Origin of the sequence: Priestia sp. YIM B13551 (assembly GCF_042787905.1) — a bacterium.
GTDB lineage: Bacteria > Bacillota > Bacilli > Bacillales > Bacillaceae_H > Priestia.
Genome location: NZ_JBHZOX010000015.1, coordinates 1 through 51,106, shown reverse-complemented (window position 1 = coordinate 51,106; position 51,106 = coordinate 1). Strand labels below are relative to the sequence as shown.

Genomic DNA, 51,106 nt, shown 5'->3' with positions numbered 1-51,106 from the left:
AAAAATAAAAATTAACGTTGACGTTTGTCGCTTTGTTCAGTTTTCAAAGTTCAACCGCCGCTCTTAAGCGACTTTATTATCTTATCAAGCTATCAACGTAATGTCAACAACTTTTTAAAATTCTTTTTTCAGCTTCGTTGTTACGATTATGTCTCAACGACGCTTTATAATAATATAACGCTTTGCATATAAAGTCAATATGTTTCAAGAAGAAAAATGATTTTTTTCTCTTATTTAACTTCTTCCCTTACTGAGAAGTAATTAAACGTAAATAAACTAAATTTTCTAATTTTTTATCTATACTCTATATTAAAAAAGAAGCCCTTCACAAAAAGAGCTTCTTGCTTATCTTACTGATTAAGGTAAATAACGACGTGCACCTGCATACTCTTCAATATATCCCTTCGTGTTTAAAGGAATAATCTCTACTGTCCGCTCGGAGTTCGGCGAATGAATCATCATGCCATCTCCCGCATACATTGCTACATGGTGGACGCTTCCTTTTCCTTGGTTATAGGCAAAGAACAATAAGTCTCCAGGTTGAAGGTTGTTCATATCTACTGGTTTCCCTGCTCGAGACTGTGGCCCTGAGTCACGTGGAATCGTAATACCATGGGATTGGTACATCGTAAACGTAAATCCAGAGCAGTCAAATCCAAAACCGCTCATGCCAGCCCATAAATATGGAAGATTTAAAAATGCCTTTCCACTTTCAACAAGCTCCGTGCCAGTTGGTACAGGAATATCTTTTTGAGACGCGTAGATTTTTCCTGCTTTTGTAGAAATCCATGCTGTCTTTCCATTTGGTTTTAATACTTTATATGCACTCTTTGATTTTGCCAAAAGAGGTAAGCGCGTATTATAGCTAACTTCAATACCTTTCTTTTTTAAAGAAGGCGAATGATATAAATAAGTAGTCGGAGCCGTCACCATTACAAAAGGCTTCTTTGCATACTGTTCGTACCTTTTGCTATAGGTTAATTGTTTGGTAGGCATCCATCCGGGATATCCTAATTCATTTCGAGAAGTAGGCTGTCCGTCTACAGCTACTTTGACCCAGTCTCCTTGTTCGTCTAAAACCGTTACTTTGTTTCCATATAACGCTTGTGTCTCAAGCATCCCATCGCTAGATAACTGCTGCTTCTGTTTCAAATTCATCGATGTGGTCCACTTTTTCATATCTACAGGATTAGTAGCTGACGGAGCGTCCACTTCACGCAAGATGTTTGGTGCTGTCCACAGAGTAGCTGCTGCGACATCTATATAAGCAGTTTCTTTTTCTTCAGAAGCATGAACAGCAGGAACTGCACTGACCCCAAATGTAGCTAAAATAACTGTTGTTGCCGTCAAAAGCCAACGTTTTATATTCATCGTCTCTCTCCTTCTACTATATTACTATCCTTTTATTTTGAGATAGGAACGGTGATTTCTCCTATTCCAGGAAGATCTGATAAGAAAACCTCTTGACCGCTGTACTTTAACACATCCAGTTCAGTTGAAAGCCAAAGAGGAGCATCTAAGTCAAAATACGTGATATTCGGATGAGCGGCTGCCAGATGAGCAGCTGCTCCCACGGAAAGTGAGGGTTCCATCATGCTTCCAATCATACATGCAACACCGTTCGCCTCAGCAATACTTGCGATTTTTCTTGCTTCATTAATTCCTCCGCACTTCATTAACTTAATATTCAAAAGATCCACGTACCGCCCGCTTACAAGCCTTAATGCATCTTTGGCAGAAAATAGACTCTCATCTGCCATAATGGGTACGTTTACTCGTTCAGTCACAAACTTTAACCCTTCCCAATCATGAGCAGGGACAGGTTGTTCTACCAATTCAATACCAAAGTTGAGAGTTTCCATTTCATTAATTAATTGCACTGCTTGTTTTGGAGTCCATCCTTGATTTGCATCCAAACGAAGTTTTACATGATCCGGAATGACAGATCGAATATGTTTAATACGTTCAAGGTCTAGCTCAGGAATTGAACCTACCTTTACTTTTAAAATGTCAAATCCGTCCGCTGCACTTTTTTGTGCGTCTTCAGCCATTTTCTCAGGTGTATCAACACTTATCGTCATACACGTAGAGATAGGCTGCTTATCGCCCAAGAAAGCATATAAAGGAATGTTGAGAAACTTTGTATAAGCATCATGCAAAGCGATATCAGCAGCCGCTTTAGCACTTGAATTGTGAATACAGCAGCTTTGAATTTTTTTTAAGAGTTTTTGAAACTGACGTATATCCTCCCCTATTAGCGCTAGTTTAATAGGTCCTTGAAGTGCAGCTTGAATGCCTTCTAAAGAATCGCCTGTAATAACATATGTTGGCGAAGCCGCTCCTTTTCCTTTTATTCCGTTTTCTAACTGAATCTCTACACTTATACTGTCTATCTCTGTTGCTGTTCGAAGCGCTGTTTTAAACGGAACGAGCAGTGGAACGGTTTGATGCTTTACAGTTATGTCTTTAATTATCATTTCAATCGCTTCCTTTCGATTCAGCACAAATATTCTTTCATACGTATTTTTGGTTTATTCTTAAATCGCCCCTAAAATTTTGGCGATCATCATACCAAAATAAGTACCTAAGAAGGAACCCATCAGAGCCATAATGACTCCTACCGGAATCAGTGCACGGTTATAAGCAGCTGCAAGCATTGGAGCAGACGCCATTCCACCAATATTAGCTAAACTTGCTACTCCGAGCGTAAATAAATCATATTTAAATAGTTTAGCTAGCAACAGCATGATCACTAAGTGCACGAACATAATGAGAAAACCAGATACTAAGTAAATAGGAGCCTGAGCTAAATTTGAAAAATCTGATTGAGAAGCAATTAACGCTACAACGATGTATAACATAACGTTTGATACATCGAGCGTACCTGGAATTTTTGCCGCTGGGGTTACAGCAAGCACTAGACCAACGACAGAAGCAATCATAATCGTCCAGCTCGTTGCATTAATAACCGCTCCCACTTCAGGCAAACGCCCTCCGATAAATGTAGAAAATGCCGAAACGAACAAACCTAGACCAAGTAAATAAAGAAGATGCTGAAACTGAGGGCCTTCTTTTTCGCTTTCAGAAGTTGCTGCGACTTCATCTATACTATTCTCAATAAAGCTGACGTCTGCTTTTGTCCATTTATTAAATTTAGATGCAAATGGTACAAGCCAAAACATAAACATAACCCATACGGCATAGTTAATCGTATCCATCATAAGAGCGTAGCCAAATATATTTTCTGGAACATCCAAAATCCCTTGGAGAGCAACCATGTTAGCTGATCCTCCGGTCCAACTTCCTGATAAAGCACCAAAAGCTTTCCACGTATCCTCTACATAGAAATTCTTAAAGATGGCATAGACGAGGATAAAACCTACCATTATGCTAAAAACCGCGACGATGAATCCTCCCAGCATTCTTGGACCAAGTTTAATTACACTTCGAACATCACACTTTAACAGCATAAGCATCAGCATGGCCGGAAGCAGTGCATTTTTAACACCCGTATACATGGCGACATTTGATTCGCTATCCCCAAATAACCCTGCCGTTTGCATAAGAGCAGCTCCTATATAAATAAGTACAATACCCGGGATAAATTTGAAAAATCGATTGGCTTTAAATCTTTTTTCAATCCCTACCATGAGCGCAGCAAAGGCAGTTAACACACTCACATACATAAATCCATCTTGAATCATTTATTCTTCCCCCTTCATCTCCACGAAAATATTTTTATACAAAACAAAATCCAGCCCAACGTTTGAAAACGTCAGGCTGGATTTCGTCTAGGTCTATGTAGACAAAGCAGCTGTTATTTGCTGATATTTTTTCTGTGCATCATGAAACGCTACCACCAGCGCTTTTTGGGAAGACCCGAAGTAGCGGCTGTTAATTTCGTCTGTAAGGGTGGGATCACTTATGTGACGTCCAATAAAAATCGATTGAACAAATCGAACGGTCAACTCAATCGTCGCTGAGCATTCCACATCAACAATTTTCCCATTTGTTTTATCAACTACCAACCCTAAAAAATACTGATTGAACTTTTTAGTAATCGGATTGCTTTGAGGAGCTTTGGCATCTCCAATAATGTAGATAGTATCTTGATCATACATGAGTTTTTATTCCTCCTAAAAGAGATAACAGACGATGCTAGGGACCGGCAAATGAACGTTTGCGGAGCTACGCAACATGTATTCGCTTTCATAAGGAACATTATAATCTATTCTCAATATATCATCTATAAAACAATTTCACAATATAAATTTTATACTATTCAGAATAGAATAAAATTTTTTACAAAAAAAGATTAAGACATAACGAACTTAATCCAACCTAAAGACGAACAAATGGGATACATGAGCTGAACCGCTTGTTACACCGCAGTTGATTTCCATGCAAGACCTCGCTTTCCGCGGGCGGCCGCTGAGCCTCCTCGTCGCTTCCGCTCCTGCGGAGTCTCACCTGTTCCGCTTTTTCCGCAGGAATTTTCGTCTTGCCCTCCAATCAACTGCTAGAAGGAACAAAACAGATGAAACTTACGTTCACCACAACAAAAAACGAACCACTAATCAAACATGTTGATCAAGGGTTCGTTTTTCACTGTGGGTCAAGTACTTTTGTCCCGGCTTCTTTCTACGTCATCCTTTGAACATTGTAGAGGAAAAACGGTTAGGGTAATCTGTCATCACTACTTTTACTGAAGCCTGCTGGAGCTTCAAAAAGTCATTCATTTCATTAATTGTATATACCCGTAAGTCTAATCCCTCTTGCTTTGCTTTTTTCCCGTATGAAGAAAGAGCAAACGACATATCACAGTGTAGGTGCGCTCCTATCGATTTTGCTTTTCCAATCGCATCTTCGCTCACCCCTTCAAATAAAAAACCTGTTGGTATATATGAATGGAGAGATCTCACTTTAGCCAAGCTATCATAGTTAAAAGATGACAAAATAACTTGATCTTCTAAATTAAACTCATCAATTAGACGAAGAACCTTTTCTTCAAGTTTTGGATAGTAAATTTGGTCATTTTTTAATTCAATATTCAGGGTCAATTTTGCCTTTTTGTCCATCATCCACTCAAACACTTCTATTAAAGCAGGAATTGATTGGTTAGAAAAACGAGAATCATACCAGCTTCCAGCATCGAATAAACGAAGCTGTTTATATGAAAACTCTTGAACATACCCCATTCCGTTCGTTGTTCTATCAATTCGCTCATCGTGAATAACTACTATTTCCCCGTCTTTTGTTAATTGTACATCCAATTCAATACCTGCAACCCGCATTTTTCTAGCTTCTTCAAATGCAATCATTGTATTTTCAGGATACCGTCCACTAAAGCCGCGATGCGCATAAAGATTAATTGAAGTGTTCATTGTCTTCCATCTCCCCTAACTAGTTATTCACTAAATAAAAAGCTCGTCCTCAAAATAACTTGAAAGACGAGCTTCGTAATCATAGGTTATTTTTGATTCCCTACTTCTAATGCTCTATTTGTTTCTTTTGCAGCTTGATCAAGTGCTTCTTTCGGCTTTACTCCCTGGTACAGGCTTTCCATTCCTGTTACTACCTTTTGACGTGATTCCGGAAATACCGAAATTAAAGCGCCTTGTGTTGCGGGAGTTGATTTAGTTTTATGCAGCTGATCAACCGTCACTTTTAGTTGAGGATATTTTTTCCATTCTTTCTTTACAATTTCTTGATCATATGCTTTAGGATTAACCGCAAAATAGCCACTTTCCACGTGCCATTTTGCCTGAACTTCTGGTGTTGCTAAATATTTCATGAAGTCCCACGCCGCTTTGGATGTTTCATCACTAATTCCTTTAGACATCCATAAAGATGCTCCCCCGATAGCTACTCCTTGGCGATCCTCTTCCTTTGGCACAGGAAGATCTGATACGCCTACTTCAAATGGAGCATTGTCTACTAATGTTTTAATACCTGCTGATGAGTCCAGGAACATTGCAATTTTTTTAGATTGAAATGCTGCGCGCATATCATCCCAGTTTTGTCCTACATTGTAGAATGTACCTTCTTTATACATATCATTGATTAAATTAAATGCGTTTTGTCCTTCTTTTCCATTAAATACTGCCTTCTCAGCATCACCTTTACGGCCGTTTTCGTGATCTACATACAAGCCGCCTTGAGAAGCAACTAGCTCTTCAAAAAACCATCCGTAATTTAGAATTGAAAAACCGTATTGCGATGTTTTATTTCCTTGTTTTTCTGTTAACTTCTTTGCAGCTGCCTTTAATTCATCATACGTTTTTGGAGGATTTTCAGGATCTAACCCTGCTTTTTTAAAAGCATCTTTATTGTAAACAAGAACAGGTGTTGAAGAGTTAAATGGCATTGAATATTGCTTTCCATCTACTTGGTAATAGCTTGAAATGTTCTTCTCCCACTGTGAAGTATCATAGTGGTCTTGATCGATAAACTTTTGAACAGGCTGAATCTTACCGCTGTCTATCATGAATTTCGTTCCTACTTCGAACGTTTGCATAATAGCGGGTGCATCCTTTGTTCCTGCTACTGTATTAAATTTTGTTTGTGCTTCCTCATACGTTCCTTGGAAAACAGGTTTTACTTCGACTTTGTCCTGAGATTTATTGTACTCATCGACAATTTTATTGAGTGATTTTTCAAGGTCACCGCTCATAGCGTGCCAAAATACGACTTCTATTTTACCTGATGCTGTTTTTTTTGTTTCTTGCGCTTCCGAAGAACCAGTTGAATTTGAGCAAGCACCTAGAATAACTAGCAAGCATGCCGTTACGATAGCCAATATCTTTTTCATCACATTCACTCTCCTATTTAATTGCACCTTGGGTTAATCCTTTTTGAAGACGTTTTTGACCTAGGAATAATAGTAATAATGTCGGTAAGATAACAACAACGACAGCGGCCATAACCACTCCCCAATCAGTTGAAATCTCTTGTGTTTGCATTTGTTTTAAACCAATCTGAACGGTACGAACATCCTCTGTATTTGTCACTAATAGTGGCCATAAATACATATTCCATGTTGTTAAAAAGCTATATACGCCAAGCGTAACTAAGCTTGTTTTAGACACAGGAAGCACCACGTTCCAAAAGAAACGGAAGCGACTGATCCCTGCGACTTGAGAAGCTTCATATAACTCATTCGGAATGGTTTTAAACTGTTGGCGCAATAAAAAGGTTCCAAATGCTAAGGCGAAAAAAGGAATTGTTAATCCTAAATAGTTATTAATCCACCCTAGCTTTTGCGCTGTTAAAAAGTTAGGAACCATCGTTGCTTCCCATGGAATCATCATCGTAGAAATAAAGAGAAAGAAAATAGCATCTCTTCCTTTAAATTTAATAAATACAAATGCAAAAGCTGCCAAACTTGAAACTAACAGCTGCCCAGCCATGACGAAGATAGATACAGCAAAACTGTTAATTAAATAATGAAGCAGCGGAACTTTTTCAAAAGCATCCCGATAATTTTCAAGTGAAAAAGATGACGGCCAAATCTTTCCTTCCAACACTTCCGCTCCACTCATAAAACTAATGGAAAAAGCGTATAGGATAGGAAACATCAATACTAAAGTAGCTGCAATGAGCAGCAAGTAAGTTGTCCATTTTCTCGTGATGCTCATTGATAATGTACCTTCCTTTCTCCAAGCTTAAATTGAAGAGCCGTAACCAGTAGAATACAGAAAAACAAGATTGTAGCTTGAGCGCTTGCAGAACCAACATTATAGTTCACAAATGCATCTTTGTAGATTGAATAAACAATGACATTCGTAGAATCTGTAGGTCCGCCTTTTGTTAAAATGTCAATTTGTCCGAACGTTTGAAACGCGTTAATAAAAGAAACGGTAATGATAAAAAACAGCGTTGGCGAAAGCATAGGAAGCGTAATTTTACGGAGCTGATACCAATAGCTAACTCCAGCAATACGCGCGTTTTCATACAGCTTTTCATCAATATTTTGCAAACCGCCAAGTAAGATTAAAAAAGTAAATCCAATGTTCATCCAAATCGTAGAGATAGACACAGCAATCAGCGCATACTTAGGATCTAATAACCACTGCACATCATGAATGCCTACAAGATTTAATACTTTATTGATAGCACCGATTGTTGGGTTATACATAAACATCCAAATTACAGAAGAAGCCGCTACGCTCATTCCCATCGTAGATGAAAACATTGTTCTGAAAAAACCAATTCCTTTTAGCTTTTCATTTGCGATTAGCGCTAGGAATAAGGCAATAATTAAACCTATAGGCACCGTGTAGAGTACAAATAAAAAAGTGGCTTTCATACTTTGTAAAAAGTTTGGATCTGTAAATAGATATGAGAAATTTTGTAATCCTACAAATTTCAAGGGATTTCCCTGTGTGTCTGTAATAAAAAGACTTAAATATAAGGTCTTAATCATTGGGTAGAAAAGAAATACACCAAATAACAATAATGATGGCAGCAAGTAAGATAATCCTACCAATAGGTTAGGCATTGACTTCTTTTCTTTTGGATTTGATGAAACAGAAACAGGCGAGTTTGCTGTTTTGGTAACAGCACTCATACAAATGCCCCCTTTACAGTTAAATCTTCCGTTGATGGTTCATAGTGCAAGCATGAACCTGTATCGTTATCAAATAAAAACAGATGTTTTGGATCGATAAAAATAGGGACGCGCTCTCCCACTTTTATATTCCATTGACCGTTCCACTTAGCCATCCACTGCTTGTCTCCCATATGAAATGTAAGCAGTGTTTCCGTGCCTAGAATTTCTACATTATCTACTTCCACAATAAAACTCGTATTATCGTTTGTCGCAAGCTGTATATGCTCAGGTCTCACTCCAACCACAACTTCTTTTTTACCGTTAAGGTTACTGTGTGGTGTACTCATAGAAATAGCTCTTCTATCTTCAAAAACTAGTAAGTTATTTTCTATAGAAACGTTTGATAAATTCATAGGGGGAGAACCTATAAAAGATGCTACAAACGTGTTCTTTGGTGCATTGTAAATATCAAGCGGACGTCCAATTTGTTGAATATTTCCTCCATTTAAAATCATCATTCGATCTGCCATCGTCATCGCCTCTGTTTGATCGTGCGTGACATAAATCATCGTAATACCTAACTTACGCTGAATCTGGCGAATTTCTGACCTCATCTTCGCGCGCAGCTTCGCATCTAAGTTTGATAACGGCTCATCCATCAAGCAAATAGGCGAATGAGTAACAATAGCACGCGCAAGCGCTACACGCTGACGCTGTCCTCCCGAAAGCTGTCTAGGCTTTCTCTTTAGATATTCACTTAAACCAAGCATCTCTGCTGCTTCCCTGCAGCGCTTTTGCTGTTCTTGCTTTGAAATCTTCTTTGTATGCAGGCCAAAAAGAATATTTTGTTCTACTGTCAAATGCGGATATAAAGCATAGTTTTGAAACACCATGGACAGATCGCGCTGACTTGGAAGCAGTTTATTTGCTTTTACATCTCCAATTAGCAGTTCTCCCTGCGTGACTTCTTCTAATCCCGCAATCATTCGCAGCATTGTACTTTTTCCACATCCTGAAGGACCTACTAATACGAAGAATTCTCCAGGTTCAATTGTGACGTTAATATCTTGAATGACATTTGTTTTTTGATCGTATGACTTTCCAATGTTAACTAGCTCTACTTTTTTCATTAAAAACGCTCCTTTCTCGCTCATTCATATTTTTTCCACAGCCATGATTTCCCTGTAGAAAATGCCGTAGCCCCAGCTTTTAAAGCAGCTTGGATATGGCTTTCATTTTGAATGAGTCCACCTGTAATAATAGGGATACTTGTTTTTTTAACGATTTTCTCTATCATCTCCGGAATTAATCCTGGCATTAGTTCTAATGCATCCGGTTTAATATCTTGAACGGTTTTTAACCCTTGTGCTACTGCGTCTGTATCCACTAAAAACAGCCGCTGAATAGCAACCAGACCCTCCTGCTTTGCGTAATTAATGAGTGAACTTTTAGTGGTTACGATACCTGTAGGCTTTACAAACTTAGCAAGAAATTTAAGCCCTTCCCGGTCATAGCTAATTCCCGGAATTTTTTCAATGTGTAAGAAAACCATTCGATTATGCTGTTTGAGTAAATCTACGTAGCGTTTAATTACACTAATGTTGCCCGTTAATAAAAAAGCGGCCTGGATCTCTGTTTCTAAAAATTGCTCTAAATTTTTCGGACTTTTAATGGATGCAATTAAACGGTCTTGCCCAAGCTGTTGTAAGAAATCGGCTTCCTTATTCAAAACGATGCATTCCTTTCATTTATAAAAAAACCACAAAAAACGCATAGGATGTTGATATAGACCTATTGTTTTTTGTGGTTTCTCAATTTCATAACCTTAGTCACTATTCACTTATCGTTCACATGTTTTATAATAATGGTTATTTATGAAGGAAATATAAAGAAGCTGTTGAGTTTTGTAAAAAAACCGTTTAGTTCCTGTAAATTGCCTAAAAATCAAAAAACCGTTGATTTCTCAACGGCTTTACAGTGCACATTCTTCAATTTCAAATCCTAAATCTTCAATTAAACCCCAGTCAGCTGTAGGTTCTTGACCTTGAGTCGTTAAATAATCACCTACAAAAATTGAGTTTGCAGCAAACAAACCAAGCGGCTGAAGTGATCTGAGGTTGACTTCTCTGCCTCCTGAAATTCGAATTTCTTTGGTTGGATTTACAAAACGCATCATCGCTAACAGCTTTAAGCATTGCATTGGCTTTAACGCCTTTTTGTCTTCTAGAGGCGTTCCTGGAACGGCAACAAGAAAGTTGCATGGAATAGAATCTGCATCTAACTTTTTAATTTGAAAAGCTAATTCAACGGCTTGTTCATTTGTCTCGCCCATTCCAAAAATCGCACCGGAACAAGGTGACAAACCTGCTTTTTTAGATGTAGTAACCGTATCAACTCGATCTTCATAGCCATGCGTAGAACAAATATTGTCATAGTTATCAGCGTGAGTATTTAAATTATGATTATAGCGATGAACACCCGCCTCGACTAGTTCGTGTGCTTGATCATCTGTTAAAAACCCTAGACAGGCACAGATTTTCAAGTCTGTCTTTTGACGGATTTCTTTTACCGCTCCCACTACGTGCGCTACTTCTTTATCAGTAGGGCGGCGGCCTGACGCCACGATACAATATGTACCTGCTTTTCTTTTTTGAGCTTCAAAAGCACCTTCTACAATTTTCTCTTTTGTTAACCACGCATACTTATCAATCGGCGCTTCTGATACAATCGACTGCGAACAATATCCACAGTCTTCTGGACATAAACCTGATTTAGTATTAATAATCATATTAAGCTTTACTTTTTTTCCATAATGATGATGACGAATTAAGTACGCGGCATTCATGACCTCTAACACTTCTTCATCCGGTACATGAAGAAGTTGAAGCGCTTCGTTATATGTAATTTCTTTCCCTTTAATAATAGACCGAGCAAGTGCTTTCCAATCTCTTAAACTTGTGGTTTCCATCGATTCCCCTCCACTTTAGTAAACTAAAAAAATATAAAGTTAACAATTATAACTAAAAGTTACCATTACTTCTCCTTTTATGTCAACACTGTATAAATAATAGTTAACTCAAAAAGCCACTTCTATGATATAGAAGTGGCTTTTTGCTTATTGCGCTTGCAGTGTGTAAATAACCGATACAAAGTCTCCAGATTTTTCATCGTATGCTTCAACACCCGAATACTCATGAGTTAGAGCAATACCTGCGTACATGAGCTCATCTCCATAAGCGGTTTGATCTGTTTCCATCACTGTATATTCATAATCAGGTTGAAGCCCTTTTAGCTCAATGCGTTCGTAAGAAGGATTTGGTCTAGCTAATACTTGATAATAACCGATGATTGCCTGTTTTTGATCGGATGAAACAACCATCCAGCTCGTCACATTTCCATCTTGTTCAAACGGACTTTTTAAACGATAGAATATGCCATTTTGAATAAGAGATCGGTGTTTTTTATAATACTGAATTTGTTGTTTTACGGTTTCTTTTTCATCTTCTGTCATCAGCGTAACATCTAACTCATAACCAAATGCGCCAAAATACGCAACGTCTCCTCTTGTTTCTAGACTTGTTACTCTGCGTACTTGATGATTTGGTACGGCTGATACGTGTGCTCCCATTGAACTGATTGGATAGGCAAAAGACGTGCCGTACTGAATTTTTAGACGTTCAATCGCATCCGTGTTATCGCTCGTCCAAGCTTGAGGAGCATAATAAAGCATTCCCGGATCAAATCTAGCGCCCCCGCTTGCACATGATTCAAATAAAATATCCGGAAACTTCCTTGTTAGTCGCTCATACAAATCATACACACCTAAAATATAGCGATGTACTACTTCAAACTGACGGTTCGCGGGCAACCCAACAGATCCAACCTCCGTTATATTTCGATTCATATCCCATTTTATATAAGAGATAGGCGCTTCACTTAAAATAGCTTCCATTCGTTCATAGATATAATTCACTACTTCTTCTCGTGAAAAATCAAGCACATATTGATTTCGTCCATGAGACTGATGACGATTTGGCACATGAATCAACCAATCTGGATGCTTTTCATACAAGTTGCTTTGCTTTGAAATCATTTCAGGTTCAAACCATAACCCAAAGTCCATACCTAAATCCGTTACTTTTTGAGCCAATGACTTCATACCGCCCGGAAGCTTATTTTCATCTACAAACCAATCTCCAAGAGAAGTTGTATCATCGTTACGTTTACCGAACCAGCCGTCATCCAATACAAAAAGTTCAACGCCTAGCTTTTGCGCTTCTTTGGCAATATGTACAATTTTCTCTTCTTTAAAATCAAAATACGTCGCTTCCCAGTTATTAATTAAAACTGGCCGCTCCAAATCCCGCCATTTTCCTCTAGCAAGACGCTTGCGATAAAGCTCGTGATACTCTTGGCTAAGGCCGTTTAGCCCGCTATTTGAATAAGCCAGTACTAGTTCTGGTGATTGAAAAGTTTGTCCACTTTCTAGTCGCCACTGAAAATCAAAAGGATGAATGCCCATCGTTATTCTTGATACATTGTAATGATCTACTTCCACTTGTCCAAGAAAGTTTCCGCTGTATACAAGACTAAAACCATACGCTTCTCCACTGTGTTCAGTTGCATCTGGGTTCTTTAAAATTAAAAATGGGTTTTGCTGACTGCTGCTTGTACCTCTCGCACTAGAAATACTTTGAATACCAGGCTGAAGCATTCGTGTTTTCACGTGTCTTTCTCGAATCCACGCACCGGAAAGCTGAACCATCTCATAATTTGATGTAGGCAAATCAATGCTGCCGCTCATGATACGCAAAATATCGACTGCTTCTTCCCCTCTATGCTCAAATCGTGCGTGACGCGTAATAATATTTCGGTCTTCGTAAACGGTATACGTTAAAATAAGTGATGCATTGAGCAATTTATCAATCAGTTCAACTTCTACACTTGTGGCTTCACTCTCTTCTTCTACATATGTAGCAGGTAAGCCGTTTAATGGCTTCTTGCCTTTGTAAATTTTATGGTTATCGTATTCAAAATTTGTGATTCGGCTTCCGTTTTGCTGAAGAAGTTGATAGGCTGGCTCTCTGAAGTCTGTTGTTCCATAAGAAGGATACTCTTGTTTGATTGTTTCAAGAGAAAATGCTAGTTCTCCTTCATATACCGAAGCGCTAGCTCCTCTTGTTTCTACACGTAAAAAATGCTGAAAAGATGAACGGTGCTTAAGCTTTTTTCCATAGTACAAGTGACCGAGCTGCCCGTTTCTCAACACTGAAAAGATATAACTTACATCGCGTCCCTGCAGGTGAAATTCCTTTGTACGTTCATTAAATAAGATTCCCACTTTATCCCTCTCCTTACCATCGAATATCTAACGAGACATTTCCTTTTTCATCTATTGCCGTTGCATGCTCAAAAGCAGATGCTAGATTAATCTCTTTTCTCTCATACCATTTCGCTAAATCTTTGAATAACTCTTCTGTTTCAACCATTCTTGTGTCTACTCGCAGTTCAGTTTCATAGCTATGAAGAGACCAAGTGCTTTCACTAAATAAAGTCATTTCTACATCTAGACACATTTCTTTCCAATTGGGGGCACACAGAATAGGATGACGTATGTCTGAACATGCAATGGTGTAGCGGTTAGAACCATTCTTATTCATAAAACAATGAACAAAAGAGGCACTCACATCGCCCTTACTAGTTTGTAAAGATTTATATAGTTGGATATCTAACAACGGAACGCTCCATTTTAATTTCATTTTTGGAAGAATTCTTTTTTTAACCGACTTGACCGTTAATTTAATAAAATAAACACCATCTTTTTTTGTTTCATCCAATACGACATGCACACCTGGTTCCTTGTTTATCTCCAAGTTTATATAGGGTGTAGCAATCACTTCCTTCATCTCCTTTACCATCATTCTTAACTTTGTATACCGACAAAAATGTAACCGCATTCAAAAATTTGTTTTCGTATTTATTACAAGTAGATCACCCTAAACGAAGCTTTTTTACTTTCTTTCATTTTATGTAAAATACTTTCTAGACTCAATGGTAAAAATCAAAGTGAAAAAAAGCATTTTTTTGCTTTATCTAGTAATCAATTAAACGCTCTTTATCTCTCAGCGCGCAATTTTCTCTTCTTTTTTAAAAAAAGATGACAAACCTAATAATATAGTATAATAATAAATAATGCAGAATGATTATACATAGAAAGGATGACAAATATGAATCATGAACCTTCTCTTCTTAAACAACTAAAATTATGGCATATCGTCGTGATAGGCTTAGGCTACATGGCACCTATGGCCGTTTTTGATACATTTGGCATTGTAACAGAATCAACAGATGGACATGTTTCAGGCGCTTATGCATTCACGTTGATTGCTATTTTATTTACAGCCATTAGTTACGGAAAAATGGTAAAAGCTTTTCCGGGAGCTGGTTCCTCTTATACATATGCACAGCAAGTACTGAATCCAAGCATTGGTTTTTTGGTAGGATGGACGGCTCTTCTTGATTATCTATTTCTGCCAATGATCAATGCACTTTTGACAAATATTTACCTAAGCTCTCTGTTTCCAGGTGTTCCAAAGGCCGTATGGATTATCAGCTTTGTTGTCATCATGACCATAATGAATATTTTTAGCGTTCATTTAACCGTTTCTTTTGGTACGCTATTAGTTGCTTTTCAAATTTTAGTCGCTATTATCTTTATTATTTTAAGTGCTACAACTCAAGGCCAAGAGCTATCATTTAAACCGTTTATAAGTGAATCGGCCTCTATATCTCTGTTATTAAACGGAGCAGCTATTTTATGCTTTTCTTTTTTAGGATTTGATGCTGTAACCACCATGGCCGAAGAAACACTTAAGCCTGAGAAAACCATTCCTAAAGGGATTCTCATTATTGCATGTACGGGAGGCGCCTTATTTATCACAGTTTCTTACTTTGCTCAGCTCCTTTTCCCTTCAGCCTCTTTGTTTCATGATTTAGAAGGTGCATCAGCGGAAATTGCTTATAAAATTGGCGGCCAGCTTTTTAAATCTATTTTTGTAGCAGCGGCCTTGACTTCAACTATTGCTTCTGGACTTGCCTCACATATGAGTGCATCAAGACTTCTCTATGCAATTGGGAAAGATGGTTATCTGCCTCGGAGAATTTTTGGCTATATTCACCCTAAAACAAAGACGCCTGTTTGGAACGTGGTGATTATTGGTGGCCTCTCCTTAATTTCACTAGGTCTGTCTCTTGAAAAAGCTACCTCTTTAATTAATTTTGGTGCTTTAATTGCGTTCAGTTCAGTGAACATAGCGGTTTTTATCCATTATTTTATTCATCAAAACAAACGATCTCTTAGTGGATATATTTCATATGTACTTATGCCTTTACTTGGCAGTTTATTTTTATTTTTTATGTGGCTTAACTTAGAAATAACATCCTTATTTATCGGTATTGTATGGAGTGTAATCGGAATTATTTATTTACTGATTGCCAGACGAAAAAATACTATTACCATTCCTACTTTTCATTTTGATTAAGGAACTAGACTTAGCACACCTCGACATATTTCCCCAGAAATAATGTCGAAAAAAAGTAATTCAGATATAAGCAAATCAATCCCATCTAAACACGAACAAAAAGGTAAACGATCTAGTATGAATCACTCGTTACACCGCTGTTGATTTCCGTGCAAGGCTTCGCTTTCCGCGGGCGGCCGTTGAGCCTCCTCGTCGCTTGCGCTCCTGCGGGGTCTCATCTGTTCCGCTTTTCCACAGGAGTCTTCGCCTTGCCCTCCAATCAACAGCTAGAAGCAACTAAACACATGAAAGCTACATTTACTATACCAATGAAAAAATCCGAACGTATTTGATTCTCAACCAAGAATCAAACTCGTTCGGATCTTTCTTCAACTAAAATACTTTTGTACCAGTCTCTTTTTATTGTTGCGATTGTGAGACTTTTTCCAAAATACGTCTTTTACGGTAAAGCATCATTCCAACTTCGCCTATATCATTAATCGCTTGTTTGTTAATATAAGCCCCGAATACCATTCCTGCTATAGGAATCATTTGAAACAGCTTTTTCCATCCCAAGTTGTCCCTGTAGGTTAGAAACACTTCTCTCCACCCTTGCAGCTGCTGCAAGCTCTGCGTTCGATTGCCGCTTGCTAATTCTTCTAAAATCGCACGCTTTCCTACAATATCAGAGGATGAAAACTGCATGCATTTGACCATGAAAATGCGTTCCTCTTGCTCAGTGGGATCGTAACCATAAGAAACAGCCACTTCTTGCAGTGTCTTAAGTGTAAGTCCCAATACAAAAGGAATATCAATCGCCAGTGTAAAAATCCCGCCTACCCCGGTTGTAGCTCCTTGCAGCTGTGCATTCTTTTTTCGGACTTCAATAAAATACTCCGCCAATCCATCCATTTCTTGCAGAGATAAATGCTGAATATCCTCTATTGAAAGCTGCTTCTTTTCTTGTAATTGAGCTGATGCTTTTTCTAGCGTGGCAGACGTATTAGCTAAATACTGGCCTCCATTATCAACATACTTAGCAATTTCATCTAATAATTTTTCTATTTTTTGATGAATGAACTTTGGCGTTACTTTATCTAAAGCTGAAAAAGGCAAGCGAGCCAGCCGCTCCCAGAAAAAAAGTCCTTTTTGGTCTTTCTCCCACTTTTCAATTTTTCGTAACTCTACTCTTAACTGCTCATGCTCTGACATATCCTCACTCTTTTCCTCGATTTATCAGCTCTGCCCTACTTGTTTATTCCGCACATATTTAATGATAAAAAACAATGCAATTAAAACAACAATTCCGATTCCAATAGGCTGCATATATTGAGACACAATCGGCCCCACCTCTTTCCACTTAGGTCCTAGCTTATATCCTAAATATACGTAAATAGCCGTTACTGGAAGCATCGCAACAAATGTATAAATAGAAAACAGCCATACATTCATTTTTGCCATCCCGCACGGAAAAGAGATAGCCGTGCGCACTCCTGGAATAAAGCGTCCAAAAAAAGCAACCCCGCTGCCGTACTTATTAAAAAAGCGATCGGCGGCGTCAATTTCTTTTTCTTTCACCAAAAAGTATTTTCCATATTTTAAAACCAGCGGTCGTCCACCGTAACGTCCCAGTGCATAAAGAGTCAACGGTCCACAAACACCGCCTACTGTACCTGCAAGGATAGCCAGATACAAGTTCATATCACCTTGATACACCCAATACCCTACTAAAGGTAAAACAAGCTCTGCCGGGACAAATTCAAACGTTAATGCTAAAATTACGCCAAAATAAGAGAGCTGTTTTAGCGCTTCAATTAAAGAAAGTAAAACCGACTCTAACAAAAATTCTCCTCCTCATGTCATTAAATCTAAGACTGCAAAACTATAATTTAGCCGATTGATAGATAAAAACCAACGCGGCATAGTTTTTTCCTTTCCCTCTTTACGTATTACGTACTACAAAAGTTTCAATAAAAAAAGCGCTAGTTTTATCCAGCGCTTTTATAGTTTAAAGTTAATTTGAATAATACCTACTTTACGAAGAGCATCGTATAAAATAACTAAAGCCGGTCCTAAAAATAATCCGACAAAGCCTAAAAGTTTAAATCCAATGTACAAACTAACTAGTGCAGCCAAAGGTGAAATACCCATATTTGTAGAAAATACTTTTGGTTCTACTACACGTCTTACTACCGTAATGACTCCAAATAGAATAAATAAGCCGATTGCTAATGAGTCATGCCCTTGCGTAAGAGCAAAAATCCCCCATGGAACGAGCACCGAGCCTGTCCCAAGGATTGGTAAGATATCGACAATTACAATTAATAAACTAAGCAGCGCGGTATACGGAACATCTAATAGCCAAAGCCCTACATAAGCCATTACAAACGTCATGACACTTAAGATAATTTGTGCCTTAATAAAACCAACCCCCGCTTGGATAAGCTGAGTGATGACAACTTGTAGCTTATATTTCGTTTCTTCTGTTAAAAATGACTTAATTTTATTTTTAATAGCAGGCAGCTCAAGGCTGATAAATACAAGCGCTACTAAATAAATAAGAAACTCTAATAGAAACCCAGGAACAGTAGCCGCAAAGCTAATGATGATTTCTACGGTACTTTTTAATAGAGAATCTAATGAATTTACGGTCTTTTCAAGCGTGCGCTCGATAGAAGAAATCACTTCTGTAGGAAGAGCGTTTGAATAGTATTTCCACTTAATAATAGTTGGATAAATCGCGGTTTCATAGATTTCTTTTACAAAGGAAGGCGCTATTTTTGAAAGAGCAACCACTTGCGTAACGATTGTCCGAACAATAAAAAATCCAATAAGTATGAGCGAAACAACATATAAAATGAAGGTCATAAGCACTGCATAGACTCTCTTCATTTTAAAAGATTGATGCAATTTTTGAACAATACCCTCAAGCGCTAATGCTGTTAATAAAGCAAACACAATCGGTAAACTGTAAGGGATTAACAAACATACGATTACTATCGAGGCGATGACCCATATTCGCTTTTTCCACATACTCTACTATCCCCCAACTAGCTAAGCTATCTCTATATTTATTGATAAAGAAAGGAACCAGTGACTGCTTTTATGTAAGAATAAAATTTGGATATATTTATACCTGATGTTACATATTATAGGGTCAATTTCCATAATAATAAAGGAATTATTATGAAAAAAGCTACTTATTCTAATTTTTTGAATAGAATAAGTAGCTTTTTAATTTATAAATTAGCCGGCTCTCATGACCTCTGTACCTTTTTTAGGGTCAAATTTGCCTTCAGATTTAGACATCACAATTGCTGCTAGTGTGTTTCCTACTAAGTTAACAACCGTACGTGCCATATCCATGATTCTGTCTACTCCAGCAATGAAGGCTAATCCTTCTGCCGGAACGCCGATTGTTCCAAGAGTAGCCAATAATACAACAAATGATGTTCCTGGCACGGCAGCCATTCCTTTAGATGTAACCATCAATACAAGAATGAGCGTCAGCTGTTGAACGATCGTTAAATCAATACCGTACACCTGCGCTAAGAATAACGCTGCAATCGCTTGATAAAGAACGGAACCATCTAGGTTAAATGTATAACCAATTGGTACAACGAACGATACGATAGCTTTTGGACAGCCCATCTTTTCAAGTTTTTCCATAATACGCGGAAGAACTGTCTCAGAACTAGATGTACTGTATGCTAACAACAGTTCATCTTTCATATAGCGGAATAAGTGGAAAATGTTAATTCCTGCCCATTTCGCGATTCCTCCTAATACAACAAGTAGGAAGAAAATTAACGCTAAGTAAACTAAGATAACAAGCTTTCCTAATGAAAGGAGTGACTCTAAGCCGAATTTTGAAACTGTTACACCAATTAAAGCAAATACACCAATTGGAGCCACTTTCATTACAAGGTTTACCACGTGAAACATTGCGTGAGAAACGCCGTCGAAGAATTGTACAACTGGCTTTCCTCTTTCCCCAATTGCCGCTACTCCAAGTGCAAATAACACTGTAAAGAAGATAATTGCTAGCATGTCTCCTTCAACAATTGACTGGAAAAAGTTTGTTGGAACAATGTGTAAGAAAGTTTCAGCCACTGACTTTCCTTCTTGCTGTTTGGATGTTTCAACGTATTGTGAAATATCACTCTTCTGTGCTGAATGAATGTCTACACCTTGCCCAGGATGAAAAATATTAGCAACCAATACACCGATTATAATTGCAAAAGTCGTAATAATTTCAAAATAGAGAATGGTTTTAACGCCGAGCTTTCCGACCTGTTTACCGCTCCCTGCTCCTGCAACTCCAACGACTAAGCTTGAGATAACAATTGGAATAACAATCATCTTAATTAATCTTAAAAATAGGTCTCCTAGCGGCTGTAGGTATGTTACTACACGCGGATCGTTAAACCAAATTACCCCTACAAGAACACCAAGGATTAAACCGGTAAAAATCTGCGTAGCCAAACCAAAACGAATTTTTTTCATAGATGTACCTCCCCAAAGATGTATGACATTTGTATATACTTTTCTGAAAAAACAAAAAAAGACTATTCTTAAGAAAGAACAGCCTTTTACTTACGCTATTTTGGGCTCTTTCTCTCAATAAAGCAAACGGGGTTAACTGTCGGATTCGGAATTGAGAGTTTCCTACCTTTTGTAAGGATTCACCCCAAGGCAGCTTTACTGCCGATAATGATTCCCCCGCTCTATACGATTAAGCTTATTATTCAGTTTTTATAAAATTAAAACGATCTATACGTTGTCATACGTTTTTTACAGTCAATAAAACTAAACAGAAGTCTTACTTTTACTTAACTTTATACTGCACAAATATTAATTTACTATTTTTCGACACGTTTTGTCAATACCCATGTTTGTAAAACGCTTTCAAAAGGCGATAATATATATTTATGCAAAAAAGCTATTGCAACATTGCAATAGCTTTTTCTTGCTCTTTGAGTCTCTATTAGAAGTTTAAGGGACTAAAGAACACGCGTGTTTATTTTATAAAAATACAAAATATAGAATAGCTGCTAAAACAATTCGATATAGTGCAAATGGTACTAATTTGATACGATTAATTAATTTCAGGAAAAAGCGAATAGATACCAGCGCAAAAATAAAGGCGCTGATAAAACCAGCAATAAAAAACGGTAGTGCATCTGATGTGAAATACTGCCAGTTTTTAACCAATGAAAGTCCACTTGCTCCTGCCATGATTGGCACTGCCATAATAAATGTAAAATCTGCGGCTGCCTTATGGCTCATTCCAAGAAGAACCCCTCCTGAAATCGTTGAGCCTGAACGAGAAAAACCTGGCCAAAGAGCAATACATTGAAACAGTCCTATACCCAGTGCTTGTCCATAAGACATTTGGTCCACCGTCTCTACACGCGGACGTTTAGGTCCAAACAAATCTGCTAGAATCATTAATACAGCTCCGACCACTAAGCCAATTAGCACCGTATTTAAAGAAAACAAATGTTCATCAATGTAATCATCAAACAAAAGTCCTAACACTCCTGCGGGTAACAGACCAACAATTACCTGCATTAAATTCAAGCGATTTGTCGGTCCAATTGGAGCAGCTGGTTTTTTTCCTAATCCTAATAAATTAATAAAACGATCTTTAAAAATAACAACTACTGCTAAGATCGACCCTAGCTGAATAACAATTTTAAATGTATTAGCTACTGGAGATGAAAATAATTCTTTTGAATTTAACCACAGGTCATCCACAATAATCATATGCCCAGTTGACGAAACAGGAGCAAACTCTGTTAAACCTTCTACAATCCCTAAAATGATTGCTACAATAATTTCCCACATAAAGCTATGTACCTTGCCTTTCTTTCAAATTAATAAGCTTATCGCTTCGTTTTACATGCTCAACTATTTTCCTATTTTGACACTTGCTTTTTTATCATAATTGTTAAAACTATGAAATACAATGTGTATTTGCAAAAAGATAAGAATCTTTAATAATTTGTAATAAAAACCTTACATGCTATAACCAAAAAACACGATATCAGCTTTTATTTATTTTAGAAATTAGTCACTATGTTCGGTATAAATTCCGGGCCCTTAGCTAAAAATGAATCATCTAGACTATTTTTCTTTGGTGTGAAAATACGACTAAATCATTATGTTTTTTCCATCCCCTTTACTGTCATCTATCATTTTAATCAACTAGTGCTTGCTTATACGACATATCCCCTAAGTAATTTGAAACTTTTTTCTCTCTTTTCTCGTATATAGTAGTATCTTTTTTAGGAGGCTTTTTACTATGAATGGAAATGTACGTACAATGAAATGGGTCACTGCTGGGTATGAAGCCTTGCTGGGAATTCCTTTAATTGGCGCGGGGATTGTTATGGGCTTTAGTTATACTCCTCTTTTTATTGGATTTATTCTTCATGCTATCACGCTCATTTTAGCTAATAGACGAGGGTTATCTGCTTATGGAAACATACTAGGGATTGTTACCTCACTGGTTGCTTGGATTCCATTTTTAGGGTTTATTATGCATATTATTACAGCTATTGTGATTGCAATCGATGCTGCTAGACAACGTTAATTGTCTAGCTTTTTTTATTTAAGGGTTGATTTTTTACCGAATGATGGTAAACTTAAGCCGTAAATTGAATAATTTGAATGTTATTTCTACTAGGGGTGTCTGATAGCTCAGACTGAGAGAAGAGTGCAATAAAACTCTTTAACCCTTTGAACCTGATTTGGGTTATACCAGCGGAGGGAAGTAGTCTTGAAAAGAATAGTATATGTTTATTCTTTTTTCGCCTATTCCATCGGGTTCTGTCTATCACAGAACCCGATTTTTTTATGGTTCGGTATAGCTACACTTTATGCGAAACCGGAGGAATATGTAATGTCAAAACAAAATGTATCAGTTTCTATGAAAAAGCCTTTTCCAAACAGTCACAAAGTATATGTCCAAGGATCCAGAGAAGACCTTAAAGTGCCTATGCGTGAAATTCATCAGTCTCCTACTACAGGATCTTTTGGTGAAGAAGAAAATAGTCCCGTACGTGTATACGACACGAGCGGTGTTTATACAGATCCCTGTTATGAAATTAATTTACAAAAAGGATTACCGGCTCTGCGCGAAAAGTGGATTGCAGAACGAAATGATGTAGAAACATATCAAGGCCGTACGGTTCAGCCACAGGATAACGGGTATTATGATGGTGATCCAAGAGATCAGTACGAGCGCTTTATCACTAATCGTTTACCGTTGCGCGCGAAAAAAAATCAAAATGTAACGCAAATGCACTATGCGAAAAAAGGAATCATCACACCCGAAATGGAATTTATCGCTATTCGTGAACAGATGGATCCTGAAGTCGTGCGTGAAGAAGTAGCAAGAGGGCGTGCCATTATCCCTAATAATATCAATCACCCTGAGAGCGAACCGATGATTATCGGCCGCAAATTCCACGTGAAAATTAATGCTAATATCGGAAATTCAGCTATTCGTTCAGCTATTGAAGATGAAGTAGAAAAAATGACATGGGCAACGCGTTGGGGAGCCGATACAATTATGGATTTATCAACAGGAAAGGATATCCACACAACGCGCGAATGGATTATCCGCAACTCGCCTGTTCCTGTAGGGACCGTTCCTATTTACCAAGCGCTTGAAAAAGTAAAAGGCGTAGCAGAAGATCTAACGTGGGAAGCATATCGCGATACATTAATTGAACAAGCAGAACAAGGTGTTGATTACTTTACTATTCACGCAGGTGTTCTTTTACGCTATATTCCTCTGACAGCCAAACGTACGACAGGTATTGTTTCACGCGGAGGATCCATCTTGGCGCAGTGGTGTTTAGCTCATCATGAAGAGAACTTTTTATATACTCGCTTTGAAGAAATCTGTGAAATCTGTAAAGCATACGATATTTCTATTTCGCTTGGCGATGGGCTACGTCCTGGTTCCATTGCAGATGCTAATGATGAGGCACAGTTCGGTGAATTAGAAACGCTTGGTGAATTAACTAAAATTGCTTGGAAACACGATGTTCAAGTTATGATTGAAGGTCCTGGACATGTTCCTATGCACCTCATCAAAGAAAACGTAGATAAACAAATGGAAATATGCCAGGAAGCTCCCTTCTATACTCTTGGACCGCTTACAACCGACATCGCTCCAGGCTATGACCATATTACATCAGGTATTGGGGCTGCAATGATTGGCTGGTTTGGGACAGCTATGCTTTGCTACGTAACGCCAAAAGAACATTTAGGACTTCCGAATAAAGAAGACGTTCGAGAAGGCGTTATCACCTATAAAATTGCTGCGCATGCCGCTGACCTAGCAAAAGGCCATCCAGGAGCACAAAAACGCGATAACGCGCTGTCTAAAGCAAGATTTGAGTTTAGATGGAATGATCAATTTAACCTGTCACTAGATCCAGAGCGCGCAAAAGAATATCACGATGAAACACTTCCCGCTGAAGGTGCTAAAACAGCCCATTTCTGTTCAATGTGTGGACCTAAATTCTGTTCGATGCGTATTTCTCAAGATATTCGTAACATGGCTCAAGAAAATGAAAAAGATGTACACGAAGTAAGAAAAGAAGGAATGAAAGAAAAAGCTAAAGAGTTTGTTAACAGTGGTTCAAATATCTATCAATAATGAAGTAGAACAGCTTAAAGAACAAATTAAGCAGCTTGAAAGAAAGTTATTATTTGTTCAGCAAAATTGTCAGCACATTATCGTTGAATCCTCACATTCTTCCGTAAGACGCTGCATTAAGTGTTTCTATCAACAACAAGCAGAGGCTGAGCCAAAAGTATTTTAGTTGAAGAAAAATCCGAACGAGTTGAATTCTTGATTAAGAATCCAGCTCGCTCGGATTTTTTCATTGGTAGGGTGAACGTAGATTTCATGCATGTAGTTATTTCTAGCGGTTGATTGGAAGGCAAGGCGAAGACTCCTGAGGGAAAAGCAGAATAAGTGAGGCCTCGCAGGAGCGTAAGCGACGAGGAGACTTCACCGCCCGCGGAAAGCGAAGTCTTGTATGGAAATCAACCGCGATGTAACAAGCTATCCATACTAGCTCCTTAATCCCATTTGTTCGTCTTTAGATTGGATTAATTTCGTTACGTCTCTCAATTTCATCTTTTTTTGAAACGTGCTTTCAGCATGTTCTTAATCCAATATAGTATTTTAATAATAACCCAGCCTATAAATGTACCTAGCGTATTCAAAAAGATATCATCAATATCAAATACTCGTTCCGTTAGCTTGTACTGTAAAATTTCAATCAGAAAACTGATTAAGAAACCTGTCGTAAACACTTGAATAAAACCGTCAAACCACTTCATAAACAAAGGGATAAACATTCCAAGCGGCGCAAACATCACGATATTCCCCAGTATATTTGTCAGAGTGAGCATTATATTCCCGCTGTCCCACATCAGACGGATCGTGCTAAATAAATCCAAGTTCATTGCTTTTCCGTAAACATGTTCGTTTTCCCGTATGAGAGTAGCATAAATGACCACTGCCGTATACGCAATAAATAGAATGAACATGACTTTTTTAACGATTGACCTGATGCTTACATTCACTTCAACATCACCTTCTTTGACTCCCAAAACCATTTATTATTATCTATATGTACCCGTCCACTGCTTTCATTCGTAGTGAATGCATTTACATGCTTTTTTATCCTATCACATCAATAAATAAATACAATTCCCTTTATACAATTTTATTAAACTTGATTCTTTATAAATAAAAATCCTCATCATTTTATTCTACTCATTTCATTAATTTCTACATCTATAAATAATAAGAAGCAGCGAGATAACACTTCGCTGCTTCTTATTTAATCTGGATAATAAGGATTCAAATGGATTAATACTTCCTGAATATTATCATGCTTTTTCATAAGTGTTGCTTTGATTTCTCGTCCCAGATCATGACCTTCCTTAATTGTTTTAAAGTGATCAATCGAAATACGTATATCAACTAATATGTAATGGCCATGCTCTCTTGCTCGAACCCGATCAATCCGCTTCACATCTTCAAATTCATAAATACTTTCTTCAAGTTCTTTCAGTAGCTCTTCGTCAATATTGCCTTCCATTAAGATTTGAAAAGACTCTCCCATCATTTGTCTGGCAATGTTAAAAATTAAATAAGCAACAAAGATACTTGCTATTTTATCTCCGTATAACAGCAGTTGAACATCCATTTTATCACCAATAATCGATAATAAAACACCAATTGCCGCTGCAATAGAAGCAACAATATCTGCTTTATGATCAAATGCAATTGCCTCAATTGCCTTACTGTGGTGCTGCTTGGCTACGTTCAAAGAATAACGGTACAACAATACCTTTGCTATGTATGAAATAACAGCAATCCACATGGCTAAAATATTTGGAGATTCAACCGGATGGAATAAACCAACGACTCCTTCAAATACCACATAAAATGATACAAGCAATAAAATAATTCCTACGATTCCTGAGACAATCACTTCTGCTTTTCCATGTCCATATGGATGGTCATCATCTGCTGGTTTATTTGCTACTCGTATAACCAACAAGACAATAATAGAGGCAAATACGTCCGCTGCAGAGTGAATACCATCAGCAAATACAGCATCACTATTTCCAATCCACCCTACTATTACTTTTCCTAGCGTAAGGGCAATATTGCTCCATACGCTAATCCATGCTACTTTTTTGGCAATGGACTCCCTTATACTGTTGTTCATTTGCACACCTCGACTTACTTCTTGAAAAATCAGCTTTTTTATCTTATCACTGCTCATTCAAGTGGGTCTAGAGCAATCTATTTTCGCTTAGCTATATATGTTTCAGTACCGCAAAATTAATGATAATCTACAACATACTCCTTATTATTTCTCCGCCAACTTCTTACGGTCTGTTGCCATTGGAGGTTCTTCCATCCAACCTTGCTCAATCATAATCCGAATTCCATCTTTTCCATACTTCCCTATACGCCCGATTAGCTGAGAAAATTCTACTGCGACATCCGAACGGAACGACATAGATAAGCCAGCGCCGCAGTTATCAATAGCAATTGTCACCGCTGTGGAAGTATGATACATCATCAGTTTATCTGAAAACGGTGAAATCGTTGAGTTGGTTACATATGCATCAAGCAGACGCGGACTTGGTAGGTCAGCTTCAGACAATAACTCAGTGAATTGCTTGATTTGCTTACTCGCAAGTTTAACTCCATCAAAAAAATAAGAGCGTAATTTTTGTGTGGTAGCTACTTGACTAAATGCCAGCATCAGCGTTTTACCTAATACATTTGTATTAACAATTTCTTGAATAGCCGTGACCTCCAAAGAAGTTAGAGGATGCATTTGAGAGAAAAATGGTGATATAAACGTTTTCTGGTCCACAAAATTCACTTTTACCGGATAAGGAATAACCGGAGGTCTCATCAGCATGCTTTTTCTTAAAATAACGTGGTTAGAATCCTCTAAAAGACTGTCGCTTTCTTTTACACATCGAGACAGGTGATCATAAATATCTTGCCTTCTCACTGCGCTTAGGGCTCTGGCATATTTCTTCATACCTCCAATTGCCATTTCATTTACATAAATAGCCATAAAAATATCATCAAATAAAGCAGGAACTCCTTTGTTCACATCTTGTTCTCCAAAACCTACTGGTATTGGAATTTTTTCCAAACTGAATAATTCCGTCAATTCGTCTACATGAGTTTTTGAAATCTGATGGGCTTTTTTTAAGAGCTCCTTAATCTCGGCATCTTTTACAACAGTTAGAAAATACCCAAGAACACATACATACAGCGTATCACCTAAATATTGCGCCCATAAGTAACCTAACTCAGCTGCGTTCAACCGCTGATTTTGTTGATGTTTTTGCATTTCGCTCTTTATATTTTCGTTCATTCACTTATTCTCCTTTTGGATAAAGTCGTACTTTTACTATCTCCAAAGAAGCGCTGAATAAACCGCATAAAAAAGACCTAGATAACAAGTCTAGGCCTTTTAGGTTAAGCATATTTCTGGTCTTCTGTTTCTTTTCTAAAAAAGCTTTTCATCGCGTGAAAAACGTCTGATTTTTGTTTTAAAATAAAGTGTCTAAAACTTTCGTCTTGAATATTTTTATAAGCAGACATTAAAGTGGAATGTCGATTGTACTGATTCACTTCCCCATATCCAAACATATTTGACACTTTCATTAATTCATTTACTAACTTTACACACCTTGCGTTATCTGAAGTTAAGTTATCGCCATCTGAAAAATGAAACGGGTAAATATTATAGCGGCTCGGATCATACTTTTGGTTAATTAATTCAAGCGCTTTTCGGTAAGCAGATGAACAGATGGTTCCTCCGCTTTCTCCTTTGGAGAAAAAGTCTTCTTCTGATACTACTTTTGCCTCTGTATGATGCGCAATAAATTCAATTTCCACTGTTTCATATTTCGTACGTAAAAAGCGTGTCATCCAAAAGAAAAAGCTTCTTGCCATATACTTTTCCCATATGCCCATCGAACCGCTCGTATCCATCATAGCTAAGACGACTGCTTTCGATTCTGGCTTTATAACTTCATTCCACGTTTTGAATTTTAAATCCTCCGGATAAATAGGATGAAAAGCAGCCTTTCCTGTCATTGCATTTCGCTTATAAGCGCTCATCATCGTTCGTTTTTTATCAATATTCCCCATCAAACCTGTACGTCGTATATCATTAAATTCAATGTGTTCCACAACAATTTGATCAGATTCTTTTCGCTGAAGATTAGGCAGTTCTAATTGAGCAAATAAAGCCTCTTGAAGCTCCATAAGAGACACTTCTGCTTCAAAGTAGTCTTCTCCAGCCTGGTCACCTGCCCCTTGACCTTTCCCTGCTCCTTTTTGACCATCTCCAGCAGATCCATCACGTGCTACTACATCCCCAACTTTACTGTCTCCATCACCTTGACCCACATGTTTGTTTTTATCATAATTGTACCGAATTCGATATTCATCCAATGATTTGATCGGAATTTTAACAACTTCTCTTCCATTGGACATCACGATATTTTCTTCTGTAATTAAATCCGGTAAATTATTTTTAATTGCTTCTTTAATTTTTTCTTGATGTCTTTTTTGATCATCGTGGCCTTTACGATGGAGGGACCAGTCTTCTTTTGAGACAGCAAAACTTTTATCTACTTCTTTTCCCACGCTATTCCCCTCCTTATTTAAAAAACACCTGCACGTTTTTACTCGGCATGCATAAGCTATACCGAAAGTTTCTGACAAATACCTTTAGTTCAAAGGTTGGTTACTCTTATCCTATGCGCAAGAATGGTATACTTGCTAACTAATTCTTTCACTATTAACTATTCATTTTATAGTGTCTAGTGTCATGTATATGTTTATGACTTATCATATGATGGTTAAGTGCAATGCGTACTACACATTAGCCTAATTATGCAGAGTTTATTTTAAGAGATAAGAAAAACATGGCACAGATCGGAAGTGCCATGTTTTCTTGTTAGTACTGAGTTATCGATTTAACAAACTTCCTACATAGCGCAGCAGTTCATTAGCAGATACTGAATTGTATCCATGCTCATCAATCAATCGAGCCACTACTTCATTTACTTTCTTCAGCTGCTGCTCATCTGGTGTTTTAGTGGACGTTGTAATTTTCACTACGTCTTTTAAATCCGCAAACAATTTTTTCTGAATCGCTTCGCGTAAGCGCTCATGGGAATTATAATCAAATCGTTTTCCTTTACGTGCATAAGCCGAAATACGAATTAAGATTTCTTCGCGGAATGCTTTTTTTGCATTTTCTGAAATACCAATTTGTTCTTCAATTGAACGCATTAATTTATCATCTGGATTTAACTCTTCTCCTGTTAGCGGATCACGAAGCTTATTTTTGTTGCAGTATGCTTCGACATTATCTAAATAATTATCCATTAATGTTTTAGCGGACTCTTCATACGAATAAACGAACGCTTTTTGCACTTCTTTTTTAGCAATTTCATCATATTCTTTACGCGCCAGAGAAATATAATTCAGGTAACGCTCTCGATCCTCAGCAGAAATAGACGCATGCTGTGCTAACCCTTCTTTCAATGAACGCAGTACATCTAATGCATTGATTGATTTAATATCTTTTCGAATGATGGTAGATGAAATGCGATTAATGACATAACGAGGATCAATACCACTCATTCCTTCATCCGTATACTCTTTTTGTAACTCTTCTACGTCTGCATCGTTATAGCCTTCTACAGATTGACCGTCGTATAGGCGCATTTTCTTTAATAAATCGATATCGCCTTTTTTAGGCTCTTTTAATCTCGTTAATGTAGTAAAGATAGACGCAATACGTAACGTATGAGGGGCAATATGAACATCTGATACGTCACTTTCACGAATCATTTTGTCATAAATTTTTTCCTCATCACTCACTTTTAAGTTATATGGAACAGGCATTACAATAATTCGTGAATGCAAAGCTTCATTTTTCTTATTGGAAATAAACGAGCGATACTCTGTTTCATTTGTATGCGCTACGATTAATTCATCTGCACTAATTAAAGCAAATCTTCCTGCTTTAAAGTTTCCTTCTTGGGTTAAAGAGAGTAAATGCCATAAAAATTTCTCATCACATTTTAACATCTCCTGGAACTCCATCATTCCCCGGTTTGCTTTATTAAGCTCTCCGTCAAAGCGGTAAGCACGCGGATCTGACTCAGATCCATACTCTGCAATTGTTGAAAAGTCAATGCTTCCTGTTAGGTCGGCAATGTCTTGAGATTTCGGATCAGAAGGACTGAACGTTCCAATTCCAGTTCGTTTGTCCTCTGAGAAGAAAATGCGTTCGATAATGACGTCTTCAATTCTGCCGCCATACTCTTCCTCTAATCGCATTGTATTTAAAGGAGATAAGTTTCCTTCGATTCGGATACCATACTCTTCAAAGAAGTCTTTACGTAAATGATGTGGAATTAAATGCAGCGGATCTTCATGCATTGGGCATCCTTTAATAGCGTAAACAGCTCCTCGATCAGTAAGCGAATAAGCTTCAAGCCCTCTTTTTAACATGGTCACTAGCGTCGATTTACCACCACTTACTGGACCCATTAAAAGTAAAATACGTTTACGAACATCTAAACGCTTTGCAGCTGGATGAAAATATTCTTCCACCAAGCGTTCTAGCGAATCTTCAAGTCCAAACATTTGTCCACTGAAAAATTTATAATGTCTTTTACCATTTACCTCTTCAATTCCTGCATCCTTTATCATGTTGTATACTCTAGAGTGTGCAGGCTGAGCAATTAAAGGCTCATCTTTAATCAGCTTTAGGTACTCTTCAAATGTCCCTTCCCACTTAAGACGATTCTCTTCTTCGCGGTATCTTTCAACTTTCTTTAATATATCCATTAAAGGACCTCCCCTACTAGTTATGGTGCTAGTGAACAAGATTAATACAATCTATGCAGCAAAATGTTTGAACATGCTTTTTAAATTGTAAAATTCAGAAATTTGTCCTTGCTAGGCATTCACAGTGAAGTATTTATTAGCTATAATAAAAGAGTAAGAAGGAACGGTTAAACTTTGTTAGAGAACTTATGTCTCTAGAAGAGTTATTTTGTCATTATTATCATCATGGGATATGGGAAGTCGGTTTTAACTGCAGTAGCTGTATAATCCTTTTAATTACATTGAGGAGGAAAATCAATGCGCTTACTTTTAGTATTAGGAGTAACAATTGCTTTTTTAGCATCCATCTTCAGAGCGGGATATAATGATAAACCGGGCGTTAAAAAATAACCACTACATATCATCGTCGACATAAATAAAAAAGCGAGGTTCAATAAAATTTGAACCTCGCTTTTTACTTAAGATAAACCAGCATAATTTTGTTGACGCAGCGCTTCATAGATTAAAATAGCTGCTGTATTAGATAAATTTAAAGAACGAACATTTTCTGTCATCGGTAAACGAAGACATCTTTCCATGTTCTCTTCAATAATGTGCTTTGGCAGACCCTTTGTTTCTCTTCCAAATACGAAGAAATGATCCTGCTCTAAGTCACTATAATCAAATGTTGTATGTGGCTGCTGACCAAATTTTGTGATGAAGTAGAAACCTGCTTCAGGATACTTTTCGAATACTTCTTCTAATGAATCATGATACACCACATTTACAAATTCCCAGTAATCCAATCCAGCTCGCTTTAACATTTTATCATCTGTTGAAAAGCCTAACGGCCGAACTAAATGCAGCGTCGTATTTGTTGCTGCACATGTTCGCGCAATATTTCCTGTATTTGCTGGAATTTCTGGTTGAAATAACACTACGTGTACTCCCACAAATTTTCACCTCTGCTAACAAATCTATTCATCATTATACCACTAACTTGCTAAAACGAAAGACTTACCGATCAACGATATGGAAAAAATCATACTTAATCTTTGGCGTGTAAGCCGTTGAATCTTCATAGGCCCAATATCTCATTCGACTATTATACGTGTTCGCATTCACAAGAGGCATACCGTGACCGTCTTTTGCTACAACAATCGTCGTATGATTCCATCTTCCATCTCCTTCAAAATCGTAGCAGATAACGTCTCCCGGGACAAGTTCTCTTGCTGAAGATTTCCTCACAGCCCGAAGTCCTGATTTAGAGTTACTTAAATAGCTGTGCATGGAATGAGCAACTGCCCAGCTATAGCTCCAGGCGTTCCCTCTCATCCACCATCCGTTTGCTTTTTTAGGATATCCCCGCATCGGCGCCTTTCCTGCATGCAAACACTGTGAGATATAGTTGGTGCAGTTTACCTCAAACTGCTTATAACTTTCATTAGGTTTATCCCAATATTTTTCTGCATACTGAACAGCCGCAAGACGATCATAATAAGAGGCTCTTTCTTCGTCTTCCTCTACTTCTTCCACATCCATTTCAACCTCATCTTCAAAAAAGTCCTTTACCAGCAGCTCATCTTGAATAAGCGTATCTTTATAAAAAAGAGCTAAACGATCTTCAATTTCTTCTTCTATATAGAAAAAATCGTTTTGTTTTAAAAATGCCTGAATGTGCACCTTATATAATACTCTAGTTTCTTCCTGATCCGTATGAGCAGATTGAATAGAACCTTTCATATTACATTTTAAAACATCAACTTGTCTTTTTTTTATAAGAGACCGCTTTAGCTCACACTGCTGTTCAATGAAAGGCTTGAAGTCTTCATGCAGCTCACCTTTTACATAGCTGTCCGCACGTGCTTTAATTAAAGTATATAATACATTCCTTTTTGTTAGCATAATGTCACCACTTTTCTAAGCGTTTATTATACGCTATGACTCATTAGCTAACTTTATCAATAAAAATACGGTTTAGATCTCTTGAAGCATCTCTATACCTTTTGACATTTCTTCAATTACTTCTTGGTCCTTTTCTTTTTCTCTTAAGTTCATAAGTGTATCTAACGCTTCTTTATCGCCAATTTTGCCTAACGCCCATGCCGCTGTTCCTCGAATGACAGGGCGAACGTCATTTTTAATTAACTCAATTAAATCTGGAACGGCGGTTTGATCTTTAAAATGGGCCAGTGCAATAATGGCATTACGCTGAATTGGCTTTTTCCCTCTCCAAGAACCTGAAACATGTCCAAATTTCTCTTTGAACTCACGATTACTCATCGTTAAGAGCGGTTTTAATTTAGGCTTCGCAAGTTCTGGGTCAGGCTCCATCTCAGGGTGAAAATGAAAGTCTTTTCCTTTATTTTCAGGACACACAGTTTGACATGTATCACAGCCATATAAACGATTGCCTAATTTACTTCGAAATTCTTCAGCCAGAAACCCTTTTGTTTGGGTTAAAAAGGCAATGCATCGCTGCGAATTCAGCTGACCGCCTGTTACAAGCGCACCCGTAGGACACGCATCAACGCACTTATTACAAGTACCACAACCGTCCTCTATCGGTTTATCAGGAGGAAACGGGATATCTGTTATCATTTCTCCTAAATACACGTAGGAACCGAATTCAGGTGTAATAATGGCACAGTTCTTACCGCTCCAGCCAATACCAGCTCTTTCTGCTACAGCTCGGTCCGACAGCTCGCCTGTGTCTACCATCGATTGAAGGATAGCTGCAGGTACTTTTTCTTTTATGAAGGTTTCAAGCTTTTGAAGCCTATCACGTAGAACCGTATGATAATCTTGCCCCCAAGAAGCACGGCAAAAGATTCCTCGGCGATCTTCCTTTGTGCTCTTTGGTGCATCCTTTAATTTAGAAGGATACGCAAGTGCAATTGAAATAATAGATCTAGCTTTTGGAACAGCTAATGTGGGATCTACTCTCTTTTCAATATCAGGTTCTTCAAACCCTGAAGCATAACCTAACTCTTGCTGTGCTAACAATCGATTCTTTAACTCATCAAACATAGAAGCACTCGCAAATCCAATCTTATCGATTCCAATCTCTTTGCTGTATGAAATAATTTCTTCCTTCAACTGATACGCATTCATAGTGAGTAATGGCCTCCTTTCTAAGAAATTCTATATATTCATGCATTGAACTGTTTTCTCGCTCAATGAAATGATAGGATGGTATCTATAAACGAACAAATACTAATTATAATAGAAAGGATCAAAAAAATGAACTTTACATTATCGCCCGCTATTAAACAGCTTTGCCCTTCTTTTAAAATGGGAATCATTCAGTATAAAAATATTGAAGTTGGTGATTCTCCTCAAATGCTAAAAGGACGTCTGCGCCTCTTTCAAGAATCCATTTATTTCGACCTTGAGTCAAAAAAAGTAACAGAATTCGAAGGTGTTAGCGAGTGGAGAAAACTTTTCAAAACATTTGGAACTGATCCAAGTAAATACCGTCCTTCTATAGAAGCTTTAATTAGAAGAATAGGAAAACAAACGTATTTGCCTTCTATCAATTCTGCTGTGGACATTAATAACTTTTTTTCATTGCAATATGAAGTCCCAATTGGAATTTATGATTCCTCTAATTTAGAAGGCCCCATCGAATTTACTATCGGTAAAAAAGAAGAGTCTTATGAAGCTCTAAATGAACGTAATATTTCTTTAGAAAATAAAATCATTTCAAAAGATGCCCTAGGAGCTTTCGGAAGCCCTTATGTCGATTCTAACCGAGCGTACGTAACTGAAAAGACAACACAAGCTGTACAGTTCATTTATTTAAAGCCTTCACTTTCAGAAGAACAGGCTTATAAACTAACTAAATCCCTAAGTGACATGTTCATTCAAATTCACGGCGGCGAAGCAACCTATCAAGTCATTAACTGATGTACGTAAATATAGCGTCTATCTTTTCAAGATAGACGCTATATTTACGCTAAAAATAAAAAACGCAACATCTCAGCTTTGAAAGCGAGACACTGCGTTGTGATAACAATATGTATGGAGCGGGTGATGAGAATCGAACTCACGACATCAGCTTGGAAGGCTGAGGTTTTACCACTAAACTACACCCGCAAATATTATCAAAATTTGTCGACCGATAAGTAAAAATAAAAACAGGAATCATCCTGTCAAATAAAGCTAAAGTACCGATGGTCGGGGTCGAACCGACACTCCCGAAGGAACACGATTTTGAGTCCCCAAAACAACTCGAATCTTATTTAGATCTTTAACTTCAACGTTTGTCGAACTTTGTTGTTTTTTCGGTTAACACGATTACCTTTATTATTATGCCTTGTTCCTTTGGAAAAGTCAATCCTATTTATGAACTTTTTTGATTTTTTTTGATTGAACTTTATTGAATTTAGCTTTTCCTAAATTCTTATATTTTGTTATAAGTTCCATTTCATAATTTCTCGCATCTTCTTCTCGATCAAACTCTCCTACAAACTTATATTCAATTTTCCCATCTTGCATAAGTTGCTTATGTTCCGAGTTTCTTCTATTAGTATGTCTTCTACATCTATACCAGACTCCACTTCCTACATAAACAACTTCTTCGTTTAATAGATGAAGATAAACAGTGTATTTATTTACTCTTCTAAGTTCGTTTGGATTAAGCTTGTACTTCTTTATAAGTTGGATTATTTTCTGAAATGTAGTTCCGTAAATATTTGCAATATCTTGGTTTGTCATCTTTATTGACAAATGTCCAATAAGTTCTTCTTTTGTTGGTAACATAAAAAAATCAACCTCCTAGAGTTTTTATATCTAGAAAATTGATTTTGTAAATCAAAATTAAAATAAAATCAGATTATCTTTACTAAGCTTTCAAACGGAACTTGTCCATTCTGAAATAAAGTGTGTCCAGTAACTATTCCACGATCAATTGACCAATAATCTATATTGATACTTACAGCTTCATTGTTTTCTTCTTTTTGTAATCCTAAGATATTCCCTACAGGTGTTAAAGATCTTTTATTATCAAGAAAATCAATTTTATAAGAAATTAATTTTTCATTCTTATGATTTGTTTCTTGGCGAACTTGAAAACACTGGAATTCTATATTTTTATCACTAGCAAAAATCATTTTTGTACTTATTTGTAATTCAGGGAATTTTACTTTTGAAAAGTATTTAACAAATTCTTTTACAACATTTGTTTTAAAAACAACCTCTTTTGAAATCATTTCTTTTCCCCCTTTATAAATTAATTACACCTAAGTACAATTTCTACCCTTTCCCAAATATACCTTTTGAAACAAAATAAAATTAATATTTTATAATACCGTAAATATTGTTGATAATTTCTGATGATTTTTCATTTACCTTACCATGTATAACATTTTTACCAACAAGTTTATAATTATAACCTGGACGGTAAACATCTCCACTAATCTCCATATCTTCCTTATAGTATGGTTTTTTAAAGGAGCCAATTGCGACTAGCATTATTTCTTCTACCTGTTCTTTAAGTAATAAATTTCTTATACTTTCAAAAGATGGACCATAAGTAACATAGTCATCAATTACGCATATTTTTTTCCCTTTTAATTTACCTTTATAATCTGGATTTAAATGAATTGTATCAAGATGTCTACTACAACCTTGAGATATCCGATCGTTACTATCCATATAGGTTGATTTTTTTGCAGGTGTATGACGAATAAACATTTCTTTGCTTCTTCTATTATTTAATAGATATCTAGTACGCTTTACAATGTCATAAATATTATTATCATTTGATCCACTAGAAGATGGAACACTCATCCAATAATCCACATTTCTAAATTCTTCCATACCTATAACCATAGTTAAATAATGGAAATAAACAGCGTATTTATAATGATTGTCATTGTATTTTAATGTTTTTTTATATTTTTCAATCATTTCTCCTTCATTTTCAACTGCAAAATATCTATTAGCATTAGATACTGCAACCAATCTTGTTTTTTCATCTACTTTAAAATTATAAAAAAGTTGATTTTCAAGATTTAATATGTCAATACATTGGAGAACCTGATTAAAGTTCTTTAATTGAAATCCATATTTTTGTATCTTTTCTTCCACACCCTCAATCCACAGTGGATTAATTAAAAGGATCTTATTATTGGCTGCAATACGTATATCTTCATCAACTGAACCAACTAACATAATATTTTTAGGCTGTTCTACAAATTTCCTTGATAATGTTCCTCTTTGTCCATACTTAATTTTACTTAAAACTTCATCAGGGAAATTTTCTTCAATAATTTCTTTATAAAGTTCTTTATTTCTAGTAACCAGTACTACGTCAATTTCTTTATCCTTAATTAAATCTAATAATTCAAAGGATTCCTTTCTTATTTGATTATTCTTATCAAAAAAGACATTTCTAGAAATTAAAAGATAGTACAAGTTCTTCACCCCCTATTAGTAGCATCTATTGCATTAAATTTACTAATGTATTCAATAACTTCCTTATCTAATACCGTAGGGTCATAATAAATAGCTTTATTAAACTGATATCCTTTTCGAACAGTATTTAATGTGCCACTCTTAACACCTGCTTCTATTACAAAAATCTCATTACTTATTTTTGCAATCACAGAATTTCTTTCTAAGAAATTAGATTTATAAGTATTTTCAAATGGACCAACAAGAGAAATTACTAACCCATTATTATTTATAATTTCCTCAAATAATCCTTTATTTTCAACAGGATAAATTTTTTCAAAGGATGTAGGAATTACTGCTATTGTTTTACCTTGGTTCTCTAAAGTTTCTTTATGTACTACTGTATCTATACCCCTAGCTAACCCACTTACTGTAATCCAATTCTTCATTACATATTTTTTTACATATTCTTTAGTTTTCATTATACCGTATTTAGTTGGCTTTCTCGTTCCAATTATAGAAACTTTTAGAATTTTTTCATCTAAGAGATTTAAATTACCATAACAATAGAGAAATAAAGGTTCATCACCTTTTTTAAATAAATAGGCCGGATATTCGTCACTAAATTTGTAGTATATTTTGATATCTCTGCTTTTATATTCTTTCATCTTTTCTGTAAAATGTTTTGAAAATTCTAGAAGTTGGTCAAAATTCTTAGAAAGTTCTTTTTCTTTAGAAGTATAAATATCGAAATATTTATTATGAAAAGGGTGTTTTTGATCATATATTATTGTCAGTATGGAGTCTTCATTTTCGTAAATTCTTTCTAACGTCCTATCAGAAAAACCAAATTGATTTAATAATAAGAGAATGCTCCTTGTATTTTCCTTTTTCAAAAATCCACCTCCCATTAAGATTCTCTTTAATTACAATATACATCAATATTAATTAACTTAAAAACTAAGTAAAGAGAAACCCCAAAAAATTAGTCATTTCTTTGCCCTAAATTATTACTGCTAATTTTGTAGTTCATTGACATCAAAGGAAAAGATTATTAAAATATTAGTTAATTATACTCATAATACTTATATTAGTATTTTGGTGAAAGAGGTAACTTCCAATGACAAGATTAAGAAAAATAAGCTTACCGGCAGATGTGGTTTTAACTGAGGAATTAATATTAAAAAGTTTAAATTCAACTGATTTACACGAACATTTTTCTATTACAGATTTACCACAAGGAATGGTTGGTACTTCAGCAGATTTACCAGCCGCAACAGTTGTTTTTGATTTAGCTGGTTCTACTTTAAGTATTCGAGAGCGTGGTGCTAAAGCATACGCTGCAAATTCCCAAGATCTATTTCGGGGTCTTACTGACAAGATTTATCAACACGGAGGAATAGTAGAAAAATTCCCTGGCGATGGCATAAGTATGCACTTTCCAGCAGTGAATGTAAGTAAAAAAAATGCAATAGTAAGAGCATTTAAAGCTATTCTAGAAATGAATTATTTCCTACGTGTAGAAAATGGAATGAAAAAAGAAGAATACCGTTTTACTTTAAGCTACGGCGATGATACGATAGTTACAAAATTCGGAAATAAACAACATAATGAATTAATTTCTATTGGTCACGCGGTTAACGTGGCACACAAGCTAGAAAAACGCGTAAAAAACGATGGATTTAGCGTTGGAATGGATAATGAGTGTAAAAAAGTTATAGAAACCGAATGGAGTAGTTTGGTTTATCACTTTAGAGTTATGCCTTCTGAACTCTGCAGAGATACGCAAAATCGTGAGGCATGGTACGGGGTGAACCTTCAATGAATCTAGCAAACTCTGATGACTTTAATCGTTTATACGATTATCACAAACATAACTTAGTTTATATTGGAGATTACATTAAGTTCGCAGATGGAAAAGCTGGGGTTGCATTAGGGGCAACTTTAGTGATGCTAGGTTTCTTTGGAAAGGCAGCGAAAAAAAATGGCTTTAGTAACCTCTCTTTTGCAGAATATAGCTTGCTTATTGGAATTATTCCTTTAATAATAGCTTGTGTTTTATTCATCTGGAAAGTTCTTTGGCCAAGATATACGACTACAACAAATGCTTACATGTCGTGGGGTGGAATTGGCAGTTTTCTAACTAGCCAAGACTATGTTAATCATATAGAACAGATAAGAAAAGACCAGTTCCTCCATGATATGGCACACCAAAATTATAGTCTTGCTCAAGTTTGTATAAAGAAATACAGAAATTTACAATTTGGTTTTGTCGCTTTAAGTATAGGTGCAATTATTGAAACCACAAGTTGGTTTTTTATTAAGTAAAAAGATAAACTAATTAAGTTTATCTTTTTACTATGAAATAATGCTATTCTATATCTCTCATTATTTATTCATAACACTCTCTTCTTCAACCCAAACCTTAAACTTTTGAATCTTTCTGATGAAATAGCACACAATCTTTTAGAATAATACTACAATAATAAATAGAAAAAGCCACCATAAGATAGCTTATTTTTGTTAACATATTATTTATAAATCCCTCCTGAAAATTAAACGCTAAAATATATTGGAACATATTTCAATATATTTGTTAAATTTGATATAATTAAACAATAGTTGGAACTAATGAAGGGGGATATATAGTGCAAGCTAGTGCGGTTAAACTTTATGAAGAAACTGAGACAAATGGGGATCAATACACTCTTATGCCAGTTACATCAAATTTAGATGGAGAGTACTATGGCGAGGCTATTGTAAATTATGCTTTAGGTTTAATGTTAAGATTATATTATCAAAAGGAAAAAGAAAATGAATTAGAATCTCTTCATGACCAAAAGTGGGTTCGTGTTAGAGACCTTGAGCAATTCATGAGTGAGAAATATATAGAAGACGAAAGAGAAACTATGGAATACGGAATTTTAGAGTGCCGAGTTCGTGGATACATCAATGTAGACATTTATGATAGCATTAGATATTTTAATTTAACTGAGAAATGCATGAATTTAGATTTATATAAATTTAGAAGCTAAGATTAAAGGACCCATACGATGAAAGTATGGGTTTTTTATTTGATTTTCCTTCAACTCCATTTGGTCAATTGGGTCGGTCGTAGTGTTTAATACTCACCACGTTATTATAGGACTGTCACTGTTTTTTTTCACGGAGGTAGGCGATGCTCTTCACTTGCTACTCCCACTCAATTTGACATTCTATTTCGGCAGTTCCATGATACAAACCGTATGACTCTTCCAACACTTCTCTATTAGTTATTTTCTATGAGATTTAAAATGATTTATCTAATTGAATATTATTTCTAATATCTCTTCAATCGTCTGCATGATCATTACTGTTTGCTTACGTCCTTTACCTTCTGACCATACATCGAGAGTAACAGTAATTTTCTCTCCACTATCTGTCTTACTACCTTCAGCTGATGAAAGCATATGACCGAATGTAACATAAGGAACTACGGTAGATTGAGGTACATAATCATACACACCTGTAACCGCGCTCTTTAACTGCCCCTTATCGTCTGTTTAATATGCTTCGTACAAATCCTAGCGTTACATCTTTGAGATTGTATTGTTCTAATCTTTTATTTGTATTTTGTAAGATGGCAGTTAAATTATCTGTTTTCGTTGAAAAGTAATGAACTAAAGATTCTGCGAGGATGTATTGATATCGGTGAGGTTTGAATAGGTGTCTAACAGATTCGAGAGATTCGACATCATCCAATCGATCATGCTCAATATAATTTTTCAATTTTTAGCACTCCTTTACATGCAAATAAAAAGAGAGCCGAAGCCCTCAATTTGTGAATGATTGAGCATAAGTGATTATGCTACTACACCTTTAGCAACAGCTTGATAGTTATGGCAACATCCATCTAATAATGCTTCTGCTTTAAACGAAACTGAACCGTTAAGAGCTTCAGCTGTTCCAACAACTCGATTAACCTCAATATCTTTAGCGATAGCTAATGTATAACAATCCGCAATAGATGAAAAGATTATTGGTGACTGAGTAAGTGTATCTCCAGGTTGCATAGCTGAACTAATTTCGATTTGATGTTCCCAAAGCGTCGGAATAACTTTCCCGCCAACAGTTTTCGATTTAACTAAGGATTCACCGTTCACTGTGACCTGTGCAACTTTTTCGAAGTATGCTTCAGACATATACCATTTACAATAAGGTCTGTATTCTGAATTAACTTTTAAGTAAAGAGCTCGAAGCATTGATTCAGTTGGAGCAATAGCGAAAGTAACTGATGGCACTAATGAATCAGGAGCAATTCCTTTTAGTCCTTTTACGTTGTCGCCTGTCAAAATCTCTTCTTCGATTTTTTTACCAACACGACGAATAAGCAATTTCTTCGAATGTTCATCCAACCCTTTAGACTCGTTAAGTAAGACGTTCGAAATATTCTGCATTACTCCAACTCGTTTACCTGTTAAAGTATCACGTTCAGCAAGATTTAAGTTAATCATTGGAATGTTTTCACCTTCTAAAACAAAGGCAGCATCATTTAAATCTGTTTCATATGGAATTTTCATATCTGCACCAATTAGCTCAATCTTACGTACACTAGCAACTACATCACTACTACTTTCTAAAAGTTCAGCAATTGGGGCTACTTGTTGTGAAATAGTTGATTGTCCTTCTGTTGTTCCTTGTAAGTTACGTTCTTCATTATTCATTTCTTTTTCCTCCATTTGATTTTTTAATTTTGTAACCTCTTCCTTTAGAGCAGCTAATTTGTCTCTTTCTCTTTGGACTGCATTAGGTAAACCTTTTAGTCCTATCTTCAAACAGCGTTTATCCATATCTTCAGTTCTTCGAACTTCATCTTCTTGTTTCATGATTTGAATTCGAACTTTTCGAATCTGAAGGTCTAAATTTTCTTTTACTTCTTCTTGAATTTCTTCCTTTTCTTCAATTTCTAGAATTTCTGGTTCTTCAACAATTTCAATTGATCTAGCCGCAATAGTAGATTGAGAATAAGCAGGGTTTTTAACAACTGAAACTTCGAATAGTTCAAGTTCTTCGATAGTTCGTTCATAAAGGCCATTTTCAATAGTTCGCCAACTATCTTTAATAGTTCGAAAACCGAATGACATATTTTGATAGATTCGAGATTCAACTAAAGTGTAAGCATCCTTCCCCCAAGAAGTTGGAGCGATAGTTGCGGTCATAAAAAGACCTTGCTCATCTTCTCGAAGTTGTAAAGAACCGTTTCGAGTTGAAGCAAGGATTTTTTTAGAATCATGTTCTGCTAAAAAATCAATGTCTTTATCTGCATTTTTAATTGCCCGAGAGAAGGCTCCTTTAGAAATCTTCTCTTTGAATCTTTTTGTAACTCCTAAAATTTCACTATATTGACCCGTTCGATTTACATATCCTGATACTGTTAGCGAACCATCAAAATTTGCATCTAACTTTGATTGGGCAACTCGTAATTCCATTTTCATATTTCTTTCTCCTTTTCTAAGTCTTCAAAATATTGGGAAGCCAACTCATCTAAGAAAGAAGTTGTTATCTTGCTTCCGCCACATGTTCTGTCTTCGATTTCTAAAAGAATTTTTCCATCTGAACCTTTCAATTTATAAATTCGATCTTTCTTAATCCATCTGGTACTCAACATCTTTCCTCCTGTTACATTAGACTTTATTTTAAAAATTGATCGTACGATCAAATAAAAAGCAAAATAAAAAAAAACGCACCGTAATTGGTGTGCCTCATTTGTAAGGATATCTAGTGCTGATAATCCTACAAAAATCGCTGATAAGTATGTTATCAAGGCTTTTAAGTCAGCAAAGGGAAAATGACAAATGATAACAATTTATTTAACGTCAAAAGAAGACGTCATTATTTAATAATGAGGTGAGCTAGTCTAACAACAAACTAGCTCGTTTTGAAATGTTTGAATACTAACAAAATCGGAGGTTATGTCTGTATTCATGTCGAATGAAGAATTATCACCGTCTATGCGGTGAAAATCGAACAAACAGAGTAACAATTGCTCATATTAAAAACTCGTATTACTAGAAAGGATACTGCGAATAACATGACTAAAAGATTGATCACGTGATCAACCTCTCTATTACATATATATATAACTGGAAGATATAAGACGAATATTTTGATGTTTTTGTAAACCTTTTCAAAAAAAATAAGCCATCTTTCGGCTGCCTTAGATTTCAAAGTTTATCCATTGTTTTAGTAATCTCCTCATTCTAGCAGATGGAACGTAACAATACATTGGTTCATTATTTCTAATACATCCTCGAAATAAAAATTGAATTAAATCTGATATTGCTAATAATTCTTCGTCTACTTCAATTCCTCTGTATGAAAAGAACTGATTTTCGTTTGGATTCATAAATCTATTTATAAGAAATGCTGTGGCTGTTCTATCAGCATAATTATTTGTCGCTCTGGTATTAAAAGGGACAAAATTATCTTTGGAACGATCGTCTTTCTTGTTTAATTTGCATTTTACATTTTTCAAAGATGGAGCGTGATTTTTGAAAGATGTCCAGAACAATTCATCATTGGAAACAGCATTTTGAGTTCTGAAAATAGAAACTAAATTTTTTCTAAGCTGCTCTATCTGTTTAGTATCAGCCTTATCATACCAGCTTTTAGACAATGCTTTTTCTGGATTATTTTTCTTATTTAAGTAATTTGAGTTCATTCTGCTAACTGACTTTCCATTTTGATAATCCTTGTAAATTTTAAGGAGTTGTCCAATTTCATATCTTGGTTCCAAACACTTATCGTATTTTGTAAGCTCATAATTCCCGTTCTTATTTTTAAGAACTGAATGCTTCTTGTAATCAATTTCTTTCATTTCGTAATAGTATTTCTGAATTTGACCATCAAATAAATAAGTCAGTATAAAAATTTCTTTAAATGACTTGAAGTTACTTACAGGCATTGTCCAAAATATGATCGAATTGTTATGAAGAAATAGATTTTTCTTTTGACTTAGAAGTTTTATATCATTGAATTTCTTACCCTGGTAGAGAGGATCTAGCCAAGTTATTTGTCCATCTTCTTCGATTTTAATAAGATTAGAATCTCTCATAACTCTAATATCATCTTTATCAATCTCATTAAGAGTATCAAGAACATTTGCAACTTCATCCATAATAAGAACATATTTTTCTCTTTTAATGTTAAGAAGAATTTCTACATCTAATCGAGCAAATAGCTCATGAGTCATTACAATGTTCAAACCTTCTTCTACGAGTTCTTTAACATGATTTATCTTCTTACCTTTACCAAGCTTAGAACTCGGCTCGTGGAATTCTAGAAGTGTTTGGTCTTTAATTCGTTGAACTTCTGTCAAGAAAGGAGTTACATATATAAATAATTTATCTGTATGCTCGTTCATATATTGGATTGCATAGCTTGTTTTCCCGGCACCACAAATTGCATCAATTACTTTAATCGTCATATCTTATTCCTCCGATAGGTTTATTTCTCACAAAGTATTTATATCTGTTGAAATAAATCTGTAAATCAATCAGAGAAACTTTTTATAATTAATTTTTCTGCAGCACTACTATCGTAAGACTTTTTTCTCGAACCCTAACGGGATTCTCGAAGCAAAAAACTTTATATTATTCTTTTTTACGGAAAAGTCCTGAAAGTCTTGGTGCGTAAGACTTCGTGGACAAGGTTTGCACAGTTTTTGTGCAATATTAAATTACATGCTTGGACAACCGAAGGTTGAACAAAGAAAACCTTACGGTAGTAGTGCTGCAAGATTATCAAATTGTGGATATTTAATAAAACTAAAATTTTATGTAAAAAAGAAAGACCGAGCATTAAGCCCAGCCTGTTGGTGTTACTTCTACATAGTCTCCACTTGGCATATAACGATAATATCTTGATTTCCTTGGCTCCTTTGGATTAAGAGTCCCGATACTATACCGGTTTCGCTCTTTTTCTAATACGTCTTCTGTTAAATTACTAACTGCTAAAAGTCTTCCTCCTATTTCGTCAAACCTTTCATCAGCTTCCTTTTTGAACAGACGATTCATCATTGCTCGATGGGTATACCAATTCTTATCTGTTGGCTTCTTATACTTTACTCTACTACCAAACTTTTGAAATAAAATGGCCATATCCACTATGTCTCTTACAGGAACTTCATGAAGAAATTCTCTCGGGAAACGTCCCCATCGTTGTTCTTCTTCATTAAATTCATAATGATTCCAATCATAAGCAGATACTAAAAGAATAATAGATTTTGAGTTTTGATTATTTTTCATATTTGTAACCTCCAGTAGTGTTGTTGTTTACGCTACTGTTATATCGGAACATACGTTTGGTGTAAAGCAATAATGTGACAAATTTGTGAACAAATAAAAAAAATAAGCCCTGCTATTTTAGCAAGAGCTTATTCATAGTCTAAAATGAACTCATTTTCTTCATCGAATTCTGAAACGTTCTTTAGCGTATTTGGTACCTGATTCACTGGAGATGAACTTGAGTAGATAGCAGAAGCTAAAGTAATAAGTGACGAAAAAACAAAAATCCAACCAGCACAATATAGAACTTTTTTCATTATAATTTTCCTCTCATTTTAAAAAGATACAAGCGTATACGTTGCTTTTATAATCTAGCCATTCACCAAACTGAGTCTAATTTTCTTGTAGAACATTATAGAATCATGACTTTATGCCAAATTCATCCAAGGACGTTGATGTAATACTATTGAGTCATTCCATACAAATCAAACTCGTCTTTGTGAAAGTCAGTTTGATTAAATGAGAAACCAATTACTTTCCCATTCGAATCCGATTTAACTGTAATTCCCATGTCAGTTAATCTTTTAATGCTATATTCTAAGCTTAGTGATTTATCAGCTTTGTTGTTTATGTTCCAAGTTACAATAGATTCATTTTCATCATTACTGACTTTGAAGCGATAACCACTTTCTGTATATTTATGAATGTCAGTTATATTGTTTTGGATTATGTACTTTGTATCATCATGTTCTTCTTTCTGTTGTTGTTTATACTCTTGTTCTTGTTTTTCCATTGCTTGTTTTTGTTGTTCTTCAAGAATTTTTTTAGCCTCTTCGCTTGGTCTGACATCAACTACAGTACCTTCATTATCAATTAATAATTCGTAGCAGCCATTTAATAAATTTGTTGCAGATTTCTCTATTATGTCATTACGACCGGATATGCTTTCATTAAAGCTAACAGGTTGTCCATTTTGCATAAGCAATTTCCATCCGTTCTTTTGAACAACTTTAATATTATTAATATCTGTTTCAGTATCATTAGCATCCATAATATTTATTGGTGAAGTTGAATACCACCTTGATACTTTGTTTTCTTCTTTCTTAAAGGATGGTTCACTATTCTTACTAGTAGCATCACTTGAAGTCTGTTGGGAATCCTTATACACTATTATTCCAAATATAAAAATAACAACACATATCACCCATATTTTCCATCGATTCTTCATCTTTATCCCCTGTCTCTTTTTTAAATTAATTTTAACAAAAAAGGATAGCCTTGTAAGTAAGTCACTACACTTTTAGATATGCAAAGAAGTCGGGAAATAATGAGAAATAAAGCTCTAAAAACATTGTTATATCAACGATATATAAAATCGTACATAAACGATAAAAATCGAACTCCTAAGAACGCTTATATACCAACGTTTCCGAAGATATATAATTTCCTAGAAGCTTTATTATGTGAACTAATTTTGAATACCTTATTCTATTTTTTGTATGTTTCATCTTGAACTCTGTTTATTTATTTTGATAAGAAGTTGATTTATTTCATCTTTTGCTGAAATGATTTTATCAAGTCGTTTATAGACTTCATCTAATCGATTATTAAGTTGATCAAAATTATGATTCATTTCTAGAGGAATTTGATTAATCTGTTCTTTCAATTCTACCTTTGATTTTTGAAGCTCTTTTTTTATTATCTCTTCCACATTGTTAACCTCCTTATTCATAAAAATATTTTAGGTAATTTTATTATAAAATCTTACTTTTAGAGATTTTCACTGTATTCTTTTAATTACACATTAAACCTAAATAAAAAATCATTACAGGCTGATTTAGAGCCTCTAAGAGCTATTCTATATCAATTTAATAGATTAAATTATCATCCTCTAACCAATTATATAACTTATCACTTGGATAAGAATTTATTTTGGCATGAGATAGATCTTTCATAACCTCTTGATAGTCAGCAAACTCCTCTGAATGTTTATAATCTGAGTTATTACATATTTTTTCAATACATTTGAAAGCAAACCCTCTTATATTTTCTTGTGGTACTTTAAGGTATCGTCCACTTTCAATAGTATCATTAACAAACTTTCCTATAAGGATATTCCATTGTTTTTTAGACCACCTACCAATTGTGAATTCAGAATAAAATTCATTACAGGCATCTCTTAATAATTCTCTGAATTCTGCTGGTTCTAAAGGTTTCTTGAAATTACAATTGTAATTAATATTAATATTATTATTTTTATCTTTTTCTTTTTTATTTTTTTCTTTAATACTTGAGCCTTTTTGTACAGGCTTGCCTTTCTCTTTTAGCATTACTAGGTTTTCCTTTTTGTCATACCTAGGAGTGACCTTTTGTACTACTGCTTCTTGGTTTGATGTATTTTCTAGGTCTTCCTTTTTGTCAGAGCTGGAGTTTACTTCATTAAATAATTCTTGAACAATTTTATCAGTAATATAAAAATATTTCTTTGATGGAACACCCATTATTTTAGTTTCTATGTAGCCTGCTTGTTCTAAGTCCTTAACAGCCTTTAATTGTTGCTTATAGGTCAAAGCAGTCTCTTCTTGTAATGTTTCGCTGGTTAGAAAGAAATATTCTTTTTTATCTTTTATAGTGAGCATTCCTTTTCCATTAAAGCTTTCATAACTTGCACAGAGTTGTCCAAAGATAATTGCTGCATTTACTGATACCGTTTTAGCTAATTGTTTGTTATACATAACAAAACCTTTACCACTTAAAACTGACATTAATTTCATACTCTCTATCTCCCTATTGACACAGAAGAAAATACCTTGATATTATGTCCATATAGAAGGATATTCTTCTGCTTTTTCTTTAGAGATGGTAGAGCCGCTAAACTCAATTACCATCTCTTATTTAATTATAATATTTTTCTGAATATTCGTGAAATTAAAATTTCAATCCTTTTAAGGCTCCATGTAATTTATGTTTGGACTCTAAATCCTGCCCCCACATATGAACATACTTTTTTGTAACGGTTATATCTGAATGACCAAGTAAATGCATTAGAGAAAAAGCATCTACTCCCGCAAGTATCATTCTTTTCGCCATAGTATGTCTAAATGTATGAGGACTTACCCTTTTATTTATATTTGCTGTATTTCCATACTTAGCAAATCTTTTTTGAATACTGTGAGGCTGTAATTCAAGATTATCTTGACTAATAAACAATTTATTTATTCCTTCTATCTCTCCCCTTATCTCTATATATCTTCTCAATTGTTCTTGAGTTATTTCAGAAAGGTAAACCGTTCTTTCAAATAAATTTTTAGTTTTTCTTATTATAATTTTATTTCCTCTAACGTCTCCAACTTCAATGCCTACCAATTCTGATAACCTAATTCCTGTATCAAGGAAAACAAGTAGCATTACTTCATCCCTAAAAGAAACAAATGTTTTCTGCTTTCTTATTACTTTTACTAATAGCTCTATCTCTTTATTATCTAAAGTCTCAATCGTTTTTTGACGATCTCTCAATAGTTTAATGTTTTGCATCGGATTCTTATCAATTAGCTTATTTTTAGAAAGATAATTATAAAATGAACGAAGTGCACGTAATCGAGTATTTATGCTCGTGATCTTGATAGATTGTTTACTCGTCAGAATAAAGTTCTCAATATCTTTCTGCTGGCATTCAACTAATTGTTTATCTGTACGCCTTCTAAATGCCTGAAATTCGTTCTTATAATACTCAATAGTGGCAGGCCTTAAATTCCTTAGATAGCAGTCTCTGAAGAATTTTTCAAATGCTTCTTCATCGTTTACTTTCTTTTTAATAATATTTAATTCTTTTTCATTTAACTCTCCACGTCTACTCATAAAAACCTCCTATACACACGATTCGGTGCACACGATTTTGGCTTATTTTTGTCGTGTTAAGAAAAAACAAAAAAGACTTCAACGTATTCGTTGAAGCCTTGTCATTATAAGATTCATATGTAACCAAATGGTACCGATGGTCGGGGTCGAACCGACACTCCCGAAGGAACACGATTTTGAGTCGTGCGCGTCTGCCAATTCCGCCACATCGGCAAAATAAAAAAGGCAAGTTAAAATTATAAATGGTGCCGAGGGCCGGACTTGAACCGGCACGGTAGTCACCTACCGCAGGATTTTAAGTCCTGTGTGTCTGCCAATTCCACCACCCCGGCAGCTTGTAAATAAATGGAGGCGGCAACCGGATTTGAACCGGTGATAAAGGTTTTGCAGACCTCTGCCTTACCACTTGGCTATGCCGCCATTTACTCAAGACTAAATAACTTTATTAAAATTGGAGCGGAAGACGAGGTTCGAACTCGCGACCCCCACCTTGGCAAGGTGGTGTTCTACCACTGAACTACTTCCGCATATATGGCTGGGCTAGCTGGATTCGAACCAACGCATGACGGAATCAAAATCCGTTGCCTTACCGCTTGGCGATAGCCCAATATTGAAATATGCATATCGTTTATAAATGGGGCGACTGATGGGAATCGAACCCACGAATGCCGGAACCACAATCCGGTGCGTTAACCACTTCGCCACAATCGCCACGTATATATGCAATGTTATTTTTATAATTGGCAGGGGCAGTAGGAATCGAACCCACACTGACGGTTTTGGAGACCGTAGTTCTACCTTTAAACTATGCCCCTGTAAATGGTGGAGGGGGGCAGATTCGAACTGCCGAACCCGAAGGAGCGGATTTACAGTCCGCCGCGTTTAGCCACTTCGCTACCCCTCCACAATAAATGGTGCCGGCAAGAGGACTTGAACCCCCAACCTACTGATTACAAGTCAGTTGCTCTACCAGTTGAGCTACACCGGCATTTTAAAAACAAATGTTTTTAAAATGGTGGCTCGGGACGGAATCGAACCGCCGACACAAGGATTTTCAGTCCTTTGCTCTACCAACTGAGCTACC

Annotated in this window: 49 protein-coding genes, 11 tRNA genes, 1 pseudogene and 2 riboswitches; of the genes and pseudogenes, 8 read left to right on the top strand and 53 right to left on the bottom strand. The window is 36.0% G+C overall.

Going from position 1 to position 51,106, the window contains the following annotated elements:
- Positions 1-357: 357 nt before the first annotated feature.
- From ACFX4N_RS29125 to ACFX4N_RS29060, 14 genes are all read right to left on the bottom strand, one after another.
- Positions 358-1,371 carry a C40 family peptidase gene (locus ACFX4N_RS29125; RefSeq protein WP_013055204.1) on the bottom strand — a complete coding sequence of 338 codons (1,014 nt, stop codon included), beginning with the start codon at positions 1,369-1,371 and terminating at the stop codon, positions 358-360.
- Positions 1,372-1,403: 32 nt separating this feature from the next.
- Positions 1,404-2,477 (bottom strand): dipeptide epimerase, encoded by a 1,074-nt coding sequence (locus tag ACFX4N_RS29120; protein WP_013055203.1) that lies wholly within the window; start codon positions 2,475-2,477, stop codon positions 1,404-1,406.
- 60 nt (positions 2,478-2,537) lie between these two features.
- Positions 2,538-3,704, bottom strand: a complete 1,167-nt coding sequence (locus ACFX4N_RS29115; protein ID WP_013055202.1) for a DUF819 family protein — start codon at positions 3,702-3,704, stop codon at positions 2,538-2,540.
- A 93-nt stretch (positions 3,705-3,797) separates the two neighbouring features.
- Positions 3,798-4,121: a DUF3870 domain-containing protein gene (locus tag ACFX4N_RS29110; RefSeq protein ID WP_013055201.1), complete on the bottom strand. Its 324-nt coding sequence runs from the start codon at positions 4,119-4,121 to the stop codon at positions 3,798-3,800.
- A 260-nt stretch (positions 4,122-4,381) separates the two neighbouring features.
- The gene (locus tag ACFX4N_RS29105) at positions 4,382-4,516 is read right to left on the bottom strand and encodes a hypothetical protein (RefSeq protein WP_255255964.1); all 135 of its coding nucleotides are present in this window, start codon (positions 4,514-4,516) and stop codon (positions 4,382-4,384) included.
- A gap of 130 nt (positions 4,517-4,646) precedes the next feature.
- Positions 4,647-5,384: a glycerophosphodiester phosphodiesterase gene (locus tag ACFX4N_RS29100; RefSeq protein ID WP_057274177.1), complete on the bottom strand. Its 738-nt coding sequence runs from the start codon at positions 5,382-5,384 to the stop codon at positions 4,647-4,649.
- Between the two features lie 86 nt (positions 5,385-5,470).
- Complete coding sequence (locus tag ACFX4N_RS29095) at positions 5,471-6,811, bottom strand: ABC transporter substrate-binding protein (protein ID WP_192101329.1); 1,341 nt, start codon at positions 6,809-6,811, stop codon at positions 5,471-5,473.
- Positions 6,812-6,824: 13 nt separating this feature from the next.
- On the bottom strand, positions 6,825-7,637 hold the full coding sequence (locus ACFX4N_RS29090; protein ID WP_013055198.1) for a carbohydrate ABC transporter permease: 813 nt from the start codon (positions 7,635-7,637) through the stop codon (positions 6,825-6,827).
- Positions 7,634-8,569 (bottom strand): carbohydrate ABC transporter permease, encoded by a 936-nt coding sequence (locus ACFX4N_RS29085; RefSeq protein WP_192101330.1) that lies wholly within the window; start codon positions 8,567-8,569, stop codon positions 7,634-7,636. The genes ACFX4N_RS29090 and ACFX4N_RS29085 overlap by 4 nt, the downstream gene beginning before the upstream one ends.
- Positions 8,566-9,681 carry an ABC transporter ATP-binding protein gene (locus ACFX4N_RS29080; RefSeq protein ID WP_098449595.1) on the bottom strand — a complete coding sequence of 372 codons (1,116 nt, stop codon included), beginning with the start codon at positions 9,679-9,681 and terminating at the stop codon, positions 8,566-8,568. The genes ACFX4N_RS29085 and ACFX4N_RS29080 overlap by 4 nt, the downstream gene beginning before the upstream one ends.
- A 20-nt stretch (positions 9,682-9,701) precedes the next feature.
- The gene (locus ACFX4N_RS29075) at positions 9,702-10,280 is read right to left on the bottom strand and encodes a glycerol-3-phosphate responsive antiterminator (protein WP_192101331.1); all 579 of its coding nucleotides are present in this window, start codon (positions 10,278-10,280) and stop codon (positions 9,702-9,704) included.
- Between the two features lie 243 nt (positions 10,281-10,523).
- The gene (bioB, locus tag ACFX4N_RS29070; RefSeq protein ID WP_192101332.1) at positions 10,524-11,519 is read right to left on the bottom strand and encodes a biotin synthase BioB; all 996 of its coding nucleotides are present in this window, start codon (positions 11,517-11,519) and stop codon (positions 10,524-10,526) included.
- A gap of 147 nt (positions 11,520-11,666) precedes the next feature.
- Positions 11,667-13,892, bottom strand: coding sequence for an alpha-galactosidase (locus tag ACFX4N_RS29065; protein WP_192101333.1), 2,226 nt, complete (start codon positions 13,890-13,892; stop codon positions 11,667-11,669).
- A gap of 13 nt (positions 13,893-13,905) precedes the next feature.
- Positions 13,906-14,457 (bottom strand): hypothetical protein, encoded by a 552-nt coding sequence (locus ACFX4N_RS29060; protein ID WP_244659799.1) that lies wholly within the window; start codon positions 14,455-14,457, stop codon positions 13,906-13,908.
- Positions 14,458-14,778: 321 nt separating this feature from the next.
- On the opposite strand from ACFX4N_RS29060, the gene ACFX4N_RS29055 reads away from it, so the two are divergent.
- Positions 14,779-16,092, top strand: a complete 1,314-nt coding sequence (locus ACFX4N_RS29055; RefSeq protein ID WP_192101334.1) for an APC family permease — start codon at positions 14,779-14,781, stop codon at positions 16,090-16,092.
- 129 nt (positions 16,093-16,221) lie between these two features.
- Here the strand turns inward: ACFX4N_RS29055 and ACFX4N_RS29050 are convergent, their stop codons facing one another.
- From ACFX4N_RS29050 to ACFX4N_RS29025, 6 genes are all read right to left on the bottom strand, one after another.
- A complete protein-coding gene (locus ACFX4N_RS29050) occupies positions 16,222-16,368 on the bottom strand; it encodes a hypothetical protein (protein ID WP_179865146.1) in 147 nt (48 codons plus the stop codon).
- 123 nt (positions 16,369-16,491) lie between these two features.
- Positions 16,492-17,283, bottom strand: coding sequence for an EcsC family protein (locus tag ACFX4N_RS29045; protein WP_057274171.1), 792 nt, complete (start codon positions 17,281-17,283; stop codon positions 16,492-16,494).
- 24 nt (positions 17,284-17,307) lie between these two features.
- On the bottom strand, positions 17,308-17,913 hold the full coding sequence (locus ACFX4N_RS29040) for a DedA family protein (protein WP_013055189.1): 606 nt from the start codon (positions 17,911-17,913) through the stop codon (positions 17,308-17,310).
- 159 nt (positions 17,914-18,072) lie between these two features.
- Positions 18,073-19,104, bottom strand: a complete 1,032-nt coding sequence (gene ytvI, locus ACFX4N_RS29035; protein ID WP_013055188.1) for a sporulation integral membrane protein YtvI — start codon at positions 19,102-19,104, stop codon at positions 18,073-18,075.
- A 213-nt stretch (positions 19,105-19,317) separates the two neighbouring features.
- Positions 19,318-20,577 carry a glutamate/proton symporter GltT gene (locus ACFX4N_RS29030; RefSeq protein WP_025753247.1) on the bottom strand — a complete coding sequence of 420 codons (1,260 nt, stop codon included), beginning with the start codon at positions 20,575-20,577 and terminating at the stop codon, positions 19,318-19,320.
- A 106-nt stretch (positions 20,578-20,683) separates the two neighbouring features.
- Positions 20,684-20,823, bottom strand: a riboswitch (cyclic di-AMP (ydaO/yuaA leader).
- A gap of 273 nt (positions 20,824-21,096) precedes the next feature.
- Entirely contained in the window at positions 21,097-21,921 is an 825-nt protein-coding gene (locus ACFX4N_RS29025; protein WP_013055186.1) for an undecaprenyl-diphosphate phosphatase, read from the bottom strand.
- A 457-nt stretch (positions 21,922-22,378) separates the two neighbouring features.
- Here ACFX4N_RS29025 and ACFX4N_RS29020 point away from each other — a divergent pair, with 457 nt between their 5' ends.
- The 3 genes from ACFX4N_RS29020 (at position 22,379) to ACFX4N_RS29010 (ending at position 24,914) form a co-directional block, all read left to right on the top strand.
- Positions 22,379-22,669 carry a hypothetical protein gene (locus ACFX4N_RS29020; RefSeq protein WP_013055185.1) on the top strand — a complete coding sequence of 97 codons (291 nt, stop codon included), beginning with the start codon at positions 22,379-22,381 and terminating at the stop codon, positions 22,667-22,669.
- An 81-nt stretch (positions 22,670-22,750) separates the two neighbouring features.
- Positions 22,751-22,865, top strand: a riboswitch (TPP riboswitch).
- 113 nt (positions 22,866-22,978) lie between these two features.
- Positions 22,979-24,748, top strand: coding sequence for a phosphomethylpyrimidine synthase ThiC (thiC, locus tag ACFX4N_RS29015; protein ID WP_013055184.1), 1,770 nt, complete (start codon positions 22,979-22,981; stop codon positions 24,746-24,748).
- Entirely contained in the window at positions 24,726-24,914 is a 189-nt protein-coding gene (locus ACFX4N_RS29010; RefSeq protein WP_029325275.1) for a hypothetical protein, read from the top strand. Before thiC ends, ACFX4N_RS29010 begins: the two co-directional genes overlap by 23 nt.
- A 316-nt stretch (positions 24,915-25,230) precedes the next feature.
- On the opposite strand, the gene ACFX4N_RS29005 is transcribed toward ACFX4N_RS29010, so the two are convergent.
- The 8 genes from ACFX4N_RS29005 to queG form a co-directional block, all read right to left on the bottom strand.
- Entirely contained in the window at positions 25,231-25,686 is a 456-nt protein-coding gene (locus ACFX4N_RS29005; RefSeq protein ID WP_223269067.1) for a VanZ family protein, read from the bottom strand.
- Between the two features lie 260 nt (positions 25,687-25,946).
- Entirely contained in the window at positions 25,947-26,900 is a 954-nt protein-coding gene (locus ACFX4N_RS29000; RefSeq protein ID WP_013055182.1) for a cation diffusion facilitator family transporter, read from the bottom strand.
- Positions 26,901-26,987: 87 nt separating this feature from the next.
- Positions 26,988-28,019: a DUF3231 family protein gene (locus ACFX4N_RS28995; RefSeq protein ID WP_057274170.1), complete on the bottom strand. Its 1,032-nt coding sequence runs from the start codon at positions 28,017-28,019 to the stop codon at positions 26,988-26,990.
- 104 nt (positions 28,020-28,123) lie between these two features.
- Entirely contained in the window at positions 28,124-29,302 is a 1,179-nt protein-coding gene (gene yhbH, locus ACFX4N_RS28990) for a sporulation protein YhbH (RefSeq protein ID WP_013055180.1), read from the bottom strand.
- A 324-nt stretch (positions 29,303-29,626) separates the two neighbouring features.
- Positions 29,627-31,522, bottom strand: a complete 1,896-nt coding sequence (locus ACFX4N_RS28985; RefSeq protein WP_013055179.1) for a PrkA family serine protein kinase — start codon at positions 31,520-31,522, stop codon at positions 29,627-29,629.
- 458 nt (positions 31,523-31,980) lie between these two features.
- A complete protein-coding gene (gene trmL, locus ACFX4N_RS28980; RefSeq protein ID WP_016762878.1) occupies positions 31,981-32,454 on the bottom strand; it encodes a tRNA (uridine(34)/cytosine(34)/5-carboxymethylaminomethyluridine(34)-2'-O)-methyltransferase TrmL in 474 nt (157 codons plus the stop codon).
- Positions 32,455-32,518: 64 nt separating this feature from the next.
- Complete coding sequence (locus tag ACFX4N_RS28975; RefSeq protein WP_192101335.1) at positions 32,519-33,406, bottom strand: amidase domain-containing protein; 888 nt, start codon at positions 33,404-33,406, stop codon at positions 32,519-32,521.
- Between the two features lie 72 nt (positions 33,407-33,478).
- Complete coding sequence (queG, locus tag ACFX4N_RS28970) at positions 33,479-34,615, bottom strand: tRNA epoxyqueuosine(34) reductase QueG (RefSeq protein WP_192101336.1); 1,137 nt, start codon at positions 34,613-34,615, stop codon at positions 33,479-33,481.
- 129 nt (positions 34,616-34,744) lie between these two features.
- Between queG and ACFX4N_RS28965 the strand changes: the two genes are divergently transcribed.
- On the top strand, positions 34,745-35,410 hold the full coding sequence (locus tag ACFX4N_RS28965; RefSeq protein ID WP_029325270.1) for a B3/B4 domain-containing protein: 666 nt from the start codon (positions 34,745-34,747) through the stop codon (positions 35,408-35,410).
- Positions 35,411-35,525: 115 nt separating this feature from the next.
- On the opposite strand, the gene ACFX4N_RS28960 is transcribed toward ACFX4N_RS28965, so the two are convergent.
- The 5 genes from ACFX4N_RS28960 to ACFX4N_RS28940 form a co-directional block, all read right to left on the bottom strand.
- Positions 35,526-35,599 (bottom strand) — tRNA-Gly (locus ACFX4N_RS28960).
- Between the two features lie 243 nt (positions 35,600-35,842).
- Entirely contained in the window at positions 35,843-36,265 is a 423-nt protein-coding gene (locus ACFX4N_RS28955; protein WP_377263568.1) for a hypothetical protein, read from the bottom strand.
- 68 nt (positions 36,266-36,333) lie between these two features.
- Positions 36,334-36,714 (bottom strand): hypothetical protein, encoded by a 381-nt coding sequence (locus ACFX4N_RS28950; protein ID WP_377263566.1) that lies wholly within the window; start codon positions 36,712-36,714, stop codon positions 36,334-36,336.
- Positions 36,715-36,796: 82 nt separating this feature from the next.
- On the bottom strand, positions 36,797-37,921 hold the full coding sequence (locus ACFX4N_RS28945; protein ID WP_377263564.1) for a hypothetical protein: 1,125 nt from the start codon (positions 37,919-37,921) through the stop codon (positions 36,797-36,799).
- A 5-nt stretch (positions 37,922-37,926) separates the two neighbouring features.
- Entirely contained in the window at positions 37,927-38,796 is an 870-nt protein-coding gene (locus ACFX4N_RS28940) for a DNA-processing protein DprA (protein ID WP_377263563.1), read from the bottom strand.
- Positions 38,797-39,020: 224 nt separating this feature from the next.
- On the opposite strand from ACFX4N_RS28940, the gene ACFX4N_RS28935 reads away from it, so the two are divergent.
- The 3 genes from ACFX4N_RS28935 to ACFX4N_RS28925 all read left to right on the top strand — a co-directional run bounded on the left by ACFX4N_RS28935 (position 39,021) and on the right by ACFX4N_RS28925 (position 40,935).
- The gene (locus ACFX4N_RS28935) at positions 39,021-39,725 is read left to right on the top strand and encodes a hypothetical protein (RefSeq protein WP_377263561.1); all 705 of its coding nucleotides are present in this window, start codon (positions 39,021-39,023) and stop codon (positions 39,723-39,725) included.
- The gene (locus ACFX4N_RS28930; RefSeq protein WP_377263559.1) at positions 39,722-40,228 is read left to right on the top strand and encodes a Pycsar system effector family protein; all 507 of its coding nucleotides are present in this window, start codon (positions 39,722-39,724) and stop codon (positions 40,226-40,228) included. Before ACFX4N_RS28935 ends, ACFX4N_RS28930 begins: the two co-directional genes overlap by 4 nt.
- Positions 40,229-40,548: 320 nt before the next feature.
- The gene (locus ACFX4N_RS28925) at positions 40,549-40,935 is read left to right on the top strand and encodes a hypothetical protein (RefSeq protein WP_377263557.1); all 387 of its coding nucleotides are present in this window, start codon (positions 40,549-40,551) and stop codon (positions 40,933-40,935) included.
- Positions 40,936-41,202: 267 nt separating this feature from the next.
- Here the strand turns inward: ACFX4N_RS28925 and ACFX4N_RS28920 are convergent.
- The 20 genes and pseudogenes from ACFX4N_RS28920 to ACFX4N_RS28825 form a co-directional block, all read right to left on the bottom strand.
- A pseudogene (locus ACFX4N_RS28920) lies at positions 41,203-41,415 on the bottom strand (DUF3168 domain-containing protein); the annotation flags it as partial.
- Positions 41,416-41,742: 327 nt separating this feature from the next.
- A complete protein-coding gene (locus ACFX4N_RS28915) occupies positions 41,743-43,374 on the bottom strand; it encodes an HK97 family phage prohead protease (RefSeq protein ID WP_377263555.1) in 1,632 nt (543 codons plus the stop codon).
- The gene (locus ACFX4N_RS28910; RefSeq protein WP_377263553.1) at positions 43,371-43,544 is read right to left on the bottom strand and encodes a hypothetical protein; all 174 of its coding nucleotides are present in this window, start codon (positions 43,542-43,544) and stop codon (positions 43,371-43,373) included. Before ACFX4N_RS28910 ends, ACFX4N_RS28915 begins: the two co-directional genes overlap by 4 nt.
- Before the next feature lie 552 nt (positions 43,545-44,096).
- Entirely contained in the window at positions 44,097-45,365 is a 1,269-nt protein-coding gene (locus ACFX4N_RS28905; protein WP_377263552.1) for a DEAD/DEAH box helicase family protein, read from the bottom strand.
- Positions 45,366-45,738: 373 nt separating this feature from the next.
- Positions 45,739-46,185, bottom strand: coding sequence for a hypothetical protein (locus ACFX4N_RS28900; protein WP_377263551.1), 447 nt, complete (start codon positions 46,183-46,185; stop codon positions 45,739-45,741).
- A gap of 128 nt (positions 46,186-46,313) precedes the next feature.
- The gene (locus tag ACFX4N_RS28895) at positions 46,314-46,481 is read right to left on the bottom strand and encodes a hypothetical protein (protein ID WP_261591209.1); all 168 of its coding nucleotides are present in this window, start codon (positions 46,479-46,481) and stop codon (positions 46,314-46,316) included.
- A gap of 146 nt (positions 46,482-46,627) precedes the next feature.
- The gene (locus tag ACFX4N_RS28890; RefSeq protein ID WP_377263550.1) at positions 46,628-47,392 is read right to left on the bottom strand and encodes a hypothetical protein; all 765 of its coding nucleotides are present in this window, start codon (positions 47,390-47,392) and stop codon (positions 46,628-46,630) included.
- 276 nt (positions 47,393-47,668) lie between these two features.
- Positions 47,669-47,875 (bottom strand): hypothetical protein, encoded by a 207-nt coding sequence (locus tag ACFX4N_RS28885; RefSeq protein ID WP_377263548.1) that lies wholly within the window; start codon positions 47,873-47,875, stop codon positions 47,669-47,671.
- Between the two features lie 157 nt (positions 47,876-48,032).
- On the bottom strand, positions 48,033-48,938 hold the full coding sequence (locus ACFX4N_RS28880) for a hypothetical protein (protein WP_377263546.1): 906 nt from the start codon (positions 48,936-48,938) through the stop codon (positions 48,033-48,035).
- Between the two features lie 154 nt (positions 48,939-49,092).
- Positions 49,093-50,022, bottom strand: coding sequence for a tyrosine-type recombinase/integrase (locus ACFX4N_RS28875; RefSeq protein WP_377263544.1), 930 nt, complete (start codon positions 50,020-50,022; stop codon positions 49,093-49,095).
- A gap of 128 nt (positions 50,023-50,150) precedes the next feature.
- Positions 50,151-50,235: transfer RNA gene (locus ACFX4N_RS28870), tRNA-Leu, on the bottom strand.
- A 30-nt stretch (positions 50,236-50,265) separates the two neighbouring features.
- Positions 50,266-50,354, bottom strand: a tRNA-Leu gene (locus ACFX4N_RS28865).
- Positions 50,355-50,368: 14 nt separating this feature from the next.
- A tRNA-Cys gene (locus ACFX4N_RS28860) sits at positions 50,369-50,442 on the bottom strand.
- Positions 50,443-50,474: 32 nt separating this feature from the next.
- A tRNA-Gly gene (locus tag ACFX4N_RS28855) sits at positions 50,475-50,549 on the bottom strand.
- 5 nt (positions 50,550-50,554) lie between these two features.
- Positions 50,555-50,629: transfer RNA gene (locus ACFX4N_RS28850), tRNA-Gln, on the bottom strand.
- 28 nt (positions 50,630-50,657) lie between these two features.
- Positions 50,658-50,733: transfer RNA gene (locus ACFX4N_RS28845), tRNA-His, on the bottom strand.
- 30 nt (positions 50,734-50,763) lie between these two features.
- A tRNA-Trp gene (locus tag ACFX4N_RS28840) sits at positions 50,764-50,837 on the bottom strand.
- Between the two features lie 5 nt (positions 50,838-50,842).
- Positions 50,843-50,926: transfer RNA gene (locus tag ACFX4N_RS28835), tRNA-Tyr, on the bottom strand.
- Positions 50,927-50,934: 8 nt separating this feature from the next.
- Positions 50,935-51,010 (bottom strand) — tRNA-Thr (locus ACFX4N_RS28830).
- Positions 51,011-51,035: 25 nt separating this feature from the next.
- Positions 51,036-51,105: transfer RNA gene (locus ACFX4N_RS28825), tRNA-Phe, on the bottom strand.
- Between the last annotated feature and the right edge of the window lies 1 nt (position 51,106).

Excerpts from the sequence above, each read along its gene's own strand:
- ACFX4N_RS29100 (WP_057274177.1), bottom strand. The coding sequence starts at position 5,384 with ATGAACACTTCAATTAATCTTTATGCGCATCGCGGCTTTAGTGGACGG.
- ACFX4N_RS28935 (WP_377263561.1), top strand. The coding sequence starts at position 39,021 with ATGACAAGATTAAGAAAAATAAGCTTACCGGCAGATGTGGTTTTAACT.
- ytvI (WP_013055188.1), bottom strand. The coding sequence starts at position 19,104 with ATGTGGAAAAAGCGAATATGGGTCATCGCCTCGATAGTAATCGTATGT.
- ACFX4N_RS28900 (WP_377263551.1), bottom strand. The coding sequence starts at position 46,185 with ATGAAAAATAATCAAAACTCAAAATCTATTATTCTTTTAGTATCTGCT.
- ACFX4N_RS28880 (WP_377263546.1), bottom strand. The coding sequence starts at position 48,938 with ATGAAATTAATGTCAGTTTTAAGTGGTAAAGGTTTTGTTATGTATAAC.
- ACFX4N_RS28930 (WP_377263559.1), top strand. The coding sequence starts at position 39,722 with ATGAATCTAGCAAACTCTGATGACTTTAATCGTTTATACGATTATCAC.
- ACFX4N_RS28975 (WP_192101335.1), bottom strand. The coding sequence starts at position 33,406 with ATGCTAACAAAAAGGAATGTATTATATACTTTAATTAAAGCACGTGCG.
- ACFX4N_RS28890 (WP_377263550.1), bottom strand. The coding sequence starts at position 47,392 with ATGAAGAATCGATGGAAAATATGGGTGATATGTGTTGTTATTTTTATA.
- thiC (WP_013055184.1), top strand. The coding sequence starts at position 22,979 with ATGTCAAAACAAAATGTATCAGTTTCTATGAAAAAGCCTTTTCCAAAC.
- ACFX4N_RS29090 (WP_013055198.1), bottom strand. The coding sequence starts at position 7,637 with ATGAGCATCACGAGAAAATGGACAACTTACTTGCTGCTCATTGCAGCT.
- ACFX4N_RS28915 (WP_377263555.1), bottom strand. The coding sequence starts at position 43,374 with ATGAAAATGGAATTACGAGTTGCCCAATCAAAGTTAGATGCAAATTTT.
- bioB (WP_192101332.1), bottom strand. The coding sequence starts at position 11,519 with ATGGAAACCACAAGTTTAAGAGATTGGAAAGCACTTGCTCGGTCTATT.
- ACFX4N_RS28875 (WP_377263544.1), bottom strand. The coding sequence starts at position 50,022 with ATGAGTAGACGTGGAGAGTTAAATGAAAAAGAATTAAATATTATTAAA.
- ACFX4N_RS28985 (WP_013055179.1), bottom strand. The coding sequence starts at position 31,522 with ATGGATATATTAAAGAAAGTTGAAAGATACCGCGAAGAAGAGAATCGT.
- queG (WP_192101336.1), bottom strand. The coding sequence starts at position 34,615 with ATGAATGCGTATCAGTTGAAGGAAGAAATTATTTCATACAGCAAAGAG.
- ACFX4N_RS28995 (WP_057274170.1), bottom strand. The coding sequence starts at position 28,019 with ATGAACGAAAATATAAAGAGCGAAATGCAAAAACATCAACAAAATCAG.
- ACFX4N_RS29095 (WP_192101329.1), bottom strand. The coding sequence starts at position 6,811 with ATGAAAAAGATATTGGCTATCGTAACGGCATGCTTGCTAGTTATTCTA.
- ACFX4N_RS28955 (WP_377263568.1), bottom strand. The coding sequence starts at position 36,265 with ATGTTACCAACAAAAGAAGAACTTATTGGACATTTGTCAATAAAGATG.
- ACFX4N_RS29110 (WP_013055201.1), bottom strand. The coding sequence starts at position 4,121 with ATGTATGATCAAGATACTATCTACATTATTGGAGATGCCAAAGCTCCT.
- ACFX4N_RS29020 (WP_013055185.1), top strand. The coding sequence starts at position 22,379 with ATGAATGGAAATGTACGTACAATGAAATGGGTCACTGCTGGGTATGAA.
- ACFX4N_RS28895 (WP_261591209.1), bottom strand. The coding sequence starts at position 46,481 with ATGAAAAAAGTTCTATATTGTGCTGGTTGGATTTTTGTTTTTTCGTCA.
- ACFX4N_RS28905 (WP_377263552.1), bottom strand. The coding sequence starts at position 45,365 with ATGACGATTAAAGTAATTGATGCAATTTGTGGTGCCGGGAAAACAAGC.
- ACFX4N_RS29115 (WP_013055202.1), bottom strand. The coding sequence starts at position 3,704 with ATGATTCAAGATGGATTTATGTATGTGAGTGTGTTAACTGCCTTTGCT.
- ACFX4N_RS29080 (WP_098449595.1), bottom strand. The coding sequence starts at position 9,681 with ATGAAAAAAGTAGAGCTAGTTAACATTGGAAAGTCATACGATCAAAAA.
- ACFX4N_RS29060 (WP_244659799.1), bottom strand. The coding sequence starts at position 14,457 with ATGAAGGAAGTGATTGCTACACCCTATATAAACTTGGAGATAAACAAG.
- ACFX4N_RS29120 (WP_013055203.1), bottom strand. The coding sequence starts at position 2,477 with ATGATAATTAAAGACATAACTGTAAAGCATCAAACCGTTCCACTGCTC.
- ACFX4N_RS28950 (WP_377263566.1), bottom strand. The coding sequence starts at position 36,714 with ATGATTTCAAAAGAGGTTGTTTTTAAAACAAATGTTGTAAAAGAATTT.
- ACFX4N_RS29000 (WP_013055182.1), bottom strand. The coding sequence starts at position 26,900 with ATGAGCAGTGATAAGATAAAAAAGCTGATTTTTCAAGAAGTAAGTCGA.
- ACFX4N_RS29055 (WP_192101334.1), top strand. The coding sequence starts at position 14,779 with ATGAATCATGAACCTTCTCTTCTTAAACAACTAAAATTATGGCATATC.
- ACFX4N_RS29030 (WP_025753247.1), bottom strand. The coding sequence starts at position 20,577 with ATGAAAAAAATTCGTTTTGGTTTGGCTACGCAGATTTTTACCGGTTTA.
- ACFX4N_RS29045 (WP_057274171.1), bottom strand. The coding sequence starts at position 17,283 with ATGTCAGAGCATGAGCAGTTAAGAGTAGAGTTACGAAAAATTGAAAAG.
- ACFX4N_RS28965 (WP_029325270.1), top strand. The coding sequence starts at position 34,745 with ATGAACTTTACATTATCGCCCGCTATTAAACAGCTTTGCCCTTCTTTT.
- ACFX4N_RS29025 (WP_013055186.1), bottom strand. The coding sequence starts at position 21,921 with ATGTGGGAAATTATTGTAGCAATCATTTTAGGGATTGTAGAAGGTTTA.
- ACFX4N_RS29125 (WP_013055204.1), bottom strand. The coding sequence starts at position 1,371 with ATGAATATAAAACGTTGGCTTTTGACGGCAACAACAGTTATTTTAGCT.
- ACFX4N_RS29085 (WP_192101330.1), bottom strand. The coding sequence starts at position 8,569 with ATGAGTGCTGTTACCAAAACAGCAAACTCGCCTGTTTCTGTTTCATCA.